This window comes from Comamonas sp. 14P8.1.4 (genome assembly GCF_057799285.1).
In genome coordinates this window covers 1-57,671 of sequence record NZ_JBYOKN010000006.1, presented here as the reverse complement: position 1 = coordinate 57,671, position 57,671 = coordinate 1, and the positions used below count along the sequence as shown (strand labels likewise).

Genomic DNA, 57,671 nt, shown 5'->3' with positions numbered 1-57,671 from the left:
GGTACGCAAGAGTTTGCTTTGGTCATTCTGGGGGGCAATTCCATGGTCTCTTGCCATTGTGATGCTTGTCAAGACCTGATACGACCTTCCAAACCACTATAGCTGCCTATGCGCTTATGGCTGCAATGGACAGTTGTTACATGTGCCGCAACATTTCATACCAGCCACTTGCGTCTTGAAGGCGGCGTCTTCCTTCTTCCAGTCTCTTAGCGAAATCACCAACGCACTGGCGTGTTTCGCGTGCTCACCGCAGCGGCGTAGACGTTTTGGGGTTTTGAGGCTAAGAGGATCGCAGAAGCAGCGCTGCTTCTGCCGGAGTACTTTCTGTGTCGATTCCCACACGCTGTAGAGCAGTGAGTCGCCAAACCACAGATCCAAGATGCGACGTTTGTCTCGTGACCGTCGTTCCTTAATGCTCAGCAGTCCATCGGCCAGGGCTTCAGGAAATCGCGAACCTAGCGCGTTGGCAGCCGCTTGTGCTTTTGCCTGGTGCTGTGCTGCGCTCCCGTGAGCCCAGTGTTCACTATTCGGCCAAGCCCGTTTGTTGCGAGCACGCTCTTGCAATTTCAGGAATTTGTAAACTACCTCGAGCCAGTCCGTGGCAGTTGCTTCATCCACGACATCCAATTGTGTCGCACCAGGAAAGTAGAGGCAAAAGGTACCGTCAAAATTGATGTGTCGCTCTGGACAGAAGGCGGGGAGATTCTTGGGAGTTTCCTCACGAACAGAGACGCTCGCTCCAGACTGATCCAAGCGTAATGCGTACGGAATAATCTGACCGCCTACCCGCTTAATTGGAAGATCCAGAATGCCGGAACTTGGAGACGTGAGCAATAGGCTCCCCCAAAACTGGGGGGCAGCTTGCGCAATGTAATGCAGAGCCTGGCTCAAGTGGTGTCCTTAGTTCAGCGAACCACGTTCGCGTATGGCCGCACCTCGCGTTCGCTTGCTCGTTGGATGGCAGGAGCTTCTGCATAAGCTGCGGCGCGTGCATTCTTTGCAGCTTGATCACCGTTGTCGGCAAGGCCCTCGGTAGCCTCGTCGTAATCCAGATTTACCACCTTGAGGGTTTTGCCAAAGAGCTTCCGTACAGCGTTGGAACCAGCATCGTAAGCAGCCTGTCCGATTGCGGTTTCATTCCCCTTGCAATCACACTGGCGGTTCTCTGAATTGAGAACTTTCCTCCCGATCGCGCAACGAACGCGATGTCCCTTGGTGCCTAGACGAGTGACCGAAACCGGGCCAAGATCAAAGCCGATCGCCAATCCCAGGTCGCCAGTGCTGTAACCCATTTCGGTCAAGCGCTTAATGCTGAGATTGAAGCTGCTGCGCAGTGCGCCAGCCAAGCGTGTAGCCTCAGATACAGACAGTTCCTCATCTGTGGCGTGGGCCGTGCCGTCGGCGTAGAGGCCGTGTACGCAATCACCGATGAAGCGAACTCGACGCCCTTGGAAGTCTGCCGTCACCACGCGCTCCAGTTCCGCACGCAAGACGTGGAGTGTGCGGACGACATCCTCCGCGTTGTCATCTATGTGGTCGGCTACGTACTTAGTAAAGCCATCGATATCCGCATAGATGCTGATCATCTCTTGGCGCTTCGAATTGGCCGGCGTTAGCACGGAGATGTCCATGTCTTTCAGCGGTGGCGTCTGGCGCGTGAACTGATAGTTGCCGATGGGGTTCTTCTTCATGTCATCAAGCCATTCCTGGACGATCTCATCCGCTGAGAAATCCAGCTTGGCCGCATCCTGGCATGTCTTGATCTCCTCGATCGAGAGAGCGTGCTTCTCCGGCGCATCCTTCTCTTCCATGCCAATCACCGTTCGCGCGGCATTCGTCAAGAAGATGCCCTTGGGCTTGTTGTTGCTGGCGAGCTTGGCAGCGTGATTGGCGGGGTCGCCTAGGAAAAGTGGCTCGCGATACCCATTGCGTCCGTTGTTGACGGCAAGTGCCAGACCCGTGTCGATGCCGATGCGTACCTTGGCGTCGGGGATTTGCTCATCCGTATCCCCAGTTTGCGCCAGTACATCAATGATGAGCTGTGCTGTCGCAACTGCGCGCTGAACACGCTTCTTCTCCGCGTCGGCTTCGCTGTTGTATGGCTTGGTGAAAAGGGAGTGTAGGCGTTGGCTGTGGAAGTCTACGCGACGAGCATCGACCCTTTCCAAGATGCGCTTCACTGCACGGTAGTGTTGATCTAGGAAGCGCAGGGTGCGCTTATGGCAGTCAGTACCTTCAACCTCAGTGATATTGAGCATGTCCTCAAGATTCTGGATGTCGGCATACATATGAACTCCATCCACGCGATACGCTACGTTCGTTGGAATCGACTCCAGTGACATCTCGCGGGTGTAGTCCTTAATCTTCACGGATTCCACATCGGCCATTTTCTTGTCGATGTGTTCGGCAGCTCGGTCTTCATTCCAGTTCTTGGTCACTGACTTCTCCTAGGAAAGAGGCGTACGTAAATGGATGGGTTTGGCGACGGTATTGGGAACTTATTACCGGGGGCCGAGTTCGTTGAACAGCTCACGCAGTCGATTGCAAGTAGTGCTTACGTTTGATGCTGGGTCTCGATCATTGCGATAACCGATCGTCGTGAGGCCCGAAAGATCTGAAGGAAGATGAACCTCTTCGCCGCGCGGCTCCAGAAGTATTGAACGAAGTCGACCCAGGCGCCCAACAAAATGACCAAGCTCAAAAATCACGTTGTCACGCGGAGTATCTTTAGTCACGCCGCGCGCTGTTGTGACAGAGTCATCAGGCTGAGCGATTGCTATTGCAAAATCGCTCTCGTCCAGTTGATCCTCCAGACTCTCAATAGGGTACTTAGAAGCACGAAAGACGCCATCTGCCCAGATCTTTACGAAGACTTTGTCGTGCTCCAGTTGCATCTCGATCGCGCGCGCAATGGGCAGCGCTTCGACAGAGCAGATGATGAAAACACGGGCAGATTGATGCGCAGGCCGCACAAGGTTGTTGCGCTGGTGTAAGCGATCAACTAATTGCCTTGTGATCTGCTGCCACATCCTTGGGTACTTGTTTGCAGCCTCCTTGAAATCCTGTGAAGAGACTTTAAGCACTACGGAGGGTTCTAGAGCGACAACTGTGGCTGAGCGAGAAGCAGTGGATACAACTGCGGACATTTCTCCCACTAACTCAGTGGGACCTCGTTTCGCCACTTCGCGTCCATGTACTTTTACCTGAAACTGACCTGTGAGGATGAAGAACACGTCCGAATCATGCGCGCCCTGATTGATGATGGCGGTGCCCATCGCTACTGACATAGGTGTCCCTACGTCGGCGAGCTGAGCGGCCAGGGCGTCATTCCCTAAAACGATGCGTTGTTGTAATAAAGCCTCCTCTAACGCAGCCCGCCCCTCCGTTGCTTCGAACCGCTTGAGCATCTCTACACACTCCATCTCTGCACCCTTTTGATATTCGAAATGAATCTTCTCTTTGCGTACTGAGTTAACCTGAGACTTGTTAGCACTCTTCTATCTCGAGTGCTAACAAATGTATCGGGCGGTATTCGCTGTGTCAATTCGATGGGTAGGCTCCGACTCCTAGCTGCGGTTGTTGAGCCCAGAAAAATCAACGGCTACTCCAAGCCTCAACGCTTTCATTGGACCTTCACGATCTTTGAAAGTCCGCTTCTGGATACTTCAAATTGATGCTTTAGCTGCAAAGCAGAACCTAGGATATGAAGACAGCTTAAGGCTGATTACCCAAACTATTGATTGTTGAATGCGTGTGGGCAATGTCCCCAAACAGTTCCTTACCGTTCGTCAAGAGGCATCTCCGATGGTAGAACTTGTTTTTTGAATTGAAGGGTCAAAAAACAAAAAATAATTTTTGTTGTTTGTATGCTGATTTTTGTTTTTCAGGGTCTTAAATCATTAAAAATTCTCGGATGAACGACATCACTTCATTACGCGGAGGTGCAGGAAGGGGACAAGGACGCAAGCCTATTTCCCCCGATGGTGCTATGGCATACAAGCTTCTGCTGACAGATGAGCAGCGCACCAAGTTGGATAAGCTTGGTAACGCAGCCTGGATTCGAGAGCAGATTGATTTCGCAAACTATCTTGAAAAAATCGACATGACCAAAGCTGTGAATTTGAGCGCCCGATATATCAACGCTTTGCGGCAGTTACCGCAGTTTCATTACGTGCTGGATCTCAATGGGCCACTGACTCACATGTACACGGGCGTACGTGTGTTGCCAACGGGAGATCTGACTGATCCCGACGACGATAGTGGGTTCTTGAAACTGGTTTTCCCTGGAGGTCACTCAATCGAGGTCCATGGCTTTGCTTATCTTGATGTCATGGCGAAAGATGCTGCAGAGATAGAAGTTGGAACTACGCCAGATGATTTGGGTATTCCTGCGCGAAAACTAAGTCCGGTTCAGTTACGTACAGCAGACTTGGTACGGCACCTACGCGGCAAGCATAATTTGGAGAACTAATGCCATTTGGCCCAACCTACTGCGAGTAGGAGGTTTGTCTCTAGGTAGAGGGGTGGCCCAAGAGAATTTTGATCGATTCACGCTGCAAAGGTACCTTGATAGCAGCAGCCGACACCACAACGAGGAACACCGCTATGGAACTATGTGATTTACTGATGACTGCTACTTGGTAAACAGCAGTCATTCATGTTGCGAGCTCGACAGGCGGCAACCGCTGCAAAGTGGAAGTAGCAACCACAGCCTGTTTTAGGTTGAGAGTCTCCGATCGTATTACTGCGATTGCATAATTAGGAGCGGCCTTGAAGCCGTTGCAGCAGGCACAAATCATGCTCACAGGAGGTGAACGACACGGAAAAGGTGCATATTCTTGGCTTTTCCAACCGATGAGTTATCTATATCAAGTGAAGAAGCAGTTTCACTTGTCAGATGAGCTTGAGCTTGCGGGCAAGCTCAACAATTTTGAGCACGTCGGTTGCTGAGTTGATACCGACCCATTCAACCCAACTGCGTATGGGGCCGCCAAGCTTGCTTTCCTCATAGGCCATGTCGATCACTTCTTTACTTCGTGCTGAGCTAAAACCTATCGAGTGAGTGCAATAACTCTCAACCTCCCATGAGGTGAAGATCCTGTATGCGTTGGCCGCACTCAATGGTGGGCTTATCCACTCGATGAGATCTACTTCATTTCGAGCATGTTCCAATGCCTGCGCCTGCTTTTGTGCTCTTTCGCGGTCCAACTCGTGTTTCAACACAGTCTGCCTGCGATGTACATCATTAAGAGTTCCTTCTGGCTCGGCCAAGTCGGGTAGCAAAACTGGGAGGATCACCCCTATGAGCGAGTCGTACTGGTTATGGCGGGCAAATTTGGACTCTCCTTTCTTGATGGACTCCCAAGCGTACCTTCTGGCTATGCCTAACTTCTGTTCTTGTGTAGCTGTGAGTTGGACGCCGAATCGCTTAATGGCACGTAGCACCAATGGAAAGAATGAGGGTTCTTTGTTGTAGAGATGAAAGACTTGGTCAACGAGCCTGTCTCGCTTCGGTGGGGGTAGCTTTGCCCCCCAAGCCAGCGACATAAGAAGCATCATGGTGCCGTCCAAGTTCCAAAAGAATCGGTCTCCGGCATTGTCGTACCCAGCTCTACGCATTTCCACAGCAAGCTCAGAGGGTACTACGAAGCATTCCTCAGTATTCCCGCGCTTGACTTCGGTTAGGTAATGCACGACGGCATCTTTGAAAATCTCAGGCAGAACTTCGACGGGAGCACTGCTTATCTTTAGCTTGTACTGTGCCTTCGCGCTGGCTATTTCCTGAAGCCGCCTTGCTTCTTGCGCTTGAATTTTGCGTTGATACTCTTGGTGTTTAACCCTTTCTATCTCAACCCTAGCATCATGCTCTTTGATCCGTGCACGTGCTGCATCTAGAGCTGAATCAATGTCTGGGTGATGCTTCCATACTTTTGAGCTGGGGTCGTTGAGTACTAGTTCGCGCAGTTTTTCAATAGAGAGCTGGCCATGCTCCTTGAAACGGGCCACATCGACCTCTAGGCAACGCAGACTCATGGCTTTGATGGTGCTGAGCTTTTGCGCGGAAATTCCGTGGGTGACAAATACTTCTATGGCCAGTGGATAGGTTTTGCTGTTCTCAACGATGTCGCAGTAGACATCTGGGACCATACCGGGCAAGGCATGTTCTAGCCGCACGTTCTGCAGCGTATGGTGCGCACCGGGAAGTCGCACCACTTCGTCGCGCATGAAATGATGTCCGTATGAAATGTGCTCTACAAAGTCTGGAGTGATGATGTATCCCGCTTGGGCAATGATGTGCTTGATAACTAAGTGCAGCAGGCTTTCTCTTGTGAGTTTGACATCGCCTCCTAGATCTATCGCTGCTTCATCAGAGATCCAGTCAAGCGCATCAATGGCATCGGCCTTGGCTTGCTCGAACGCCTTTTCCTTCAGTTCTTCATCTTCCCAGTGGCGCACCCAGCACGTGTACTGGTCACTGAGTACTACACGTGCGAGGATTTCTTCCATTGTCAGCCCTGCAATTTCGGGATCGTCGCATCTGACACTTATAACGCCATCGAAGTCTGGGTCACTGCTATCCGGATGGCTACTTTCAAGAACAACTAAGATCTCGCGACCGCTTTCCAGAGTAAGACTAGCACGCTGATGGTCAATCCACGCGCTACGGCGCACAAGCAGGCTTTGCTGCCGCCCGCGCACCTCGGATTCGTATACCTTTCCGGATACGCCTTCAAAGCGTTGGCTTGAAATCGGAGCTGGAACTTCAATGAGTCCAAACGTCGTAAAGAGCGTCAGCGTTGCGAGCTGTGATGCTTTCTGTAGGCAGGATGTTCGGGAATGGCCTGATGGGTGTCGAAAGAACTGACTCATGGTTCGTCCGGTCCGACTAGCACTCCACACGGGAGTACCAGGAACATTCAGGCGAGCGTTTACAGCTTGAAGTGGCTCTTGGCAACCTGGGCATGTGCATTCACATGCAGAGCCTGTTTTCTCCGGTGGGATGCTGAAGATGTGCGTTGCGATGCCATCGGGACCTAAGGCCCATCGCATCGGGCTATCTTTTTGCGCAACGTTCGCCCCCTTGCTGCCACAAAGGTCCTTGTCGTCCTCAATCATCCCCTTTGTCTCCTTTTTTCAGGAATTTTGGCAGCGTCTCAGGAAAAAAGTACATAGGACGTTGGTATATAGCCTTCAGTAGGCTAATGGAGGGACGCCGGGTTCAAGATGGTCGACTCAGGTCAGGCTTTATTCCAAGTTCTCACTGTCTATTAAGAGCGTCTGTCACACTGAATCGGCCCGCATTTCCTGGATAGTGCCCTTTCCTTACTTGACGCATGTGACGGCTCATTGGTGAAGAACAGTCCTTCGTGCTGCTTGGTTGATAGGTTGCAAACGCTGCAAAGCAAACAAAAAATGCTCGAAATAAACCACTTCTTAAAATCCATGTCCTTGGTTTTTTTGTCAAAAAATGCCTAGTATTTCATGTGCTTCTCAATTTTTGAGGGGTGCAGCACCGAGGCAATTTTTCGTCCAGTCACAGCGCTGACCATGCTCAGTATCTCCTGTGTGTTGCTGCTTTATTCAGTCAACCCAAGGAGAGACTTATGGCCGCAAAACCCTCATCCCCCAGTTCGAAAGCAGCTTCCGATACCCCGAATCATCCCAACAAGGCTGTTCCCCTCGCAACCACCCACGAAACACCTCCTGAATTCGTTCTCATCCTTGATCCTCGGGTGATTGACCCAGGCAGTGCCCCCAATCGCACAGCAGAGTCAATGGACGATGAAGCGATGGAAGCACTGTCGCTGAGCATCCTGCTGGGCAAAGGCAATCAGCAGCCCATCCATGTACGCAAGCTCCCTGATGTGCAAGGTAACTATCAATACGAGTTGATTGCAGGGGCACGAAGGCTGCATGCGTGTATGCGTCACACCTTGCCCGTGCGAGCTTTAGTAGTTGATGTTTCAGCCGAGCAAGCTCTGGTCGATCGCTTGATAGAAAACCATCTGCGTGAGGCACTCAGTCCTTGGGAGTTGGGGCAGCAACTTGCGCACATCAAAGCCCAAGCCAGTACAGAGCTGTCGATGCGCAAACTGGCCACTCTGATTGGCATCAATGCCTCCATGGTGCAAAAAGCCATGGACATAGCAGCCTTACCGATGGAAGTGGTGCACGCCTTCAATAGCCCTAAAGATATTCGTTACGCGGACTCCAAAGCACTCAAAGATCTGGTGGCAACAGCACCGGATACGGTGATCGAAGCTGCAGCACAGCTCCAAGGACAAGGCTTGCCTGCCAAGCAAGTGCTGGAACAATTAGCCCAAGCCGCCAGCAGCCACACGCCCCAAGATACAGGTGTTGAACCGTTCAACACCCCGCTGCAAGCGCCCCTCAAAGTCCAAGGCAAGGTGGTGGGCGAAATTAAGGCAGGTAAGTCTGGTCAGTTGGTGATCGCACTGCAAACAGCGATGTCACAGCCTCAGCAGCAGGCACTGGCGCAATGTGTGGAGCAATTTATTGCACGCAAAGTTTTGCGCATCAAGCCAGGTAAAGGCGAAGTTGCTGCAACTGAAGTGATATCAAGCACAACGCAAACGGTCAACGATAAAAGCGTCAAAACAGCGGCAAATGACAGCTTCGGTAATGAGGAGGCACAAGCATGAATGCCTCTTCTAAAAAATGCGCAGCCGATGGGTTATCGCACACGAAAACTGCCTTCGATGACGAAGGGAAGTCCACATTACCGAAGCCCAGCGAAGCTGGATCAACCACCTCATTTTCGGAAGGCTCGGTAATGTTGGACGGTCCCCCCGCGTCAGAGGGGGGAGCGCGCAGCGCAGTCCAGCCCCATCAGGGCACAAAAACCTCTTTTGCAGCAGGAGACGTGACAAATTCTCCGACCGCCGTGCGGGAGGTGAATTTGGGCGCGGCTTGTGCGAGCCCTGATGCTCAGCATCATAAAAGCGCTGAAATCACAGATGCGCAGCAGATGACTTCGTCATCGAGACCATCGCTGTGCGATGCGGTATCCGCAAACGATGCGGTCTTTGTGCTCGAAGAAGACACGGCTGCGAAACAACGACGCATCTTGGCTCGAATCGAAGCATTGCCCGTTGCAGTGCGCCCTTTGCTGAAGACTTTGCACGAGTTGGTGCAAAAGCAAAAGGCGGACATGGCAGTTTCACCTCAGCTTGTGCAAAAGCCAGTCAGCCTGTCATCCATGTTCAGTGCGCAAGAAGTCCAAGAGTGGCTGGCTGAGGGCAGGCAGTTATTAGACGGCCTCCAAGCCCAGCGCAGCCATCGCAAAGACACGCAACCCTCTGCAAAAACCATTGCTGCATACCAAAAAGATTGCCATTTTTTAGATGATGTTAGATGTCACTTCTTCGAGGAGACGCATTGGGCTTGGTATGAAGTTTTGATGCAGTTTGTCCAGCGCAAGTCCACGTTTTATACATACAGAGCTGCTTTGTCATGGCGTGCAGCGCTAGAGTTAGAAGGACTACTCAATGCATATGAATCCTTGCAGGCCAACGTGGGTGCAGATGCCTCCTTAGCGCTTTTTCCAAAAATTAAAGTGGCTGTGCATGAGTTGGCATCGTTGCGCAAACTGACGTATGAGTTTTGCAGCGGTCAGGTGAACTTGGAACCTAAACCCAAGCGAAGCAAACGGGAGGACTTGGCACACCTCGACGATTACTGGCCCACGCGCTTCATTGAAGAGTGCGTCACTTCAACAACCTATCGCAATGCATGTGTGCTACTGCGATTTTGCGGCATGCGGCCTGAAGAGCTGAACAAAGGTGTGCAGGTAATTCGGCGCAAAGATGTTGTCGAGGTGGAAATCCGAGGTGCAAAAGTCACACCCAAATCAGGGCAACCTTGGAGACGCTTTGCCTTAAATGTTAAGGACTTGCCTGATTGGTTTGTGGATGGTTTGAAACTTGATGTAGCTACCATCGTGCAAGCTCATCCAGATAACTTTCGCAGTTACCTCAATGGATTGACCTCAAGAGTGTTGAAAGGCGCAAAGCGCCCAGATGGCAGTGCAATTTGTCTCAGTGCTTACTTGTTCAGGCACCAGCTTGCAACGGATCTGCGCTCCAAAAAATGGACATCTACAGATATAGCCAAAGTATTGGGTGAAATCACGGCTGACACTGTCCGGCATTACGGGCTTCGGTGGCCTGGCTCAAAAAGGCCCAAATTTACAGTCGCACTGCAAAAAGCGTTTTTGCAAACGGCGCGACCTGTGCGCCCAGCCAGCAGGGCTGGTATCGAGCAAGCACAAGCATCTAAAAAAGGGAAAGCGCAATCCAGTCGTAAGGATAAAGCCAGTAGGCAACCGTAGTCGACGATAGCGAGGGGCGTGGCTTAGCAACTTTGCGTGTGCAGGCGCTTACGCGCAACATCCATAAAGGATGGGGACATGACCAAGTTACGAGGAACTCCTTGTACGGAAAGCACTGATCTAGCAGTGATCTGTGTATGGAGCCTCAGCAGTCTTCCAACTGCCGAGCCAATTCAGCCAAAGATATGCCAAGAGCCTGGCACCAGCGCATGGTTTCGATGATGTCTAAGCGGCGTTCCCCACGTTCGCACTTGCTCACAAACACCTGCGTTACTTCCAACTTCTGCGCAAGTTGCACTTGGGTGATGTTGCGTTCTATCCGTGCAGCTTTGATCAAAGTGAGAAACGACGTGTACTGCGCCGAATGAATCGATTTGTCCATATACAGGGTCTTGAAAACCCGCGATGGTGCAAACCAAATTGGAATAGTCAAAAATAGACTATTCTAAAAAGGAATAAATCGATATGAACTCATCACTTCTACATGCTGAAACTAGATGGAGCATTCAAGTGCACCGTCATGGAGTGCCGCTATGACGACTCTGTTTGTGACCCATCAGAAAGAGGATTTGCATCCCACGGAAACTCAATACGCTCATCGCTATTGGACCGGAGCCAGGTTGACTGCGGAGCATTTTTTCTTGGTTCAAGGCACCAACAAAAAAGGAGAGTTCGAGCGCTGCATGTTCAGTGATCCAGCCAGGATGGTGAAGAGACTGAGAGATCTCTCCCATCACGCCATTGCACAAGCCACTGTGGTGCATTGGCCGCAAGGCCAGACCCAGTGGAGTGCAGAAAGCATTCGATACGTGCTTAGCAATCCTGCGCATACGCATTTCAAAGTGAAAACAGTGAACAGGATGCTTAATTTCAAAAGTGATTTGGCCAAAGCCGAAGATCAAGCGGGTCCGTTTTGGCTGGTCTACAGCGATGGTCAGGAGACGGAGCCGAAATAGGTCAATTAATTGCTATCCGCCTGCAAAGTTGCATACGAGGGAGGGCCGCGTAGCGCCGCGCCCTCCCTACGGATTACCCACCCAACGCGCAATTTGCATGCACGCGCAAGGCGTACATGCAAAGGGCGGAACTTCTCTTCGAAAGATGCGAAGCATGAAACTGGGGAGGAGCGGGAGATGGAGCAAAGAACTGTGTTGGTGGTTCGGATATCCATAACAGCCAGTTGCGACAAATACTGTGTTTGTATACAGTAATGACATGTTTGCACTCATCGATGGCAATAATTTTTATGTCTCTTGCGAGCGGGCCTTTAACCCGCGCTTGCAGGGCGTGCCTGTCATCGTCTTGTCGAACAACGACGGGTGTGCGATAGCGCGCAGTGAAGAGGCCAAAGCGCTGGGTATCAAGATGGGCCAGCCATACTTTCAGATCAAGCATCTGGAACAGTCTGCCGGATTAGTCAGTCTGTCTGCTAACTTCACCTTGTATGGCGATATCAGCAGCCGAATGATGCGGCTGGCTGCAAGCATGGGGCCTGAGCAAGAGGTCTACTCGATCGACGAGAGTTTTATAGAGGGGCTTCATGGTGTGCCAGAGCTCACTCGCAGAGCTTGGGTGATACGTGCACGCATCCAGCGCTCACTGGGCATTCCTTGCTGCATCGGCATTGCACCAACCAAGACGCTGGCCAAACTGTGCAATCACATCGCCAAAGATGCTGAACGCAAGCCCGGTACCTACCCCGCAGAGTTGATGCGTGTGTGCAATTGGCAAGAAGTCTCGACTGCGCAAAAGGAACAATTGCTCAAAGCAACACCTGCTGGTGATGTATGGGGCATTGGCAAGCGCATAGCCAAACAGCTTGCACAAGCTGGCATCCACACAGCTTGGGATGTGGCTTGTATGCCAGCGGCATTAGCAAAAAAACGCTGGAGCGTGACGCTAGAAAAAACTGTGTTGGAACTGCAAGGCATCAGTTGTATTGACCTTGAAACTGCACCTGCGCCTAAACAACAAATAGCTTGCACACGCAGCTTTGGCAATCCAGTGACCGAATTTGACCCCCTGCTTGAGGCCATCAGCGAATTTGCCACCCGTGCTGCAGAAAAGGCGCGGCGTGATGGTTTGGTCGCAGGGCAACTCTTGGTGTTTGCCTATACATCACCCTTTAGCAAACAAGAACCTTGGACAGGCAGTGCTACGGTTCCATTCACTACTCCTACTTCTGATACGGCGGTGCTGGTCAATGCGGCCCTACAAGGCATGCAGCGCGTCTATGAATCGGGCTTCAGATTATCCAAAGCGGGTGTCATCTTGATGGATCTGCACAGTGCGCATGCACAGCAACAGACATCTCTATTTAAAGCATCTGAAGAGCACACTGCAGAGCGAAAAAGGCTGATGCAAGCCCTCGATACTGTGAATCAAAGATTTGGCCGTGGGACCCTCAAATTGGCTTCCAGCGGATTCGAAGACAGTCCCAATGCAAGTTGGCGCATGAAGCAGGACAAGCGCTCGCCGCACTACACCACATGTTGGGAAGACATCCCGATAGCGTACGCAAAGTAGCCATGAATCACTTAAACACCCACACCACCTGCCGAGTGCTGGATATCAGCATTGGCAGCATGGATCTCAAACTGCTCCCAACCTCCGTGCAAGGTGGCTTCCCAAGCCCTGCGGAAGATTTTGCTTTTACGCCAGTGAATCTGGCTACGCGCATTGCACCCCGACCAACTTCCACATTTGTGATGCGCGTGTGCGGCGACAGTATGAAAGATGTAGGTATACCAGATGGCTGCCTGATCCCAGTAGATCGTTCTGTTCAACCCAAGCACGGAGATGTGGTGGTGGCAGCGATTGATGGGGAGTTCACCGTCAAGCAACTGTGCATTAAAGATGGGCAGTACGCACTCAAACCTGCCAATGACAACTACCCGACCTTTGAGCTCAAAGAAGGGCAGACATTGGAAGTTTGGGGTGTCGTGATGGCAGCAGTGACAGAGCTACATCGACCATAAACACTACAACTCACGAGGAGCCAATAGATGCTGCAAGCCCATCAAACACGTGTCTTGTTCCTGGACTTTGATGGCGTGCTGCACGTGCCCAAAGCCATAGCCGGTGCGAAGCCACCGCTTACACCTGCAGAAATTCGAGCGGGTTGGCCGAAGACTTTCGAACATCTGCCAGTGCTGGAGCGCATGCTGTCAGAGCATGACAACGTGTGTGTCGTAGTTTCCAGCTCGTGGCGGCTCTATATCAAAGAGCCGGAGTTGGCTGAACTATTGGCAAGCATTGGCTCCCACTTTGCCGGTGCAGTGCGGCATGGAGCACGTGATGAGGCAATCAGGGCCTATGTCATCGAGCACTCCATAGAAGACTTTGTCATCCTGGACGATGTCATAAAATTTTTTCCTGGCGACTGGCCTCAATTGATCTTGTGCAATTCAGCCCTAGGCTTATCTGATCCTGTTGTGCAGAAAAAGCTTCAAGGCTGGCTGCAGCAAGGCTGAGGAAATCAAATTCCTCCATAAAAAACGGCCTGCACATGCAAGCCGTTGGTTCTGTGTTCAACGGTAGGTTCAGGCACCCAACTGATGAATCAAGCTTTCAATCCGCGACGCCTTCCAGCGTGCAGATTTACCGATCTTGATGGGTTTGGGCAAATCGCCCGCGCGAATCGCCGCATACACAGCAGACCGACTCAATTTCAAGATGGCTTGAACATCCGCCACTTTGAGCAAGTGGTCTGTGGGTTGAAAGTTTTTGTTATCCATGAGGAAACCTCTATCAAGAAAATTTGTTGTGGGACCTAGCGGTAAGTGCTTGGCCGGGCGCAACCAATCTGTCGCCTTGATGAGGAATTATTCGCACATTTCGTCAAAAAAATCATGGAAGTGGAGCGTAAGGAAAAAAATCTTCATTTCTTGTACATAAGCGCACACATCTGCACTTTTATGTGCCTGACGTGGGGTTTTAGACATTAGAGACCTAACAGATCTTCAAAAATTCAGTGACCTGATGCCCCCAAAGTTGCCCAATCCACTGAATTGAACTGCAAGCCCTGCTTGGTTCATCGCAGACAATTTAGCTTCCCCAAATTTCTGTCCTTCAGCTTCGTGCAACCTTCACCCATCTTTGGTTTCATCCTGACCCGCAATTGGAGAGATACCAGCGCAGGTACAGAAATCGAATATTGGTTGGCTACGGAGAACGGGCCACTGAAGGTGGTGTTGACCCAGCAGACTTCGGTGGCGTTTGTCGAGGCACAGCACAAGGCCGCTCTACAGGCGCAGCTTCTTGGTGCATCTGGCGTGTACTTGCGGGATCTGGATCTCAAGAGTTTCCAGAATCAGCCCGTCGTTGGCGTCTATGCCCAGCAGTTTCGACAATTGGGAAAACTTGCGCGTTCACTGCAGACACAAGGCCTCAGGCTGCTTGAAGCAGATATTCGCCCCCATGAACGCTATTTGATGGAGCGCTTCATCACCGCTGGTGTGGAAGTCCATGGAGGGCAGCTAGACAGCTATGTTTGCAAGGACTGCAAACTGCTACCAGCGCCAAGCTTCAGGCCGAAGCTGAAGGTCGTCTCTCTCGATATTGAAACCAGTCAGCACTCCGAGCTTTACTCCATTGCCTTAGATGGATTGGGTGAGCGCGTAGTGTTCATGCTAGGTGTCGCTGCTGAGAATGAGCTTGGGCCTACAGACTTTGCACTGCGATACTTTGCCACTCGCAAAGCCATGATTGAAGCGCTCAACGACTGGTTTGAGTTGCATGACCCAGACGTCATCATTGGCTGGAACGTAGTGCAGTTTGACCTGCGAGTGCTGCAAAAGAATGCCGATGCAGCCAAGGTGCCACTGCTGCTGGGGCGGGAGCGCCAACCCATGGCTTGGCGAGCACATCCCGGCAAGCAAGAGTACCTGTTTGCACCCATGCCAGGACGTGTGGCCGTCGACGGCATTGAAGCGCTGCGAGCTGCCATGTGGAGCTTTCCATCATTCAGTTTGGAAAACGTGGCCCAGCAAATGCTGGCCGAAGGCAAAGAAATTGGCTCCGAGTACGACAAGATGGCTGAGATCGAGCGTCGCTATCAAGAAGACAAGCCGGCATTAGCTGCTTACAACATCAAAGACTGCGAATTGGTGCTGCGCATCTTTGACAAGGCCAAGCTGCTGTCATTTGCGATGGAGCGTGCACACACCACGGGGCTTCAGCTTGATAATTTTGGTGGCTCGATTGCAGCGTTTAGCCACCACTATCTGCCTCGCATGCACCGGCTGGGGTATGTGGCACCGAACGTAGGGGATGTACAAGGTAAGTCCTCACCCGGCGGGTATGTCATGGACTCCAAGCCAGGCTTTTACGACTCCGTTCTAGTCCTTGATTACAAAAGCTTGTACCCCTCCATCATCCGAACCTTCTTGGTCGATCCGGTAGGTTTGGTTGAAGGAACCTACAACGACTCTCCAAATCCCATTAAGGGTCCACTGGACACCTTGTTTTCTAGGGACAAGCATTGCTTGCCCAGAATCGTCACGTCACTGTGGCAAGCACGTGATGAAGCCAAACGCAACAAGAATGAGCCACTGTCACAAGCCCTGAAGCTGGTGATGAACTCGTTTGCGGGTGTGCTGGGGGCATTCGAATGCAGGTTTTTTAATCCCAAGCTGATTTCTGCCATTACCTTGCGCGGGCATGCCATGGTCAAGGCCACCCGTGACTTTGTGGAGGCACGAGGGTATGAAGCCATTTATGGCGACACTGACTCCATTTTTATCTGGCTTAAAACTCGACATACGAACGAGCAGGCCCATGCAGTTGCTGCGGAGTTGGTCAGAGATATCAATGCTTGGTGGGCCAAAACCTTGAAGGATGAACAAGGCTTGGACAGCCATCTAGAAATTGAATTCGACACCCACTTCAAGAAGTTCTTCATGCCCACCATCCGCGGATCGGATGTTGGCAGTAAAAAGCGCTATGCAGGGCTAAGTGTGGATGCTGATGGCAAGGAAGCCATGGTTTTTAGAGGGCTTGAGATGGCACGCAGCGACTGGACATTGTTGGCGCGTCAGTTCCAGGATGGCCTGCTCTCACGGGTCTTCAAAGGCGAGCCATACAAAGCGTTTGTGGCTGAGTACGTGCAAGCCACCTTGGCGGGTCACAAAAATGATGAACTCATCTACCGCAAGCGCCTAAGGCACCACTTGGATGAGTACGTCAAGAATGTGCCCCCCCAAGTCAGAGCTGCGCGCATTGCAGATGAATACAACCGGCGTATGCAGCGGCCCACGCAGTATCAAAACGGGGGCTGGATTCAGTACGTCATGACCCGGAATGGACCAGAGCCACTGGAGGTGCAAACCTCAGCCATTGACTACGAGCACTATCTCAGTAAGCAGCTCCAGCCCATTGCAGATGCAATCCTGATTCCATTAGGGGAGAGCTTTAGCAAGCTGATTTCTCCGCAGAAGCATCTTTTTTAGATGCCCACAGACCTCGAGACGTAGTGCAGCATGAGTGTTATCAACGACGGCTATGCAGCGGCTGCTGTCATTCAGCTCCCGGCAATTGATGGGCAGCTTGTGCCACCATAACCAGACGGGCAACGACATCGCAATCCCCTGCACGAATGGATTCTTTAACCTGCAGTGCGCTATCGATCCTTCTCGTCCGGTACTTCAGAGACAGAGTCGTTGCCCCCAGCCGTGGCCAAGTCGAGACGAAGTGTCTTCTCGTCACATCCGAGGGCCTTGGCGGCTGCAGCCCAGGTTCCGTGCCGCTCTTTAGCCCACTTGGCGAGTCGATCGCGAAACCAGCGGATCCGCGCCGCACGGGTTCCTTCCCCGAGTTCGCTGATCTCGGGTTTGTTAGTTGTGGTGAATCGCAACCATTCGTTGATTGCGCTAGCGATGTCCACGCTCTGGTCCGGCACCGACCACCAAGCAATGCACAACACCGCCAGGCGCTGGAGGTCTCGGAGGTTGCCCATCAGCGCGCTGTGTTGAAGCGCAGCATCGATTTCGGGTGTCCATGGCGGATCGGCAGGAAGGTCCTCGCGTTGCCGGCACTCTCGCCAAACCCGGTTCCAATCGTCTTTGCGATCATCTCGGCACTCCCGCAGCGGTGGGACCGTGACGGACAGGTGGCTGAGCCGGTCGAAAAGGTCCGCGTCGAGGCGCTCCCGCAGTTCGGCCATGGGTAGGTTGGATGCGCAGACCAGCTCGACATCGGCAGTTTCCTCGCGATCGCTGCCAAGCGGTCTGTAGCGACGCTGGCAATCCTGGAACACGCGAACGAGTTTGCGCTGCACGGGTTTGGGGAGGTCCTGCACTTCGTCCAGGAACAGAATCCCGCCATCCGCTTCTTTCACGAGACCAGGCCGATCGCCTGCCGCACCTGTGAAGGCACCTTTGCGGTGGCCAAAGAGCAAGCTCTCTGCGAGTGCCGAGTCCAGCCCGCCGCATGGGACGGTGACAACGCGCTTTCGACCTTTGAGGGTTGCGATGTACGTCTCGACCAGGCGGGTCTTGCCGGTGCCCCGTTCGCCGAGGATCAGCAAGGGCGCGCCGAGAACGCGTGCATACCGAGCGAGGTGATCCAAGGCCTGGCGACGGGCGGCAGAGCGGGCTTGCGCCTCGTAGACTGCCAGCTGGGGCTGGAGCCGAGCCACGCGCTGTATCTCAGCGAGGTACGTCGTGATCGAGAAGTCGACTGGGTCGATGCGGACTCGGCCCGTCTCGCGACTCACCTGCGACGACCACAGATGCGTGCCTTCGGGGAACGCTCCTCCTGCATGAAGCATGAGCCATACGCTGTGCATCGCCGGCGTACCCGGCGACACGTTGATGTGCAGGCTATCCCGAAGATCACGCAGCCGCGGAAGCACCCTATCGCGCACCTGCTCGTAGATCGCTGCGTGGCGAGTTGGATCATCGAGCAGGATGTGGATGGGGTCGACCGCAGCATATCCAATCGTTGCTGGAATATCAGGAGTTCGCTGTGCCTGAACGAGGTAGAGCACGCGATCGATGTCGATACGCCGGTTCTGAAGCGCCTTGATGGCGCGGTCCAGCACCTCGATGCCCGCGCGCTCGGCGTGCCAGCAGAGCAGAGTTCCCGTGCGCCGGTCCATCAGTCCACCCCTTCGGCGACCACGATGGTGGCGGCATCGACCTCACGCATCACCACGCGTGCCTGGTCCAGCTCGTCGACAGATCGAACGGCGACCACCAGGCGACCGCGCGGTTCGCGGAACACGGCCGGCTGATAGCCAGTAACGGACTGATCCTTCTCTGCGGTCGGCCGCATCTTCTCCTTGGCCTTGGCGGCCAACTTCGGCGCAGTCACCAGCCAAGCGCAACGCAGCTCGTGGGCAAGTGTCGGCAGCGATGCTGTTTCGGCCGGAAGCCGGGGCCGGCGAGCCTCGATCACAGCGGCAGATTCGGCCGTGACCGTACCGAGATCCACGTCAACCGAAGTGACGATCTCAGCGTCGACGATCTGCTCCTGTTTCCAAAGCTTCACCTTGCCGAGGAGAGCACCGAGGAGTGGCTTAGGTTCGAGGCACCACGGCGCAGCGGCACACCAGCCTTCGAGCCGCTCCAACATTTCGTGCGAGCGCCCATCGGACAGTCGCAGGCCCAGCTCGAAGCCATGGTCCAGTCCATCGCTCTGCAAGTTCGCCGACATCAACAGCGACTGCCCCGATTCGATCCAGATCGCCTTGGCGTGCAACCAGCGAAACCCGAGAACGGTGGCGCCAGCCTTGGCCAACGCCAAGAGTGCAGGCATCGACGAGGGACGGACTCGCGCCAACACGGTGACGTGCAGGCCTTCACGGGCTCGGACACAGAGCCGTTTGACGACGGCGTGATCTTCGTCCCAGCCGAAGCTGCTGACCACGATGCGCGACCTGGCCCCATCGATGAGTCGCAGTGCCTCCTCTTGAATAGCGCTGGCTTTCACAGTGGTCGCCACAATCGATTTGCCGGGGTCAGGGTGGGGCACTTTTCCGAGGGGGCGCGTCGCCTTGAAACGGTCCTTCGGATCGATCAGCTCGTGCTCCGCAGCCTCCCACATCGCCCATTTCAGGTAGCCGGTGACCTCGGACACCTCCGAAGCGGTGAGGTTGACGGCCAGTTCCTCGTTCCGTTCGAGCGCTTCGGTGGTGAGATTCGCTGTGAGCAACAAGCCCGCCGGGCGAGTTTCCGGATCAACCACGACGACCTTCGCGTGGAAGTGTGGTGCAGAGCGGAATAGTGCATGCCCACCCAGGCGGGTGAGCATCGCTTTGTGCTGGTCGAGGACGCGCTTGTCGAATTCGCCTTCGCCCTCCTCGCGCCCGAGTCGCGCCTCGGATGCCAGCAGCACATAGACGCGAACTCCGCGCTTTCCCGCATCCATAATCGCGTCCTCGACACCCTTGTCGGCCAGCAGGAAGCTGGACATCACCGCTTTCTCGCGAGCCTGGGAAAGCAACGCGACAACGGCGTTCGCCATCTCCCGGCTCCGGCCAGACTCAAACACGGCCTGTCCTCGTTCGCTGCGCGCGTTGGCGACAGAAGGCATGGACACCCACGCCGGTGGCAACTCACGTTTTCGCTGGTCGATGGTCTCGACGAATCGCTTCTGCCAAGTGGCGTTTTTCTTTATCGTCATCACAGGCTCCAATCCTCGGCAGCAACCAAGTGCCATGTACTCGGTGTCGGTCTGTCCGTGCGGTCACGCCAGGCCGACTCTGCAAGCTCATGCCTGGTCGGCGTGGGTGGGTCAAACTCAGCGAACGGCTTGACCGCATCCGCTTTCCAGGCGCCGAAGTGATCGGTGACTGCGTAGTCCTGAATGCGCTCTCGAAGCCGCCACTCCGCCCAGCGCGTGGCGTCCTGGGCAGAGCGTGCTCGCAACGCGATCCCCTCTACCGTCGTTGCGTCGAAACTTCCAAGTGACTCGATGTCAGGGCGTTTGAAGTAGACACCTCGGACGAGAGACTCGCGTTCGCCGGCAATAGTCTCGTCGAAGCCGACCCTCAGCGCATCGACTGCGCCGTCCCATTGCGACCACAGCCCCTCGGCCTGGATCAGTTGCATCCAGACTGCGTCGGCAGCCATCTCCGGCGCGCCAACGACAGCATTCACGGGCATGCCACCCAAGGTTCCGCCGATCCTCATGCGAGCGCCAGTGACATCCCACGTCGCCCGAAGCGTCGTCTCAGCGTCGGCCACCTCCCCCTCATGCTCGAGCTGGTCGACACGAAGTGATGTGCTTCCGACCAACGGTGTCGTGATAACGCCTTCCGCGTCTCGCACCCACCGCGGCAGCTTCTCGAAGCGACGCTTTGGAGCCTTGTCGCGCCCCTCGCCCCAAACTTCGTCATAAGCAGTCGACTCTCGCCATGGCTCAACGCGAAGGATGACGGCGCTGAGCAGCGGATCTTTGCTGACCCACACAGTCCAAGTTCCGTGCTCAGGGACGAAGATCTGCTTCGTTTCCAGCGCCGCGCTCCCGGACTCGGTCAGGCGGTACTGGCGGTTCTCCTGCACGAGAAGCCCATACCGCTCTGCGATCTGCAGCAGCCGCTGGGCGATGACCTGGCGTGAGCCGGACTCGAAGAGCAGATGCTCAGCTATGTCCCTTGCATCGGTCTGTCCGCGCTCGCGGGCTCGCAGTAGGGTGGGGAGCAGCTCGTTGCGCTTTGCCGCTTTCGCGACCTGGCCAATCACGCGCCAACACTCAACTCGGATCTCCCTGGTCAAGCGGATGGCGCCAGCAGCGCCGGTGGATGTTGGCTGGGTTGATTGAGCTGCACGTTTCTCCGGAGCAGCCGTGGCAGGTGCTGTTTTCAATAGCTTGCCGAGATCAGCAAGGCCGTTAGCTCGCATGAGTTCCTCCCTTTTTTTTGATCTGTGCTTCCCAAACTTCTTGTTCGGCGAACACGCCCAGCATGGAAGGCTGGGCTCTCTTCATGGCGTGACGATCTCCGACGACGATGCGCTGATACCGCGCCCGGGTGAGTGCGACATTCAGCCGGTTCGGGCTTTCAAGAAAGCTCGTTGGGCGGGCGCTCGCAAAGGAGAGGATCACCAAGTCGGCCTCGTGGCCCTGGAAGCGATCCACGGTGCAAAGTTCAATGGTCAGATGCGGCTTGGCCTTCGGTCCTCTCGTGAAATGCCGCATGCCGCTCGCTTGTCGGGTCCAGCGCCGAAGGTGACTGCGGATCTCGCGCTCCTGACCTCGGTAAAAGGTCAGCACTGCGGCCTCCCATGGCCGCCCATCGCGCCGAGGGTTATTGGCTGCCCAGGCGTCAAACGCCTGCAGTTCATCAATGACCGCGCCCGCCTCGGCGGGGTTAATGTTGAAGCGGCTGTTGAAACTGCCCCGAACGTCGAGCCAGACAGCCCTGTGCGCGTGGCGACGAAAGCTCCAGGTACGCTCGTCCGCCATCTGCTCCGGTGTGAAGAGAGCCTCGCCCTCGTAGATGCTCTCGTGCGGGAATGCCGCAATCTCCGGATGCATGCGGTGCTGCGTACTGAGCAGCACATGGCGCACTCGGAGCGCTGACGCCGGCAACCCGTCTGAGAGCGCAGTCGGCCTCGTCGCCTGCGGGTCACGCTCAAAACCTTGGCGAAGCGACTCGAGGATGGAGGGCAGTGCGACCCTGCGGACACGATCAATCTCGGCCCAAATCGCCTCCGGTTTGACGCTGGTCTCGGCTGCTGGCAGCAGCGCTTCTATCTGCTTGCGTAGCCGCTGACTCGTCGAACGGGTTTGGGGCACACCTGGCTCGGCCTCTTGTACGAAGCGCTGCTCGTAGAGACGGGCGATGCGCCAGGCGACCTCGGCGGCCCACTCTGGCTGCTCTTCGCGACCACGCCCTGAGATTCGCAACCATGCATCAGCCCTGCGTCGGATGGCGTCCAGGCCATCGCCGGCGTGCCGTACCGTGGCGACATCGAGCGGTAGTTCCTCTATTCGGCGCTCGAGATGGTTGACTGCTCCGGCGACCACGGCAGCGCTCCACATCGCGTCATCGTTGCTGGCGTCCGCGAGCACAACACCACGAGCGGCGGCCTGCGCGGAATACACCTCCATCGCCTTCGCTTCATCGATGGATACGACAGCCACTCGCCGCCTCCGTGGGTCATCTTGGCTCGCCATGAAGACATCAATGCAGGCATTCCTGGTGTCCTCGTCGCCGAGGCATGCCTCAACGTTGACGGACATCGCGGCATCGTCGACGTAGGGCGACAGCTGCTTCGGGTCCCCGACGACCACCCACCGCTTCGCGAGCAGCGCAGGAACCAAGAACTCCTGAAACGTCGTCTTGGACGCCTCGTCGACGATCAAGACATCGAAGTTCACGGCCGCGTGCCCGCTCGCCTTGATGTCGGGGTGTTGCAGGATGCCGATGGTCGTCCCACAAACCAGATTGGCAGCGTCGAGCACCATGCGTTCGATGGCGGTCGCCCCATTTCTGAGCTCCTCCAACAGAGCTTGTTGGGACTCGCTCAGGCCTCGGCGGCCGTCGAGGTGCCTAAGCAGACGCTCGCGTTCGGTTTTCACGAAGCGCTCGAGCTGCCAGGGGCCGGCTTTCTCGGAGACATTTCTTCGCTCACCGATTCGGACCGGGATGACCCAATCACGGTGCGGGTTGCGCTCATTCATCAGCCGCTCGAGCACGTTGTCGACGGCGACGTGGGTGGATGCGCAAAGCATCGCACGCTTGCCCTGCCTGGCCAGCTGCAGCACCAACTCGCAGATGGCTGTGGTCTTGCCTGAGCCTGGTGGTCCCTCTAAAAGCACGAAGTCAGGCGTTGCCAGGGCGATTTCGACGAAGCGACGTTGCTCATCTGTGCCTGGCCGCGTCTCATCGGTCAGCACCATCCAGCCGCCGTCCTCAATCCCGGCGGGCTCGAAGGAAGGCCACCGTGCATGCTCCGCGGATTCCGTCAGGCGCAGCAGCGGCCGATGCGCCGGCGAGGGCGCGTTCTGGAGCGCCTGCAGTGCCTGAATCTGCCGCAGCAAGGTGAGTGTGTTCGGTCGCAAGAGCAGCTCTTCGCCCTTGGGGCGGCGATCGACCAGGAGCTGGGAGGTCTCGGGGTCCCGATCGAGCACCAGAAGCCTGCGGTCATCAGCAAATTTCTTGCGGCCGTTGCTACGGCGGTCAGCCGAGGCATCCGGGTCGTCGGCGATCCGCTCGAACACGTCACGGACGTTTTCGTCCATGAACGCACGGAACGTGGACTCCGGCTCGTTTGGGCGGTCTCTAGGCTCCTCAAGCTGGATCCAGAAGCCACGCGGGCTGCCGGCCTGATCACCCTCAGGCGGTGCTCCGGGCTTCCACGCGAGCCGCTTCACGGCGGCGTCGCTCTCCATGTAGTCCTTCGTGCGCCGAAGGAAGTCATGGAACGTCTTCAGGCCGAAGAAGACGCTCTTGAGGAGGATGTCCGGTCGAGCGACATCCAGGTTGTTGTAGTGAAGTAATGCCATTGAACCTCTCATGCCGATTTGCGACCAAAGTGGCCGCCATCAACATTTGCAAGAGTCGCGCCAGCCTGCCACGACGACCTAACTGCCTATCAATAATACGGTTCTTCGTCTATCGTTATTTGGCACTAGGGTGTTTTCACCCGTCAACTGGTGAATACGCCCGCAGAAATAAGAAGTGCTGGATTGGTGGGGCAAACTCATTGCGGTGAAGCAGCGATCGCTTGGGCGCCTCTACTAACGGCTCTACCCCGAACGAAGCACTCGAAAACATCAGTGTGTAGCTGTGCAGCGACCGCCGCTGCTTAGCAGACACGGTAGACGCCGCTCGAACCGAGAGTAAGGGAACTGCAGCTGAGCGAGGTGCAGCCTTCGCGCGACATGACGACATGTGAATGTCCGCTGTGTGTTGCAGCAGTCGTTCAGGTGCTGCAGCTTCAGTGACTGAGATCAGCCTTGAGCTGCCTTTCGCCACTTCCTTGGTTTGCATTCAGCTCTCCAAATCCGGATTTGCCATAATAAGTTACAGGTTGTTGATGCGCGCTGAGACACGCGCTTGATAAGAAAAGCGTCAGCTCATTGGCTCTGCCACCACCCTAAACAGGCTGGACCAGCAAGCGCCGGCGTAACGGCATAGGAGCTGCAGGCTGTGGCATTGGTGTTGTTGCCCTAAACGACTTAAACGGTATGCTCTATTTGAAATGCACAGCCGATGTGCAAAAAGCAATCGGTCTGCACAAAGACCAACTCTCGCCTACTGAGTCATCAGATGCCCCGCTGGGACATTGGATGGTCAACCGTTTTATGGTTGGGCGCAGGAAGGCATATGTCTTCATGAGCGAATCCACATTGCTGTCTTTTATTTTGCTCAGTGGCAAGGTGCCGATGACACCACAGCGTTTGCCAGATATGCTGATTGGCGGCTTGGTGCAACTGCTGCAGATGCGGGACTTGCCCGGTGATGCGATTGCACGTGCGATTGATCCGTACATTGAATTTCGTTACGCCAAAAATGACAACCGAGCAGCCATGGGTTGCATGAACGATATGGTGTGGCGCTATCAGTCCATGATTGATTACATGGGCGGGCTTGAACACTGTGACCTGACTGAGATCATCTTCAAGATGAACAAAACGCCGCAACGAACCATTGGCTGGGCGAATTCTTGGGATGTGGCTGAAAGCAAGTTGCGTACTTTGTCATAGCCAGGGCTCGTCGCTTGAGCAGCATGAAAGGGACCAAGAAGCAAATTTCTTGTTTACCCCTCAGCCCAGAAAAGACAAAAGGACTTAGCCGATCTCTCAGCTAAGTCCTTGAATCATTTGGTCGGAGCGGCGGGATTCGAACTCGCGACCCTCTGCTCCCAAAGCAGATGCGCTACCAGGCTGCGCCACGCTCCGAAAGCTGTGAATTCTAACACTCTTGCTATCAAAATTTACTCTTTGTGTGATAACGCAAGTGCTTGATTGCCGATCACCTTTCAATGAGTGTTCGATGCGTTGGCATCTCACCGAAGACTCATTCAAAGACTAAGTTTCTCCAAAGCTTGACTGGTGACTTCGTTGCGGAGGTGTCCGTAATGTTTTTCGATCATCTTCACAGAAGTACCTGATATTTGCGCAACCGTCAGCAGGTCAACACCTTGGTGTACGAGATCAGTAATGGTGGAATGTCGCAATGTATAGGTGACAGTTTCAGCAGGCAGCCCAGCATTTGCTGCTGCTACTTTGATTCGATCTTTCCAAGCGTCCTTGTGCCAAGCCTCGCCTGAGTGCTGTCGAAACAATGGAGCACTTTGGTCTGCGTTCTTCGCTTGTTCTCGACACAGTTCAAACGCTTGCTTGGAAAGTTGTATGTGTCGGTTTTCTTTGCCTTTGTCCACCGGCAGTGAAATCGTCTTGAGCTTGGCACTGAAATTAGCAACACAAAGCTTTGCTAAGTTTCCGGGGCGCAGTGGAAGTAGTGAAAGTGCTTTTAAAAAGCTCGCAAGATCGGGCGGGGCATGATCGATAAGACGCCTGCGCTGATCAATGTCTAAATAAAGCGTGCGCTGTTTGTCTGCATTCTCAACGGGCAAGAGCTTTTTCTTCCAGGCGAAGTCCGAGGTGACATGGCCATCACCATATGCATGATTGAGGGCCGCTCTGAAAGGTGTCATGTCACGGTTGAGTGTGCTTTCGCTCCTCTTTTGCCCTTTATTTTTTCCGCTAGTGACAGGACGGTCTCGCAAGCGGCGTCTCCATGCCTCAATGTGTGCAGGCGTTAGCTTGGTTAGTTCCAGATTCGCGAATTGAGCATCGTCCAGCACATAGCTATCAAAGCGTGACTTGGCATCAGCCGCAGAAGACTCCTTGCCTCGGCTGATAAGGTGATCGACATAGGCACTACATGCGCTTGTAATTGTGTAAGTGCCTAATGCGCCACCTTTTCCAATGTGTGCAAACCAATCCTCAGCAGCTTTTTTCGCCAAGTCAAAGCGTTCACTGGGTGGGTATTCTGAAAAGTCACCGAGTGGCTGCCTGCGCTGTTGCCCAGAGAGTGAATCGTATGAACGAGCTGTCCAAGTCCCCTCACTGTCGGACTCCATCTTTCGATATCCCAGATAGTTCCCTTGCGAGAGTTTCATCCAGTAAGGATCACGCCTCGGAGGCAACGCTTTACGATCAACGACTTTCTGGAAGCTCTTGCTCATCACCACCTCTGGTATGAAAAAAGTATGAAAAACACATGCGCACAACAGCGCACTTTCATGGAGATAAGGTGGGGAGTCAAGAGTGATGAAGTCGTTTATTTTTTCATACTGCCTATGAAAAATCTACCTTGACATGGTGGGGGTCGTTGGTTCGAATCCAATCGCGCCTACCAAATACCGCAACCTTGACCAAAGTTTGCAAAAAAAGCCCGCTCAAAAGCGGGCTTTTTTTATGGCTATCTATATAGCAGCACGAGCAGCTGGCTACATCCAGCTTGGCTTGTAAGCGGCACCCTGATGCAACCATCCAGTCTGGTTTGTTACTCAAAACCCTGTTTGCATTGGTATTCCGCCAGGCTACGGACTCAGTGCAACCGGTGCTGCAACTACAGTGCCTTCAGTGGCAGATAGCAGACTTCAGCACACCAAACAACCGGTGGCTCGGCCTGAATGTTCAGATGCCATAGACATGTGCTCCAGCAGGACTGTGATTAGTGACTGAACCGGCGAGTTTCAAACTCTTGGACAAGGGTGAAGCCCCCCTGCCGCCCGCTCTAAAGAATGCACGCATCTGCAAAAGACACATCTTTAAACGTACCCAAAGCAGTCATTGCCGCCTGCTGCCGATTGTGGCTAGAGATCTGCAAACCCCAGACTGACTATCACTGCAAAAGTGTGGCGGAAACCAAGATGAATTGCATCAAACGACGGTGCACGCGCGTAATGCCCTGCACGTCATGCCGACAAGCGGCATATCCGAGCAGCCATATTGAATCGGTTTACTGATTTTCACGGGCCTAGGGCTAAAGCCAAGACTGGATTTCGAATGTGACACCAAACCACATCAATTTATTTGCCAAAAATCCTTTGAAACTTTAAAAACACTTTAAATTTAATAAGAATTATTAATGAAATCAAATTTCATAGGAATATATACTTCAACAAAAATTCCACCACCATGCGCCGGTAAAATTTTCAGCCGACCTTTCACAGTAGTAATAATTCTTTTAACTATTGTCAACCCCAAGCCGGCCCCATGAGTAGATGAAATTTTTCGCCAGAATCTCTTCATTGACATTTCACAGTCTTCGATCGTCATCCCCGTTCCATAATCGCGAATTTTTATAGATAAACCATCGCATTCACCTATAGTCACATTTACATCTACCGGTTTACGGGCATCATTGCATCTAAATGCATTATTCATTAAATTAATAACAACACACCCTAACAATTTCATAGATAAAGGAGGTAATAAAACTAAATCTTCAACATTAGTTTTATTACTAACTTCGAATGAAAACTTAAATTCACTTGAATACCCTTGAGCAACAGCATTTTGTTTAGATAAAATTAATATTTCTTTAAACTCTGCCAAAAACTCTACAATACTCAATTTTTCTGAACAAATAACTCCTGAACTCTCGACTCGCGCCAATATCAAAAGTTGTTCAATCATTCCATGCATATGAGAAACACCTTTTTCCACATGCTCCAAAGATTCTTTTAATTTATTTAATTCTAAATAATCTCCATCCTGTCTATTTTTCAATTCTCGATCGAGAATTACTTGAGTCACCTGCACATGGGTTTTAATTGCGGTGAGAGGCGTTCGCAATTCATGTGCAGCATCTGATGTCCAGCGCTGCTCGTGCTCTAACGCGTCATGACTGCGTTTCAGCAATGCATTTAAGCTGCGCACCATAGGTGCCAATTCTTTGATATCTTGCCCCACGTCAATGGGGTGATCGTCTTGTGGCGGTCTGGCTTCCAAGGCTTTTCGAAGTCGGCCTAAAGGCTCCAATCCACGGGTAGCCAACCACCACGTCAGTGCCAACAAGCCCAGCAGCACCAGCACAAAAGGCAGCACCAATGCATAGGCAAACGATTGCACCAAATGCTCGCGCACATCTATGCGATCGGCCGTGGTGATGCGAATACCGTTGTCCTCCAGCACATAAGTACGCCACGGTTTACCGCCCTTGGTGATGGTGCCAAAACCCAGCTCCTGCAAATCGGTAAATCCGGGGCTGTTGTGGGTGCGGGCAATGGGCAGCAACTCGACCTCGCTACGCACCAAGCTAACCTCACACGCCACACCATCCCGAGAGATCACTGACGCCAGGTCCGAATGCTTGCCCGGCTGACTGGCCGCTTCGATTTGCGCTTGAGAAAACTGCCCCACGATGCCGGCCACCATGCGCGTCGAAGCAATCAAACGATCATCCAACACGTTTTGCAATTCATGGCGCATGCTGCCAAACATCCACGCAGCCGCCGCACTCCAGACCACGGCAATGGCGGTGCACAAAGTCAGCACCAAGCGTAGGCGTAAGCTTTTCATAGGCCCTCTTTGCAATACGCACCGCCTAGGCGAAAGCCCAAGCCACGCACGGTTTCCACCACGTCAACGCCCAGTTTCTTGCGCACATTGTGCACATGCACATTCACCGTATTGCTCCCCACCTCTTGCTCAAAACCGTACAAGCTATCGTGCAACTGCGCGGCGGCCAAAACCCGCCCATTGGCTTGCAGCAGCGCCCCCAACAAAGCCCACTCTCGGCGCGACAAGTCAACCTGCTGACCACTGACCCACGCCTCATGGGCCGCCGTATTTAAACGCAGCCCCGACCATTCCAGCCAATCACTGGCGCGCCCCGCCGCACGCCGGTGCAAGGCCTGCAAGCGCACCACCAGCTCTTGCAGATCAAACGGTTTGACCATGTAGTCATCAGAGCCCGATTGAAACCCTGCAATCTTGTCTTCCAATGTGCCTCGGGCCGTCAAAATCAAAATAGGCATATGCAAATTCTTGCCGCGCCACTGCGCCAGCAGTTGCAGCCCATCCCCGTCAGGCAGCCCCAAATCCAGCACGCACACATCAAATTGGCTGCTTGCCACTGACCGCTGCGCGGCGGCTGCGCTGTGAGCTACATCACACGTCAAACCATGCAGCTCCAGCCCCGCCTTGATGCCTGAGGCGACCAGCATGTTGTCTTCGACGATCAATACACGCATACGTTACCCATTCCGCTCAACTCCGAAAAAGCTCCCCTTGGGATTATGGGTGGAGCCTGCACAAAAAAGCCCACCGCATGCGGTGGGCAAACCAGTGCTCTGGTGCATGTAGCCACTGAAGGTTGGCAGTACCTATACCTTGCGCACGCTAACTGGCAAGCCTTGACGCACCACCGCACCAGAGACCCAGTCAATCCATACATTGTCTTTGGCAGGACGTGTAGGGTCTGCAAAGCCCAAGGTATTCAAATTCACCCCATTGCCATGCTGCGGGTTGGCATGCGTAGCCTTGCCATCCACCGTGTGTGCCACAGCCCCCAGTTGCTTGTGTCCATAGCCATACTCAATAGCAATCGCGCCCTTGGCAATGCCACTGCGCACCAGTGCCACGCCTTGCAGCTTCGCTCCGGGCGTTTGCACCTCAATGTGGTCGCCGTTAACAATGCCCAGCTTGGCCGCGTCGTCCACATGCAAGCTGATGGGATTGTGCGGGTGCACCTGGCGCAAGCGTGGTGCCGCAATCGACATAGAACTCATCAAGTTGGATTTGTACGAACTCATGGTCAACGGCCATTCGTTTTCCGGAAAGTGCTCGCGCATGCTGGAGCCATCCGCAAACCGCGTGGGGTACCAGGTGGGACAGCCGCTGTAACGCTCACCCGTCATGGAATGACGCATCTTGGCCAAGCCCTCATGCCAAAACTGCACGGGGAACTTGTGCGCCAGTTTGAGTTGATCGCCCTTCCACGCGTTCTCCAACTTGTCAAAGCGCCCGCCTCGACTCATTACCATGGCCACCCTGCGCACTTCTTCAGGCTTTAAGCGTTGCTCCATCGCAGGCACCCACTTTTGCAAGCCCGTCAGCGCAATGTCGTCGTCACTGGCCTCAGGTACAGGCTGGCCTGCTTGGTAGGCGATATTGCACATGCCGCGCAGATAAAAGTCTTCTGCGTTGTCCAAATCCAGTGGCTCGCCCTCTTTGGTCGACATGGCATTTTTGCCAAAACCGGGCAGCTCCAGCTGCTTGGCCAGCGTAAAGACAAAGCTCTCAAAGCTCACGGGACGGCCATCCGCAGTTTTTGCCGTGGCGGCATCCACCGTCGGCCAGCGCACCGTGCTGCTCTTAGCCACCACATCAGCCCACGGCGCACCCACCCCCCAGCTTTCGTAGGTAACGGTATCGGGCACGATGTAGTCGGCCAAGGCCGAGGTCTCGTTGATGAACGGGTCCACCGAGACAAACAACGGCAGCTTTTTCGGGTCTTTGATCGCCTGCGCCAAGGTGTTTTCAAAACCACAAACGGCGTACACCGGATTGCTCATGTGGTTGATCCACGCTTTCACCGGGTAGGGATAACCCAGCAAACCTGCCGCCAGCATTTCGCTGCTCATACCACCAGGGGCGGGATACCACGGTGCTTTGGCCGGGTACGGATTCTCGCCCGCTTCTTTTTTGCGTTTGAATTCTCTGGTTTTCTCATAAGGGAAGCGGGTACGCGACAGCGCCACCCCACTGGGTTTGACTGCGCCCTTGAATTGGGCAAAGTTGTAGCGCGGCCCTGGGCCAAAGGGCCCAAAGGGGCCCGCATCCAGCACCCAGCCGCCTTTGACGTTCAAATTACCAATCAGGTTATTGAGCATGGCAATTGCATAGGCGGTGTAAAAGCCTGCGCCGCTCATGGTGCCGCCGTGCGAATTTGCTACGGCCTGCTTGCCGTGGCTGGTGAACTCTTGGGCCAGCGCTTCAATCTCTGCCACGGGCACACCGCACACAGCCGCATATTCGTCCAGCGTCATGCGCTGTGCCTCTTCGCGCAGTTTCACCATGGCGGTGCACACCGGCAGTTCCACCTGCGTGGCTGATGCATCGTCTTTGGCAGGCACCTGCACCGTCACCTGCTTGTCTTGCACCCACAGCTCAGCAGCTTGGGCGCTGGTGTGCGGCACCAAGCTGCCGTCGGGCAGTTGCACCACAAACACATCCTCTGCGGGTGTTTTTTCATCCACCGCTTCAGGCATGGGCCAACCCATGTCAGCGCCGCGCAAAAACTGGCCGTAGCGTGGGTGCTTGGGCGCGTTGATCAGCAAGTGGGTCGCGTTGCTCCACGAGGCCTCACCCGCCGCAGCCATTGCCACGGGGCCGGGCTGGCTCAAAAAGTGGGCGTCGTAACGCTCTTGCTCGATGATCCAACGGATCATGCCCATCACCAGTGCAAAATCAGTAGCAGGCTTGATAGGCAACCAGCGGTTGTTGTCGCCCGAGGCATAGCTGGACGAAGTCGGCAACACGGGCGAGACCACCACATACTTGTACGTACTCTCTTGCCGTGACCGAGCCTCCGCCAGCTCACGGCCTTGGCGCTGGAAAGGGTTCCCCGCCTGCGCTGGTGCCGTACCAATGAACAAGCCAAAGCGTGAGTTTTTCCAGTCGGGTTTGCCGTGGGGCATGCCCGCAATGTCTCCCAGCGCCGCTGCAGTCCCCACGCGGTAACTTTGACCGCAATAGGCACCATGATTGGACACATTGACCGTGCCAAACGCTTGCTTAGCGAAACGGTTGATCAGCGGGGTGCGGCCTTCATTCGAGGCATCGGTCACCAGCAGTTGATTGGCCTTGGGGCCGTACTCCGGATTCTCTGCATCGATCAAGGTGGTCAGGTCACGGATGGCACGCAAACCATCCACATGCCCTTCGCCAAACAAATCCCCTCCCTCGGTGATTTCTTGGACCAGTTGCTCTAGCGAGATACTTTTCCACTGCCCCGCCCCACGCGGGCCCACGCGTTTGAGCGGGGTCAACACACGGTGCTCCGCCTTTTGGTGCGCCAGCATGGCCGAGCCGCGTGCACAACTGGTAGCGCGCCCTTCTAGCCCGTTGTCGCCGGCCAGCATGGCGTAGACCTCACGCACCGGCGTTTCCATCGGTGCGGGATTGGTCGTCGCCAGCGGGTGGTAAGGGTTGCCGGCAATGCGCAAGATGGTGTTGTGCTCAGTGTCTACGCGCACCCGCACGCCGCACTGCGTCCAGCAACCCAAGCAGCTGGATGGGCTGACCACCTGCCCAGGCTGCGTGGTCAGCTGACCGGTGACCAGGTCAATGCGAAATTCTGGTTGCAGCGAATTGCCACGCGTGGCACTGGCTGTGGGTGCGCCCGAGGTGCCGTCGATCAAGCCCTTGGCACCGCGTGCCATGGTTGACCCATAACCTGCCGCAAAAGCGGCCAGCCCCCCGGCCACGGCACCCCCACGCAGCAGCATGCGTCGGCGTGCGACATCGGGTTCATTGTGGGGGGCAGAAGTGTGTTTTTTGTCAGTCATGGTTGCCCTTTCAGGGCAGGAACCTGCAGTTTTCATAGCTGCAAGCACCCGTCAATATTGAGTTAGAGGCTAATTTCTTTCAAAGTCTTTCGATGACCAGGTTTAGGTTGCCGCGCGTGGGTTGTGGGCCGGAAACACCTCCAGCGCCCACGTAGCCATGGCCACCAAAGCCACGCACAAACCCGCGACACCCACCATGCCCAGCAAGCCATCACCGCCCCAAGGCATGTGGTACAGATACAGCCCTGCACCAAACTTGGGTACGCCCTGAACCCCCATGAACAGCGCCCAGCGGAAAGCCCACGCTGCACCAGCCAAACCCAACCCCAGTACCAAGGTGAAGCCCTTGGCTCCCAAACGCTGCTTACCGCGCAGCAAAGCGCCCTGCACCACCGCACCCAACACGGTAGAGCCCAGCATGGTCCAGCGCCACACCGGGAACTCCTCCACCAAGCGCATGGCTTCATTGAACGAAGGGCTCATGCCCAGCAAGCCGCTGCCCGCCCAAACCACCACCACCAACACCAGCAAAGCCGCCAGGCCCAAACCCACGCCGCGCAGCGCCTGCAAAGCACGCATATCCGGGCGCAGGGCTGCGGGCAAAAAGCGCTCTACCACCAAAGCCACGCCCACCGCAGCCAACCACCCTGTGAGCGCCAAATTCACAGGCACCCACAGCGTGTTCCACAAGGGGCGCGAGCGCACCACCATCATTTCGGCACCGCTGTACACCGTAATCGACAGCGCAGACAACACCAGCAGCGGTGCCAACCAGCGCATCCAGCGCTGTTTACCCTGCCACCAGCTGGCGCACATCGCCGCTGCCAAAACCACAAACAAAGGCAGCAACACCGCACCACGCGACATCCACGACCAAGGCGTGAAATACGCATAAAAATGCCAAAACCGTGCGGGCTGGTGCAAGTCCGCCAACAGAGACACAGGGGCAGCCAAGCCGCTGACAGCCAGCGTCAGCACCGCTACCGGCAGCATCCCGTGCAAGGCACTGCCGTCTCGGCCAAACGCACAGGCGCTCACCAGCAATGCAGCACCAGTGGCCACGCCCACCAAAAAGAAATATTGCACCGCCCAAGGCAGCCACGCGACTTCGTAGTGCGGGGTCAAGAGTTCAATAATTTGCATACAAGCCTCCTGTGGATTCAGTGGTCCGACAGCAAGCGCACGCTGGCTTGCCCATCTATGCCATTCACAAACGCATCCGGCAAGCCGATGTAGAACACGCGCGGCTGCGTCTTCATACCGGGCTTGAGCACCTTGATCTCATCCGGGTGCTGTGCCATGCGCTGGTTGATTTCGCTGTGCGGATCGTTCAAATCCCCAATCACGCGTGCGCCACCCACACAGCTTTCAACGCAAGCGGGCAGTAAACCGACGTCCAGCCGGTGCTCACAGAACGTGCACTTGTCAGCGGTTTGGGTCTCGTGGTTGATAAAGCGGGCGTCATACGGGCAGGCTTGCACGCAGTAGCCGCAGCCCACACAGCGCTCGTTGTCTACCAGCACAATGCCATCCGTACGCTGAAAGGTCGCCTGCACCGGGCACACCGGCACGCACGGAGGGCTGTCACAGTGATTGCACAAGCGTGGCAAGCTCACCATGGCTGGGGCAGTGCCATCGTCTTGATTGACTTCGTACTGCAGCACCGTGGTGCGGAACTGGCCAATCGGTGGCTGGTTTTCGACCGAGCAACTCACCGTGCACGCTTGACAGCCAATGCACTTGCGCATATCCACCAGCATGCCAAAACGCTTGCCCTCCATTCCGGGGTGGCGAGTGGGCTGAAACTCAGGTTCGACAGGGACCGCTTGCGCCGTACCGCCCAAACCCAAGCCCGTTGCCACAGCCAGCAACTCTTGCAAAAAAGTGCGTTTACTGCTGTGAGATGATTTTGTGGGATTGCGGTTTTCATTCATATTGAAAATCCGTTTATTAATGAAATAAACCTATTTTCAAAGAGAAACCAATTACGCAGAACTGAGATATGTCAATCAGTACAATTTATTATTTCTCGATTAATTTTATAAAAACTTTTTATTTTAACAAAAAACAAATTAAGAAAGTATTAAGAGAAATAAAGCAAAACTAATATTAATCCAAAAATATTATCAAGATAAATAATAATTTAGTTATTACATCTTCTGTAACAGGCTAGCCGTATCGATTACTCATTTCTTGTTTTTTACTGGAACTTAGAAAGTTCACCTGGATTGCGATTTGCAAGCTGTGTACTTCACACATCCAAGAAAAGCCGCCATACGCCACGCGTTCGACGTGGATGCCTATGGCGTCTGTTGCACTTGAGCACTTCCATCGCAACCCGTTAATACCTGCGGCAAGCCGCCTTCCGCCAGCGCATGCAACATGGCTTGCCACGCGGCCTCACTGCCAATGCGGTGCATGGGCGGCAGGGCCTGCACCAGGCGTCGGCCGTAGCCCTTGGTGCGCAGTCGCGTATCTGCCACCACCAAAATACCGGTATCTGTTTCCCTGCGGATCAGGCGACCCGCGCCTTGCTTGAGTGCCATGGCTGCCTCGGGCAGCATGTAGTCGCCAAAAGGACTGCGGCCCACCGCCTCCAGTTGACGCGAGCGCGCTTCTACCAACGGGTCATCCGGCGGAGGGAAAGGCAGCTTGTCGATGACCACCAGTTGCAGCGCATCGCCCGGAATATCCACCCCCTCCCAGAAAGTGGAGGAAGCCACCAGCACACAACCCCGGCCATTGACCGTACCTGCACGAAAACGCTCCATCAGCATGTGCTTGGGGCCTTGCCCCTGAACCAGCACATCCATGGGCTCCAGCAGGCCAAAGCGCTGCTGCAGCTGCGCTCCGATGGCTTGCAGCGCCTTCAGCGTCGTGGTCAGCACCAAGGTGCGGCCACCCAAAGCGGCTGCACCATCACCGGCCAGCTGCGCCACGGCAGCGCTGTGCGCTGCTTGCTGCGCAGGCTCCGGAAAGCTTTCCGGTACATACAGCACTGCCTGGTGCGCGTAATCGAACGGACTCTCCACCCGCAACACCTGTGCCTGGCGCAAACCGCAGGTTTCAATGAACCAGCGCAGATCCGCATCGTCTCCCAGCGTGGCCGAAGTAAAAACCCATGCTTTGCGGCCAGCCGATGCCTGCGGCTCACCCTCGGGCGGTGCGTCATCACCCCCAATGTGTGTGCGCATCAGGCGTGCAATGTTCAGGGGAGACTCCATCAACCGCAGATGCTGGCGCGTCACCTCCAGCCAGCGCACCGCATCATCGGGCACCGGCTGGGCAAAGCTGGCCAGCTGTGACAGCAGGCGTGCGCCGCGCTCGTACAGCGGCACCAGTGCATGGGCGGTTTCGGCCACCTTGGCCAGTGCCAGCAACAAGGCCCGCAAGGACTGCCCCACCGCATGCAGGCCGCGCCGCCAGGCTTGTTCGGGCACATGTTCGGGGGCGGCCCCCAGCCAGCGCAAACGTGTACCGGGCGCACAGTCACCCGCTACAGCGCGCCATATGTTGATGGCCTGCTCCAGCTGACCCAGCAACTCCATCCAGTCTGCCAAGCCGCGCGCGTGCAAGGTCACATCGCCCAAAACATCTTTGATGAATCCCTGCAACTGCCGTGTGCCCAGAGCCCAGCCGGCGAACTGAATTCCGGTTTCATTGAGCTGGTGGGCCTCATCCAAGATCACCACCCCTGCCGATGGCAGCAACTGCGCCACACCAGAGTCTCGCACCTCCATGTCGGCGAAGAACAGGTGGTGATTGACCACGCAAATGTCAGCCTCCAAGGCTTGAGCCCGTGCGGTATTGACGTGGCACTGCTCCCAATGCGCGCAACTGCTGCCCACGCAGTTGTCTTTGGTGGAGGTCACCATGGCCGCTACGGTGGAGTTTTCTGCCAGCCCCGACAGCTCCGCCATATCGCCCGTGCGAGTGCCATGCGACCAGTCTTGCACACGGGCTAGCACGCGCAGCACCTGGGGATCCAGCGGTGTTTTGTTTTGGTGTACCTGCGCCAGACGGTGCAGGCACAGGTAGCTGGAACGCCCCTTCAAGCGCGCCACACGAAGCGGCAACCCCAGCGCCTGTACCAGACGCGGCAGATCGCGCAGGTACAGCTGATCTTGCAAGGCCTTGGTGGCCGTCGAGATCACCACCCGCTCACCGCTGAGCAAGGCGGGCACCAGGTAAGAGAAGGTTTTACCCACGCCCGTACCCGCTTCAACCACCAGCACCCCGCCCTCTCCAATCGTCTCGGCCACCGCCATGGCCATCGCGGCCTGGCCGGTGCGCGGTCGAAAATGCGGCTCCGCACGTGCCAGCCAGCCGTCCTCTGTGAAGGCGGCAGCAACTTGGTCGTGCAAATTCATGGCCAATGCGGGTTGGTTCAAAAACAAGAGCTGTTGGCGCTTTTAATTAGTGGAGTTCAGCCTTTTATAGATCTGAAACCCAACGCTTACAAGCGCTAGCTGCTCTGCTTTTTATGGTTTTGGAGGTGGTGACAGCATGTCTGGCACAGGCAGCGGCGCACCCTTGCGCTTGGCAATGTCGTCGGCCTTGCTGGCGCGGTGCTGCGCTGCAGCTTCCAGTTTTTCTTGGTGCGCTTGCACCGCCTGGGCACGCTCTTGCGTTTGCGCCGCCTGCTTATCTGCCGCCGTGGCTTCATGCGCTTGCACGCGGCGGGCTTGCTCTGCCGCACGCTGCTGCGCCTCGGCCTGCCGCGCGCCAGTATTCAACTTGCCCGTGCCTTCACGCGGTGTGACGGTGACTACCGGCACGGTTTTCTCACGCTGCTTTTTCTCGATTTCGCGCAGGCGCTCACTGGCTTTTTCCTGGCGCTCTTTGCTGTTGACGCGCAATTCACGATCGCGCAGCACATTGCCCTCGTTGCGCGCCATCGTGCGCGCCTTGCTCAGGCAGCGCTCTACCGCAAAGCGTTGCCAGCATTCTTTTTCAGCCGCTACCTTGCGCGCTTCCACCTCACGCCGCACCTGGGCAATCTCGGCGCGCTCTTTCTCGCGGGCCGCTGCACGCTGCTGTAACTGCGCAGCGCGGGCCGCTTCATCCGGCTCCGCGCTCTGGGCATGCGCCGCCAGGGTCAGTGCGCTGAGTGCGAGTGCGCTGCAAGTACGAAAGAGCAAGGAAGAAAAATTCATAGCGATGCGATCAAGTCAACCCGGTATCCACCACCCGACGCTCGAGTGCAAGGAATTCCTGCGATTGCATTTCATTGAGGCGAGACACTGTGCGCGGAAACTCATGCGCCAGCGGCCCTTCGGTGTACAGCTGCTCGGGCGGCACTGCGGCCGACATGATGAGCTTGACACGGCGGTCATACAGAACATCCACCAGCCAGGTAAAGCGGCGCGCGGGGGAAGCCATGTTCACGGGCATATAGGGCACGTTCGACAGCAGCACGGTGTGGAATTGGCTGGCAATTTCCAGATAGTCGTTTTGCGAGCGCGGGCCGCCGCACAGCTCGCGGAAATCAAACCAGATCACGCCACCGGCGCGGCGCAGCGCGGGAATCTCACGGGATTCGATCTTGAACACCGGTTTTTCGTCCGGCACATCCATCAGCTGCTCAAACGCTTCGGTCATGGAGGCATCCGCCTGCGCGCCCAAAGGACAGTGGTAGAGCTGGACCATCTCCAGCGTGCGGCGACGGTAGTCCGTGCCGTTATCCACATTCACCACATCCATGCGCGCATTGAGCAGATCAATCGCCGGCAAGATGCGGTCGCGGTGCAGGCCATCGGGGTACAGCCCATCCGGCGTGAAGTTGGATGTGGTGACAAAGCCCACGCCGTTGTCAAACAAAGACACCAGCAGGCGGTGCAAGATCATGGCATCCGTGATGTCTGCCACATGGAATTCGTCAAAGCAAATCAGCTTGTAGCGCTTGGCAATTTTGGCGCCCAAGGCATCCAGCGGGTTTTGCGTGCCCTGCAGCACGTGCAGCTCACGGTGCACCTCGCGCATGAATTCGTGAAAGTGCAGCCGCACCTTGCGCTTGATGGGCACGGCATTGAAAAAGCAGTCCATCAAAAAGCTTTTGCCCCGCCCTACCCCGCCGTACATATAGACGCCACGCGGAATATCAGGCTTTTGGAAAATCTTCTTGAGCGCGTTGGAGCGCTTGGACTTGTAGGCCGCCCAGTCGTCGGCGCAACGCTGCAACGCATCCACAGCGCGCAGCTGAGCGGGGTCGGCGGTGAAGCCTTTCGCGGCGAGTTCGGCCTCGTAGGCCGCACGGACAGACAGACTCATGCTCATCCAGCTTTCTTACCCTGTTTAGGCGCCAGAAAGGCGGCCCAAACAGGACTCTTCAAAACAATAGCGCCAAGCGCAGGCAAAACCTGGGCTTGGCAGCTATTTTGCTTCTAAATTGAATTAGAAGTTCAGCGTACGCTTATCCACTGCCAAAGCCGCTTCCTTGGTCGATTCCGACAGCGAAGGGTGTGCATGGCAAATACGGGCGATGTCTTCCGACGATGCCTTGAACTCCATGGCCACCACAGCTTCGGAGATCAGCTCGGACACCATCGGGCCCACCATGTGCACGCCCAGGATTTCGTCGGTCTCTGCATCGGCAATGAACTTCACCATACCGGTGGTGTCGCCCAGTGCGCGCGCACGGCCATTGGCCAGGAAGGGGAACGAGCCGGCCTTGTACTTCACGCCATCGGCCTTCAGTTGCTGCTCGGTACGGCCCACCCATGCCACTTCAGGGCTGGTGTAGATCACGGATGGGAGGGTAGCAAAGTTCACATGACCATGTTGGTCAGCGATGCGTTCGGCCACGGCCACCGCCTCTTCCTCGGCCTTGTGCGCCAGCATGGGGCCACGCACCACGTCACCCACGGCCCACACGCCAGGCAGATTGGTCTTGCACTCGTCGTCGACCACGATCATGCCGCGCTCGTCAATGTTCAAGCCCACAGCCGCTGCATTCAGGCCGTTCGTGTTGGCGGTACGACCGATCGAGACGATCAGTTTGTCCACGTCCAGGGTTTGGGCTTCGCCCTTGGCGTTGGTGTATTCCACCTTCACGCCCTTGCCGGATGTGTCCACATTGCCAATCTTCACGCCCAGCTCGATCTTCAGACCTTGCTTGTCGAACGCCTTCTTGGCTTCCTTGGCGATCTGCTCGTCCACCGCAGGCAAGAACTTGTCCATGCCTTCTAGCACGGTCACTTCCGTACCCAGACGGCGCCACACGGAGCCCATTTCCAGACCAATCACGCCAGCGCCAATCAGTGCCAGCTTCTTGGGTGCAGCACCAATGTCCAGCGCGCCGTCGTTGGACAGCACTTTTTGCTCGTCAAACGGCAGGCCGGGCAATGCACGTGCGTTAGAGCCTGTGGCCACCACGATTTGAGGCGCCACCAAGGTTTCTTCGGCCTTGCCAGCCACCTTGATCTCGTAGCCGCCCTCCACGGCCTTACTGAACGCAGCAGTGCCGTGGAAGAAAGTGACCTTGTTCTTCTTGAACAGGTACAGGATGCCGTCGTTGTTTTGTTTGACGATGGCGTTCTTGCGCTCAATCATCTTGGCCACGTCCATGGACACTTCACCGGTGCTAATGCCGTGGTCGGCAAAGTGCAGCTTGGCGTGTTCGAAGTGTTCAGACGACTGCAGCAGTGCCTTGGAAGGAATGCAACCCACATTGGTGCAAGTGCCGCCGGGTGCAGGTGTGCCTGCCTTGGTGGACCATGCATCAATACATGCCACGTTCTTGCCCAGCTGGGCGGCGCGGATGGCGGCGATGTAACCGCCAGGGCCGGCGCCGATCACGATAACGTCAAATTGCTTGCTCATAGCTTAAAAATCTCTTGAATTCAGTGCTTGAAAAAACCCACCGCAGGGCGTGGCCAAGGGTGGGTTTTCATCGGAGGTGCGAACCCTGTGTGAATTACAGGTCGAACAGCAGGCGCGATGGGTCTTCCAGCGCTTCCTTCATGGCCACCAGGCCCAGCACAGCTTCGCGGCCGTCGATGATGCGGTGGTCATACGACATGGCAAAGTAGTTCATGGGGCGAACCACCACTTGGCCGTTTTCCACCACAGCGCGGTCCTTGGTGGCGTGCACGCCCAAGATGGCGGATTGTGGGGGGTTGATGATGGGGGTAGACATCATCGAGCCGAAAGTACCGCCATTGGAGATGGAGAAGGTACCGCCAGTCATTTCTTCAATGCCCAGCTTGCCGTCTGCAGCCTTCTTGCCGAATTCAGCGATCTTCTTTTCGATGTCGGCAAAGCTCATCTGGTCGGCGTTGCGCAGGATGGGCACCACCAGGCCACGGGGCGAGCCCACAGCGATACCGATGTCGAAGTAACCATGGTAGACGATGTCATTGCCGTCCACCGACGCGTTCAGCACGGGGTACTTCTTCAAGGCGTGCACTGCAGCCTTCACGAAGAAGGACATGAAGCCCAGCTTCACGCCGTGTTCCTTGGTGAAGTCGTCCTGGAACTTCTTGCGCAGGGCCATCACGGGGGCCATGTTCACTTCGTTGAACGTGGTCAGGATCGCGTTGGTGGATTGCGACTGCAGCAGACGCTCGGCCACGCGAGCGCGCAGACGGGTCATGGCCACGCGCTGCTCTGGGCGACCCGACAGGTCTTCCTTGGCAGCAGGTGCAGCCACTTGGGGCAGCGCAGCCTTGGGTGCGCCGGTAGGAATGGTTGCACCAGCCTTGATGGCAGACAGGGCATCACCCTTGGTCACGCGGCCATCCTTGCCTGTGCCAGCCACGCTGGCAGCAGACAGGTTGTTTTCAGCCAGCAACTTGGCAGCAGCAGGCATCGCCACATCGCCCTTGTTGGCGGCTGCAGCAGGAGCAGCAGCTGGCGCGGCTGCGGGTGCAGCGGCCGCCGCAGGAGCGGCTGCAGCACCGGCCACAGCGGCAGTGTCAATCTTGGCGATCAGCTGCTCGGTGGTCACGGTTGCGCCGTCACCTTGCACGATTTCAACCAGTACACCGGCGGAAGGTGCAGGCACTTCCAGCACCACCTTGTCGGTTTCGATCTCGATCAGGATTTCATCGACGGCCACGGCTTCGCCGGCCTTCTTCTTCCAAGTCATCATGGTCGCTTCTGCGATGGACTCAGACAGCTGGGGAACTTTTACTTCTACGATTGCCATTTTGAATTCTTTCCAAAAAGTGGGAGGCCCTCTGCCTAAGCAGAGGGTGTGCCTGGATTACTTGGTCAGGACAAAGCCTTTGAGCTTGGAGAACGCGGCTTCCACCAGGTTCTTTTGCTGCTCAGCGTGCAAGTGTGCATAACCCACTGCTGGCGATGCCGAGGCTGCACGACCGGCATAACCGAGCTTCTGGCCTTCTTGCATGTTTTCGTAGATGTTGTGCTGAATGAAGAACCACGCACCTTGGTTTTGTGGCTCGTCTTGGCACCACACCAGCTCCTTGGCGTTGGCGTACTTCTTGACTTCGGCTTCGAAAGCCTTGTGCGGGAAGGGGTAGAGCTGTTCCACGCGGATGATGGCCACGTCGTCCACTTCCTTCTCAACGCGCTTTTTCACCAGATCGTAGTAGACCTTGCCCGAGCAAGCAATGATGCGCTTGACCTTGTCGGCCTTGGCCACAATGGCTTCATCACGCTCGCTGATCACTGTCTGGAATGCACCCTTGGTGAATTCCGTCAATGGCGAAGTGGCGTCCTTGTTACGCAGCAGCGACTTGGGCGTCATGATCACCAAAGGCTTGCGCAGGTTGCGCACCATCTGGCGGCGCAGCACGTGGAAGATCTGGCTGGCTGTGGTGGGCTGCACGATCTGCATATTGGTGTCAGCCGCCAATTGCAGGAAGCGCTCCAGACGCGCCGAGCTGTGCTCAGGGCCTTGGCCTTCGTAGCCGTGGGGCAGCATCATGGTCAGGCCATTCACACGGCCCCACTTCACTTCGCCAGAAGCGATGAACTGGTCGATCACCACTTGTGCACCATTGGCAAAGTCGCCGAACTGCGCTTCCCAGATCACCAGGGTATTGGGATCATTGGAGGCGTAGCCGTATTCAAAGCCCAGCACCGCTTCTTCCGACAGGATGGAGTCGATGACGACGAAAGGCGCCTGGTTCTCAGCCACGTTTTGCAAAGGCACATAAGTACCTTCGCTCCACTTTTCACGCTTTTGGTCGTGCACCACCGCATGGCGGTGGGTAAACGTACCGCGGCCGCAGTCTTCACCCGACAGACGCACAGGGTAGCCCGAAGCGACCAGCGATGCGAAAGCCATGTGCTCGCCCATGCCCCAGTCCACATTCACCTCACCACGGCCCATGGCAGCGCGGTCGTCATAGACCTTCTTCACCAAGGAGTGGGGGTTGACGGATTCAGGCAGTGTCGTGATCTTCTCAGCCAAGCGCTTCCACTCAGCCAGAGGGATGGCAGTGTCACCGGCATCGGTCCACTTCTTGCCCAGGAAGGGGCTCCAGTCCACGGCGTACTGGCTCTTGAAGTTGGTCAGCACCACATCTTGGGTGTGACGGCCTTCGTCCATCGCTGCGCGATAGGCCTTGGCCATGTCGTCACCCAGCGAATCGCCCAGACCCTGGGCAGCCAGCTTGTCCGCGTACAGCTTGCGTGTACCGGGGTGGATGGCAATCTTCTTGTACATCAGCGGCTGTGTCAGCGCTGGTGTGTCTTGCTCGTTGTGGCCCAGCTTGCGGAAGCAGACGATGTCCACCACCACGTCTTGTTGGAACTCCATACGGTAGTCCAGTGCCAACTGCATGCACAGCGCGACCGCTTCTGGATCATCGCCATTGACGTGCAGCACGGGCGACTCAACCATCTTCACGATGTCCGTGCAGTAGGTGGTCGATCCCTTGTCGCGGGGGTCCGATGTAGTGAAACCGATCTGGTTGTTGATGATGATGTGCACCGTGCCGCCTGTGGAGTAGCCACGGGTTTGCATCAGCGCCAGGGTTTCCTGGTTCACACCTTGACCGGCAAACGCCGCATCGCCGTGCACCAGCACAGGCAGCACTTGCTTGCCTTCGGGGTCGTTGCGGCGATCCATGCGCGAGCGCACCGAACCTTCCACCACGGGGTTCACGATTTCCAGGTGCGAAGGGTTGAACGCCAGCGACAGGTGCACAGGGCCGCCAATGGTGGACACATCCGAACTGAAACCTTGGTGGTACTTCACGTCACCGGCAGGCAGCTCTTCAGGGGCGGTGTGATCGAACTCAGCGAACAAGTCCTTGGGCATCTTGCCCAGGGTGTTCACCAGCACGTTCAGACGGCCACGGTGGGCCATACCGATCACCACTTCTTGCACGCCCTTTTGACCGCCAGCGTTGATCAGTTCATCCATCGCAACGATGAACGACTCACCACCTTCCAGCGAGAAGCGCTTCTGACCCACGTACTTGGTGTGCAGGTAACGCTCCAGGCCTTCTGCGGCTGTCAGGCGATCCAGAATGCGCTTCTTTTGGTCTGCATTGAGCACGGCCTTGGAGCGAATGGCTTCCAGGCGTTGCTGCCACCAGCGCTTTTGCACTTGGTCGGTGGCATACATGTACTCGACACCGATGGTGCCGCAATAGGTTTCGCGCAGTGCATTGAGCAACTCGCGCAGGGGCATGGTTTCCTTGCCAAAGAAGGTATTGCCCACGTTGAACACGGTTTCTTGGTCGGCATCAGAGAAGCCGTAGAAAGCAGGATCGAGTTCAGGAATTTCAGGACGTTCGGTGCGCTTGAGGGGATCCAAGTCCGCCCAACGCTGGCCCACATTGCGGTAAGCCGCAATCAGTTGCTGCACCGCTGTGCGCTTGCGACCCAATTCAGAGTCGGCGCCCGAAGCTTGCACCACCTTGGTGCCACCTTGCTTGGCGCGCTCGGCGAAAGCATTGATAACGGGCAGATGGGGAACGTCTTTGGCGTCCGAGCCGTCTACAGCAGGAACGTGCTGCAGGGCATCGAAGTATTCGCGCCAAGAATCAGGAACGCTACCTGGGTTGGCCAAGTAGTTTTCATACATTTCTTCGACATAAGGGGCGTTGCCGCCGAAGAGATACGTGTTGCCTTGGTAGGCTGTGTAGACAGTGGGCTGATCGCTCATATTCCGCTGACCTCTGCTTTCCTTGAGAAAGCTTTAGCTGGTTGGTAAACCTCCCGCGACACGGCTGTACCGATTGGCGGATGCGACTGTGGCTAAGGAAGGGCCTGATGTTGCTGCTGATATTGTGCCATTGAAAGCACCCGTTGGTCGCCAAGCGCTTGTGCAAGCACAGGGGAATTAATCATGCACTGCAACATAAATGTGTTTATGACTACGCACGCCAGCGGTCTAGGTGGGTAAAAAAACCATCGCACTGATTTTTCAACCGACCGCATTAACTCGCGTACATTTCACCCATTCACAGGCACCTGTCATTTCAATACTTACATGCAATCAGAACAAACCACCAATAAAGCTTTTTTGCTGCTGTTGATTGCTGTCAGCATGGGTTTTGCTTGGATTTTGTGGCCGTTCATCGGTGCCGTCTTCTGGAGCGTGGCCCTCGCTATCTTGTTCCACCCGCTGAACAAGCGACTGCTCAAACGCTTCCCGCGCAGCCCCAACCTCTCCGCACTGATTACCTTGCTGCTGTGCTTGCTCGGCGTCATCTTGCCGCTGGTCTTGATTGGATCATCGGTCGTCAGTGAGACCGTCGTCATTTACAACCGTATGTCGTCTGGCCAGCTGGACTTTGGCACGTACTTCCAGCAAATCAATGACGGCATGCCCCAATGGCTCAGAAACTTGCTCGAACGCATTGATCTGGCTTCTGCCCAGGAGATTCAGGCCAAGCTGTCCTCGGTAGCAGCCGAAGCAGGCAAGTTGATAGCGGGCAAAGCCGTTGAAATTGGCCAGAACACGCTGGGCTTTGTGGTGAGCTTCGGTGTCATGCTCTACCTGCTGTATTTCCTGCTTCGTGACGGCACGCGCCTTGCCACACGGGTGCGCGAAGCTATCCCTTTGGAAGCAGAGCACAAACGCAGCCTGGAAGAAAAGTTTGCCACCGTCATTCGCGCTACCGTCAAAGGAAACTTAGTAGTCGCGGCAGCACAAGGTGCATTGGGCGGGCTTATTTTCTGGATTCTGGACATTCAAGGCGCCGTCCTGTGGGGGGTGTTGATGGCCTTCCTGTCCTTGCTTCCCGCTGTTGGCGCCAGTCTGATCTGGGGGCCTGTATCGATTTATTTCATTGCCACCGGCGATGTCACCCAGGGCTTGATCCTGGCTGCGTATGGCGTTTTGGTGATTGGCCTGGTCGATAATCTGCTGCGCCCCATCTTGGTCGGTAAAGATACCAAGCTGCCAGACTATATTGTGCTGATTACAACGCTGGGCGGCATGTCGATTTTTGGACTCACCGGCTTTGTCATTGGCCCCACGATTGCAGCCCTTTTCTTGGCCTGCTGGGATATTTTCAGCTCACGCAAACCAGATAATTAATACATTTTCAGTATTTACTGAAATTAAAAAACCGCTCATGGAGCGGTTTTTTATTGATCGCATTCAAGTGCAGCCACTATCGAGTTACCACTCGCCCACGCTGCGCACCAAATGGTCGAAATCATGGGGCAGGCAACCTGCATGCATTTGCACATTTTGCAAGGTACTGCTGCCCATCTGCCCGCCTTCCACACGCTGCCCCAGCTGAATATTGCTTGGCAATGGCGGCGGCGCACTGTGGTCGCGTCCAAATGTGTGGCTCACCAGGGGGCTGAGGAAGGTTGGCGGTGTAGACATGGCAGCGTTCTCCTTGCAGACACTGTAAAAAATATTGCGCCTTGCGCCCGTAGGACGATTTTTCGTTGCGCTGTCCCTTTGCCTGCCCGCCCACGCTAGGAACTTGCGCCACAGCGCCCGTGGAAGGCTTGCACTTGCCTTAAGCTTTCAGCCCTATGCCGCAGACCATCGCCCACCCTGTCCACCACGAACTCGTTATCAAAAAAAGCCGATTTATCTGCTGCGTGCAACCGATGCCTGATCGAGCCAGCGCACAAACCGTCGTCGATGGCCTGTGGCAAACACACCCAGGAGCCGCCCATGTGTGCTGGGCCCTGCTGGCCGGCGGCCAATCAGCGGCAGTGGACGACGGTGAACCCAGTGGAACAGCCGGGCGCCCCATGCTGGAGGTTTTGCGCCACCAGGATTTGGAAGGCGTGCTGGCCACGGTGGTGCGCTACTTTGGTGGCGTCAAACTGGGTGCGGGCGGACTGGTGCGCGCCTATACCGACAGCGTGGCCCAAGCCCTGCTGCAGGCTGACAAGATCACGCTGCAGCGCACGCTCACCCTGCAATGCAGCCTGCCTTATGCCATGGAAGGTTGGCTGCGGCGTGAATTGGAATTGGCAGGCGCAACACTGCTCAATGTGCAGCACCAAGCCAGCGTCTGCATGCAATGGAGCACACCCGAAGCGCTCAGCGCCCCCTTGGTGGCGCGCATCAACGAAGGTGGGCAAGGCCGTATTGACTGGCTCAAATTCTGGCCCGCGTGAACGTTACAAACGCCGATCAACGCAGGGATTGCGCTTTTTATCAGCCCTTTGTCGTGGAAACCGCCGTTTTACAGTCAAGCCATTCTGACTGCACGAGTTTGACCTATGGATCTCCGCTACGCCAATGCCCTGCGTAATGCCACCAACGCTTGGGCTAAAAACCGCACCACCGACACCATCACCATGCAAGACTTGCAGCGCCGCGCACCCGAAGCACAGGACGAAACCAAAATGGTCACCGCCCCGAGTGCGGCGCAACTGGCCGTGCTGCAGCCTGAGCTGGCGCGCTTTGGCAGCTTGGGCACACGACTGAACCTGTTCGCCTGAGCACCAAGCCTTTAGCACGGGCAAATTCGCATTACATTGTGGTGATGAACCACACCACGCCTTCTGCAGAGCTGGCTGCCAAGCCCTCTTACCCGCTGGTCACCGCGCTGACCGCTGTACGCAAATCCCGCCAGATGACGCAGGCCGACTTGGCCAGCCAGGCGGGTTTATCGCGCATGACGGTGCAGCGCCTGGAAAGCAACGGCCTGGACCCTCGTCTGTCGACCTTGCAAGAAATGGCCCAGGTTCTGGAGCAAGAGCTGGTCGTAATTCCTGCGCACCTGCATGAAGCGTTTGCACAATGGCTGGCCGAACGCGCTGCCGCTTGACCCGCGCCAACTAGCCCCGCTTGTTCTGCGCCCTACCCATGCACCGCGCCACGCTTTGGCGCACTCTTGGTCATTTCCCCTTCGGTAACACCCCACGCTGCCCTTCATGACCACCACTCCCCCTGCCAGTACCCCGCCCGCTTCAGCCAGCACCTTGCTCTGGGCTTTTGCTTGGCTGGCGCTGCAAGGTTTTGGCGGCGTCATGGCCGTGGTGCAACGCGAGCTGGTCGACCGCAGGCGCTGGCTCACGCAAGAGCAGTTCGCACAGGACTGGGCCTTGGCGCAAATCCTGCCCGGCCCGAATGTGATCAACCTGTCCATCATGTTTGGTGAGCGCCACTTTGGCCTGCGCGGCGTGCTGGCTGCGACAGCAGGCATGCTGGTTGCCCCCACTTTGCTGGTGCTGGCCGTGGGGAGCTTGTATCTGCAATATGCCGATCACCCAGCCGTCAGCGGCGCCCTGCGCGGCATGGGCGCTGTGGCGGCTGGCCTGGTCATGGTCACCGGCCTGAAACTATCTGCTGCACTGCACAAACACCCCTTGCCTTTGTGGCTGGGCTGGTTGCTGAGCGTGGCTGCGTTTGCCCTGGTCGTGCTGCTGCAGTGGCCACTGTGGTGGGTGCTGCCTTTGGTGGGCGGCATCGGCTGCGTCTTGACCTGGAAGCGGTTAGCCCCATGAATGCGCAGCTCACCCCTTTGGCGCTGGATGCCGCAAGCTGGCTGCATCTGATCGCCTATTTCCTGTCGCTGTCCTTGCTGTCTGTTGGTGGTGCGATGGCAACAGCCCCCGAAATGTACCGCCACACCGTCGAGCAGCAGGGTTGGCTGTCGGCGCAGCAATTCTCGGATTCCGTGGCCATTGCCCAGGCCGCCCCCGGCCCCAACATCATGTATGTGGCCTTGCTGGGCTGGAATATGGGCCTCAATGCCATGGCGCCCTACACCGGCTGGGCGGCATGGTTGGCCGCGCTGGCCTGCTGCCTGGCATGCATGGGCAGCATGCTGCTGCCCAGCTCGGTACTTGCCTGGTGCAGCACACGCTGGCTGCGCCACAACCACACCCGGCGCAGCGTGCGCGCGTTTCGCTGGGGCATGATGCCTTTGGTCGTCGGGATGGTGCTGGCCACTGGCTGGATTTTGGCTGCCCGGGATACCGGGGCCGCCCACGCCTGGGCACCCTGGCTGCTGACTGCGGCAGCTGCCGCTTTGGTGTGGAAAACCAAGCTCCACCTGTTGTGGATGCTGGCCGCAGGCGCGCTGCTGGGCGGCCTGGGCATCATCTAAACGCTGCGCACAGCCCGCCTCAACTGGGCGATGGGGGTTCGCCCGCTTGGGGCGCACAGCACCAGGCCGTGGATCAATAAAAAAAGAGCTACAACAGCAAGGCAGGCAAGGCCTGAGCCGCTGTTTGCAGCACAACGGCATCCGCCAACATATCCAGCTCAGTGGCCGTCGGATTGATGACCACCACCTTCGCGCCACGCTGGTGCGCCTGAAAGACCAGACCTGCCGCCGGGTACACCACGCCCGAGGTACCCACCACCAGTATCAGATCACAGGTGTTGGTGGCAGCTTCGGCCTGCGCGAGTGCATCGGCCGGCAAATGCTCGCCAAACCACACCACGCCAGGGCGCAGCATATTCCCGCATGCACTGCAGCGCGGGGGCTCGCCCCCCAGCGCCAGGGCCTGCGCCTCATCACACTGCGCACAACAGCCATTCAGCCACTGGTTGCGCATGAGATCGCCATGCAGCGCAACCACATCCGGGCTGCCCGCACGCTGGTGCAATCCATCCACGTTCTGGGTCACCAGATGCAGCTTGTGCGGGTGGGCCTGCGCAAACGTGGCCAAGGCCAGGTGGGCCGCGTTGGGTTGCACCTGCCCAACCAGCGCACGGCGGTAGCTGTACCACTGCCACACGCGCTCAGGCTGGGCACGAAAGCCCGCCTCGGACGCCATCTCCTGCGGGTCAAACTGCGCCCAGTAACCGGTGTGTGTGTCTCGGAAAGTGGGGACACCGGATTCCGCACTCACCCCGGCGCCGCTGAGCACCATGACCTGCTGCGCCGCCTGCAACCACGCACGCACGGTTGCCAGACTTTCAGTGTTTTTGACCTCTAGCGCAGACATAGCAATGGCTGGCAGCTATCTTTATTGCGCAGATTGGCGCTGACGCAGTGCCTCGTACAAGCACACGCCGCTGGCCACGGACACATTCAGGCTCTCCACAGCGCCTTGCATGGGAATGCTGATGAGCGCATCGCAGGTCTTGCGTGTGAGTTGGCGCATGCCATCCCCTTCAGCGCCCAGCACCAGTGCCACAGGGCCCTTCAGGTCCATCTGGTACAGGGTTTTGTCGGCATCACCGCTGGTGCCGATCACCCAGATGTTGCGCGCCTGCAGCTCTTTGAGCGTGCGCGCCAGATTGGTCACCATGAAATAAGGCACGGTCTCGGCAGCACCGCTGGCCACTTTGGCCACGGTGGCATTGATGCCCGAAGCATGGTCCTTGGGAGCAATCACCGCGTGCACGCCAGCACCGTCAGCCACACGCAGGCAAGCGCCCAGATTGTGGGGATCGGTCACACCGTCCAGCACCAGCAGCAGCGGGTTCTTGACACCGGACTCTTCCAAATCGTCCAGCAGCTCGTCGAGCGTGCGAGTGTCCTTGACCTCCTCTACGCGCGCAGCCACACCCTGGTGACCGTGGCTGCCCACCAGTTTGGCAATGCGCATGGCATCAGCCTCGATCAGGCGCGCGCCGGCTTCCTTGGCTTTTTCCAGGAACTGGCGCATGCGCGCATCACGGCGCGTGGATTCGTAATAAATCTCAATGATGGATTGGGGCGCGGTCTTCAAGCGCACGCCGACGGCATGGAAGCCGAAAAGAACTTTAGGGGACGACATAGTGCCCGGATTATCCAGTGCCACGGCCTGTTGTGGTGGCAAGTTGTGAGATACCTTGCTGGCGCTTCGACCAATCGTGCCCGCACAGCATCACTTCATGCCGCACAGTTATGAAGACATATGCCTGAAAGAATATGTGTAAGCCAATACACTCCTTGCCTTCCTCTATTTATAAGCGGCGCTCTCTTTTTCACATGATCTTTCAAGCATTGCTGAACTGGACCAAGAAAACTGGCCTTGTCACCCAAATTGTCATCGGGCTTGTCCTCGGCGTTGCACTGGCTTGGCTGTGGCCACAGGCCGCCATGAAGATTGACATCCTGGGCACCCTCTTCATCTCGGCGCTCAAGGCCGTGGCCCCCATCCTGGTCTTCATCCTCGTGATTGCGGCCATCAGCAACCAAAGACCTGGGCAAACCACGCACCTCAAACCAATTTTGTGGCTGTACGCCATGGGCACCCTGTGCGCCGCGGTGGTGGGCGTGCTGGCCAGCATGGTGTTTCCTTCCACGCTGATCTTCAAAGACGCTGCCACAGGTATTGCCGCCCCCAGCGGCATCCAGGAAGTGCTGCTGCAACTGGTGCACAGCGCGGTCGACAACCCCGTCAATGCGCTCTTGCATGCCAACTACATCGGCATCTTGGTCTGGGCTGTGGCCATTGGCGTGGCGCTGCGCCGCGGCACAGAAAGCACCCGCCAGACCATGGCCGATCTGTCCCACGGCATTACCTTGATCATTCAAGGCCTGATCCGTTTGGCCCCTCTGGGTATTTTTGGCCTGGTTGCCTCCACCGTGGCCACCACGGGCACCCAGGTGCTGGCCGGTTATGTGCACGTGCTGCTGGTGCTGATGGGCTCCATGCTGTTTGTGGCCTTTGTGGTCAATCCGCTGATCGTGTGGTGGAAGATTCGCCGCAACCCCTTCCCGCTGGTGCTGATGTGCCTGCGCGAGAGCGGCGTCACCGCATTCTTTACGCGCAGCTCAGCCGCCAACATCCCCGTCAACATGGCCATTGCCAAGCGCCTGAAGCTGGATGAAGACACCTACAGCGTGGCCATTCCCCTGGGCGCCACCATCAACATGGCGGGCGCCGCCATCACCATCAGCGTGCTGTCGCTGTCGGCGGCCTACACCCTGGGCATTGCTGTCGATATCCCCACCGCCATCTTGCTGTGCGTCGTCGCATCGGTGTGTGCCTGCGGTGCATCGGGGGTGCCCGGTGGTTCGCTGTTGCTGATTCCACTGGCTTGCTCGCTGTTTGCCATTCCCAATGACATTGCCATGCAGGTGGTGGCGGTGGGCTACATCATCAGCGTGCTGCAAGATTCGGCAGAAACTGCGCTGAACTCGTCCACCGACGTGATCTTCACTGCGGCCGTGTGCATTGCTGAGGAAGAGCGCAAGGCCTGAGCGGCCAGCCCTCCCCCCAAAAAGGCTCCTTCAAGGAGCCTTTTTTGTTGTGTACGCCCATGGTCGGGGGCGGATGCACTGGTCCGCAAACGCCAAGTGTTTTGCACTGCTAGTGCACAGGCGCAGCCCTTCAACTGCTGTCAATGGCGATCTGCCCGCAACCCGCCCTTGCGCGGAGCGTCATTATTTCTTACAGATTAATTTTCTTAATCTCTTGAGAAATGCAGCGCCAAAAATCTGGGTGTTTATACGTAATTTTCAGAAAAATTCTCACGTTAACCATTAAGGGATAACGATTTTATGGATACATATTCTTCACTAACCATTGTTTTCAGCAATCTGATTATTTTAATTTAATTGAGGTTCAATAAAACTAACCAGGGTACATGGCGTTCATTTCTAGAATAAAAATTCAAAAAGGAGACATTGATATGCAGCGCAGAGATTTTTCAAAAAACTTGGCATTCCTTCTTTCATCCGCCACTGTCCCGCAATGGGTCATGGCCAAAACAGCGGATTATCCCAGCAAGCCGATCAAAATAGTGGTCGGCAGCACCGCTGGTGCATTAACGGATTTGGCAACGCGCCTGTACAGCGACAAACTGGGTCAAGCGTTAAATCAAAGTTTTGTGGTTGAAAATCTCCCTGGCGCCAGCTCCCTGATTGCCACCAAAAACCTGATCAAGTCCAGCAATGATGGCTATACCTTGCTGACGGTGGCCAATACGGTTTTTACGATGCCGTATTTATCCCAAAAGGCCGACTACAAACCCAGCCGCGATTTCACCGTCATTGCAGAGCTGGCGCGCGGGCCCGGCATGCTGGTGGTTAACGCCAAATCCAAGTACCAGACCCTGCAGGATTTGATCGACGACGCACGCAAGCACCCCGGAGAAGTCAGCTATGCCTCCGGCGGACTGGGCACCACCTCCCATTTGCCCATGGAGATGTTCCAAAGCGAAGCCAATATCAAAATGCTGCATGTGCCCTACAAAGGCATCGCACCAGGTGTGGTGGATTTATTGGGCGGCCGCGTAGATGCATTGATGGGCACCCCCACCTCCATGCTGAGTGCCATTAAGTCCGGCACATTGCGCCCTCTGGCGGTGACGGCGGAACAAAGAATCGAGGAATTCCCGAATATCGCCACCTTCAAGGAAGCTGGCTTTCCACAAGCCACTTATATGATTTTCATCTCCTTGGTGGGTCCGGCCAATATGCCTGCCGATGTGGTGCAGAAATTGGCCACATCCATTGACCAAGTCAAAAAAGACCCGCACATCATTGGCAAGCTCAAAGAACTGGGCCAAAGCATTGAGCCGCGCATGTCGGATATGGCGAATTTGAAGAAATTCCTTTTTGAAGATGAAACCAAATATGCCAGCCTGATCATTCAAAAAAATATCAGCATTGATTAATACATCAAATACAAGGAGCACCCAATGTTAATGAAACGCCAAAACCAAGAGCTGTCGCACGATTTTGCAGAGTTTGTGGTGAATACCCGGTATGAAGACCTCTCGCCTGCTGCCATTGACGGTGCCAAGAAAAGCATTCTGGACACTTTGGGGGTGATTCTGGCGGCCACCGGGGTCGAGCCTGCCGTCAAAGGCGTCAACGCCTTGGTGACGGAATCCGGGGGACGCGCTGAGAGCACCTTGATGGGCTTTGGCGGCAAAGCCCCAGCCGTGTGGGCCGCTTTCCACAACGGTGCCATGGCCCACTGCCTGGATTTTGATGACCACGCACCGGAAGGCCACCACCCCAGCAGCTCCATCGTGCCCGCCGCATTTGCGCTGGCGGAGCGCCAGGGCGGCATCAGCGGCAAGCAGCTGATTGCCGCTGTGGCCGCTGGCCAGGACATGTTTTTGCGCATGCGCCGCAATGTGCCCAGCCGCCTTGACTGGCACATCACCACCGTCATCGGCGTGTTTTCTGCCACGGCCACCGCCGCCCACGTTCTGGGCCTGAACCGTGAGCAGACCATCAGCGCATTCGGGATTGCCGGCATGCAGTGCTGCGGCACTCTGGAGCTGGCCTATGGCGTGGGCAGCGATCTGCGCGGCATGTACGCCGGTTTTTCGACCAAGGGGGCGGTGCTGGCTGCGTTGATGGCAGAGAAAAACATCCGTGGCGTGCAAAGCATGTTCGAAGGCAAGGCGGGCCTGTTCAATGTGTACTTTGATGGGGAATACAACCGCGAAGGCATGCTCCAAGACCTGGGCAAGGTCTACCACGGCGGTGATGTGCTCTACAAACCCTGGCCGTCCTGCGGGGCCTCGCACGGGTTTATCCACGCCACGCTGGAGCTGATGCAAGAGCACCAGCTCAAGGCCCAGGACATCGCCGCCATCCGCGTGCACGTGGGTGACTTCCAAAAGCAGCTGTGCGAGCCCATCGCTGGCCGCCGCCGCCCCGCCACGCCTGCCGACGCCAAGTTCAGCATCCCGTACTGCATTGCCGTAGCCGCCAGCAAAGGGGCCGTCAAGCTCTCCGACTTCTTTGGTCAGGCCCTGCACGACCGCGCAGTGGGCGCCATGGCCGACAAGATTGAAGCCGTGGTGGACGAAAACTTTGACTGGAAGGGAATGCTGCCCAAGGGGCGCCTGGAGATCACGACCACCGATGGCCGCGTACTTAGCCGCGTGGGTGAGAACGTGCCCGGCGATGTCGAATGCCCCATGAGCTGGGAATATCTCTACCAGAAGTTCCAGGAAAGCTCGGCCCTGGCAGCGCACGCGCCCTCGGCAGCGGGCATTGCCAAGGCCTACGATCTGGTGCGTGATCTAGAACACGTGGCCGATGCCACCCAACTGCTGCGTGCACTGGACTGAACCATGGACCCAACCATTGACCGCCTTGCGCGCTACGTGGTGGGGCTGCCCCAGCAGCCAGCCAACGCAGCCGCGCTGCACGAGGCCAAGCGCCGGGTGATTGACAGCGTGGCCTGCGCCAGCGCGGCCTATTCAGAGCCGTTTTGCCAGCAGCTGCGCCAGATGGCCCAGCTCTACCCGGTGCACAGCGGCGGCGCCCGCATCTGGGGCAGCCCGCAGCGCACCACCATGGAAATGGCCGCCTTCATCAACGGCACCATGCTGCGCTATCTGGACTTGAGCGACACCATCCTCTCGCGCAGCAACGGCCACCCCAGCGACATGATCGGCGCGCTGGTGGCCGTGGCCGAGGCCCAGCGCTGCAGCGGTTTGCAGCTGCTGCAAGCCATCGTCGCCAGCTACGAGGTGTATGGCAGCCTCTGTGATGCAACCGCCATGGCCGCCAAGGGGCTGGACCAGGCCACGGCCGCTGCGGTTGGTGCGACCGCAGGCACGGCCTTGCTGCTGCGGCTGACACATGCGCAAACGGCCCATGCGCTGTCGCTGGGGCTGTCTGCCCATCTGCACCTGTACAACGTGCGCTGCGGCGCGCTGTCGGACTGGAAGGGCTGTGCGGGCCCCAACGGCGCAAAGAACGGGGTGTTCAGTGCCCTGCTGGCACAGGCGGGCATCACCGGCCCCAGCGCGCCGGTGGAAGGCAAAGGTGGCCTGCAAACGCTGCTGGGACCGCTGGACTGGCAGGTGGGACAAGGCCCTGCGCGCATTCTCAGCACGCACCTGAAGCTGCACCCCGTGTGCTACCACGGCCAATCGGCCGTCGATGCCGCACTGGTCTTGCGCGCGCAAGTGCCCTGGCAGCAGGTGCAAAGCGTTCACATCACTACCTATGAAGCGGCCTATCTGGCCATGGGCAGCGATGCACAGCGCTGGGCCCCAGACAACCGTGAAACCGCAGACCACAGCCTGCCCTACGCCGTGGGCATGGCCTGGATACACGGCGCACTCGCATTGGGCGCCTATGAAAGTGATCGCCTGCATGACCCGGTCACACGTGCCTTCATGCAGCGCGTGACCGTGGAGCCATCCGCCGCCATGAGCGCGCAGTTTCCGCACAAAGCCCAGGTGCACATGCACGTGCAAGATGCGCAGGGCCGCCGTGTCGAGCACACCCAGCCCAACCCCCAGGGCCATGCCAGCTGCCCGCTGAGCGACGAGGGGCTGGAGCACAAGTTCCTGGCCTGCGCCGCCCCTGATGGCAACGCGGCACCCGGTGTGCACCGCCTGCTCACGCAACTGTGGGCCCTGGAACAAGCGCCAGCCATGGATGCCTGGCTGGACACCTGGGCACAGTGCTTAGGCACAGCCAAACCGCCGCAGGCGTCAAGCTTGCAACCTGCACTGCAAGAAATGTGAGCACTTAGCGCTTGTTTTTATGAGGCTTCAGATACTTTTTCATCAAAGTACCAATCTATTCAAACGCTAGCAGCTCTCTTTTCAAGAGCATACAAAAAAGCCATGAACCCATGTTCATGGCTTTTTTACGGGAGATCAGCACCTGCTCGGCCGTTCACACCTTGGGCTTCAGGAACGTCCACTGCGAGTGAATTACCCTCTTGCCGCTGTTAGAGCGCACCTCACATTGCACCACCATGGTGTTCTGCCCCTGGCGCAGCACCTCGGTGTGGGTCAGGAAGAAGGCCTCCGATGCAGCGTTCAAATATTGCACCGTGCTTTCTGCCACCAACCAGCCTGCAGGCACCTGCGCACGCGCTGCGTTCGCGGCCAAGCCGTACAGAATACCGCCGTGCACATTGCCAGCGCGGTTGGACAGATGCTCGCCCTTGTCAAAGCGAAAGCTATCGGCGTTGGCATCGCCCGCCACCGGTTGCGCAGCCCAGAACTTGTCGATAAAGGCCTGCCCGTTATCCAGCGCCTGCGCCTGGCAAGCCGCCGCATAGACCGGGTAATCGGCCGAGTCCACAGCGGGTACACAGTCCTGCCAGGGCTGAAACTGCTGGGCCGCCGACGGCAGGTGCTGCACATTCAGCGCATTTTTAAAAGGCGCCATGCCCATCAGCGCCCTGCCCGATGCCAGCAACTCCTGGCTGTCCGAATAAATATCCACCTCGGTCACCACCGCGCCAATCTGGGCACTGTCCAAGGTGTTTTTGATACGCCCAACCGCCTTGAGCATGCCCGCACCCGGCAGTCGCTTGACCGAGACCTGCAGGCTCACCGTGGCCAGACTGGCCTGCTGCCCCAGGGCGGACCGCGCGGCATTGGACAGACCCACGTCCACAAACACGCCAAAGGCGGGCCAGGCCATCTGTCCATCGCGGCTCAGGCAGTGCGCGCCCACCTCCGTCCAGGCAATGTTTTCTTCCACGCTGATTTTGTCGAAGTAAATATCCAGGTAGTTGGACGGGTACGTCCACCCCTGCTCGTGCACGGCACGGATGGTCTGAACACTTCTTTCAAAACCGGGAGATGTTGTCATGGGGGCAGATGTCCAAAGATG

General features: G+C 56.6%; 47 protein-coding genes and 2 tRNA genes (1 of these 49 running past the window's edge). 22 read left to right on the top strand and 27 right to left on the bottom strand.

The features are described from left to right. A protein-coding gene (locus tag AC27VO_RS11385) for a Pycsar system effector family protein (protein WP_488666831.1) crosses the window boundary here: on the top strand, nucleotides 1-79 show its 3' portion. It extends 416 nt beyond the left edge of the window; 79 of the gene's 495 nt are visible here — the last part of the coding sequence; its start codon lies off the left edge, out of view; the stop codon is at nucleotides 77-79. 35 nt (nucleotides 80-114) lie between these two features. Here the strand turns inward: AC27VO_RS11385 and AC27VO_RS11380 are convergent, their stop codons facing one another. From AC27VO_RS11380 to AC27VO_RS11370, 3 genes are all read right to left on the bottom strand, one after another. Continuing rightward, complete coding sequence (locus AC27VO_RS11380; protein ID WP_488666830.1) at nucleotides 115-891, bottom strand: E2 domain-associated cysteine-rich protein; 777 nt, start codon at nucleotides 889-891, stop codon at nucleotides 115-117. Nucleotides 892-905: 14 nt separating this feature from the next. Further along, entirely contained in the window at nucleotides 906-2,438 is a 1,533-nt protein-coding gene (locus AC27VO_RS11375) for an adenylate/guanylate cyclase domain-containing protein (RefSeq protein WP_488666829.1), read from the bottom strand. A gap of 63 nt (nucleotides 2,439-2,501) precedes the next feature. Then, the gene (locus AC27VO_RS11370; protein ID WP_488666828.1) at nucleotides 2,502-3,407 is read right to left on the bottom strand and encodes a TIR domain-containing protein; all 906 of its coding nucleotides are present in this window, start codon (nucleotides 3,405-3,407) and stop codon (nucleotides 2,502-2,504) included. A gap of 506 nt (nucleotides 3,408-3,913) precedes the next feature. Here AC27VO_RS11370 and AC27VO_RS11365 point away from each other — a divergent pair. Next, entirely contained in the window at nucleotides 3,914-4,471 is a 558-nt protein-coding gene (locus tag AC27VO_RS11365) for a hypothetical protein (RefSeq protein WP_488666827.1), read from the top strand. Between the two features lie 422 nt (nucleotides 4,472-4,893). Here AC27VO_RS11365 and AC27VO_RS11360 read toward each other — a convergent pair whose 3' ends face one another. Beyond that, a complete protein-coding gene (locus AC27VO_RS11360; protein ID WP_488666826.1) occupies nucleotides 4,894-6,870 on the bottom strand; it encodes a hypothetical protein in 1,977 nt (658 codons plus the stop codon). A gap of 734 nt (nucleotides 6,871-7,604) precedes the next feature. Here AC27VO_RS11360 and AC27VO_RS11355 point away from each other — a divergent pair. Both AC27VO_RS11355 and AC27VO_RS11350 read left to right on the top strand, forming a co-directional pair. Beyond that, nucleotides 7,605-8,663, top strand: coding sequence for a ParB/RepB/Spo0J family partition protein (locus AC27VO_RS11355; protein ID WP_488666825.1), 1,059 nt, complete (start codon nucleotides 7,605-7,607; stop codon nucleotides 8,661-8,663). Continuing rightward, nucleotides 8,660-10,351: a site-specific integrase gene (locus AC27VO_RS11350; protein WP_488666824.1), complete on the top strand. Its 1,692-nt coding sequence runs from the start codon at nucleotides 8,660-8,662 to the stop codon at nucleotides 10,349-10,351. The genes AC27VO_RS11355 and AC27VO_RS11350 overlap by 4 nt, the downstream gene beginning before the upstream one ends. A gap of 145 nt (nucleotides 10,352-10,496) precedes the next feature. On the opposite strand, the gene AC27VO_RS11345 is transcribed toward AC27VO_RS11350, so the two are convergent. Beyond that, nucleotides 10,497-10,733, bottom strand: coding sequence for a helix-turn-helix domain-containing protein (locus tag AC27VO_RS11345; protein WP_488666823.1), 237 nt, complete (start codon nucleotides 10,731-10,733; stop codon nucleotides 10,497-10,499). A 151-nt stretch (nucleotides 10,734-10,884) separates the two neighbouring features. On the opposite strand from AC27VO_RS11345, the gene AC27VO_RS11340 reads away from it, so the two are divergent. The 4 genes from AC27VO_RS11340 (at nucleotide 10,885) to AC27VO_RS11325 (ending at nucleotide 13,824) form a co-directional block, all read left to right on the top strand. Further along, nucleotides 10,885-11,307 (top strand): hypothetical protein, encoded by a 423-nt coding sequence (locus tag AC27VO_RS11340; RefSeq protein ID WP_488666822.1) that lies wholly within the window; start codon nucleotides 10,885-10,887, stop codon nucleotides 11,305-11,307. Between the two features lie 259 nt (nucleotides 11,308-11,566). Continuing rightward, complete coding sequence (locus tag AC27VO_RS11335; protein ID WP_488666821.1) at nucleotides 11,567-12,877, top strand: Y-family DNA polymerase; 1,311 nt, start codon at nucleotides 11,567-11,569, stop codon at nucleotides 12,875-12,877. Between the two features lie 2 nt (nucleotides 12,878-12,879). Next, the gene (locus AC27VO_RS11330; protein WP_488666820.1) at nucleotides 12,880-13,329 is read left to right on the top strand and encodes a LexA family protein; all 450 of its coding nucleotides are present in this window, start codon (nucleotides 12,880-12,882) and stop codon (nucleotides 13,327-13,329) included. A gap of 27 nt (nucleotides 13,330-13,356) precedes the next feature. After that, the gene (locus AC27VO_RS11325) at nucleotides 13,357-13,824 is read left to right on the top strand and encodes an HAD domain-containing protein (protein ID WP_488666819.1); all 468 of its coding nucleotides are present in this window, start codon (nucleotides 13,357-13,359) and stop codon (nucleotides 13,822-13,824) included. A gap of 69 nt (nucleotides 13,825-13,893) precedes the next feature. Here AC27VO_RS11325 and AC27VO_RS11320 read toward each other — a convergent pair whose 3' ends face one another. Continuing rightward, nucleotides 13,894-14,088, bottom strand: coding sequence for a helix-turn-helix transcriptional regulator (locus AC27VO_RS11320; protein ID WP_488666818.1), 195 nt, complete (start codon nucleotides 14,086-14,088; stop codon nucleotides 13,894-13,896). A 342-nt stretch (nucleotides 14,089-14,430) separates the two neighbouring features. Between AC27VO_RS11320 and AC27VO_RS11315 the strand changes: the two genes are divergently transcribed. Beyond that, nucleotides 14,431-16,800: a DNA polymerase II gene (locus AC27VO_RS11315; RefSeq protein ID WP_488666888.1), complete on the top strand. Its 2,370-nt coding sequence runs from the start codon at nucleotides 14,431-14,433 to the stop codon at nucleotides 16,798-16,800. Nucleotides 16,801-16,970: 170 nt separating this feature from the next. On the opposite strand, the gene AC27VO_RS11310 is transcribed toward AC27VO_RS11315, so the two are convergent. From AC27VO_RS11310 to AC27VO_RS11295, 4 genes are read right to left on the bottom strand one after another with little or no spacing between them, the layout of a single operon-like run. Continuing rightward, nucleotides 16,971-18,449 carry a sigma-54-dependent transcriptional regulator gene (locus tag AC27VO_RS11310; protein ID WP_488666817.1) on the bottom strand — a complete coding sequence of 493 codons (1,479 nt, stop codon included), beginning with the start codon at nucleotides 18,447-18,449 and terminating at the stop codon, nucleotides 16,971-16,973. Next, nucleotides 18,449-19,975: a phospholipase D-like domain-containing protein gene (locus AC27VO_RS11305; protein WP_488666816.1), complete on the bottom strand. Its 1,527-nt coding sequence runs from the start codon at nucleotides 19,973-19,975 to the stop codon at nucleotides 18,449-18,451. Before AC27VO_RS11305 ends, AC27VO_RS11310 begins: the two co-directional genes overlap by 1 nt. Next, nucleotides 19,975-21,195 carry a hypothetical protein gene (locus AC27VO_RS11300; protein ID WP_488666815.1) on the bottom strand — a complete coding sequence of 407 codons (1,221 nt, stop codon included), beginning with the start codon at nucleotides 21,193-21,195 and terminating at the stop codon, nucleotides 19,975-19,977. The genes AC27VO_RS11305 and AC27VO_RS11300 overlap by 1 nt, the downstream gene beginning before the upstream one ends. Beyond that, nucleotides 21,185-23,803: an AAA domain-containing protein gene (locus AC27VO_RS11295; protein WP_488666814.1), complete on the bottom strand. Its 2,619-nt coding sequence runs from the start codon at nucleotides 23,801-23,803 to the stop codon at nucleotides 21,185-21,187. The genes AC27VO_RS11300 and AC27VO_RS11295 overlap by 11 nt, the downstream gene beginning before the upstream one ends. Nucleotides 23,804-24,487: 684 nt before the next feature. Between AC27VO_RS11295 and AC27VO_RS11290 the strand changes: the two genes are divergently transcribed. Further along, nucleotides 24,488-25,006, top strand: coding sequence for a DUF6933 domain-containing protein (locus AC27VO_RS11290; RefSeq protein WP_431308088.1), 519 nt, complete (start codon nucleotides 24,488-24,490; stop codon nucleotides 25,004-25,006). Nucleotides 25,007-25,124: 118 nt separating this feature from the next. On the opposite strand, the gene AC27VO_RS11285 is transcribed toward AC27VO_RS11290, so the two are convergent. Both AC27VO_RS11285 and AC27VO_RS11280 read right to left on the bottom strand, forming a co-directional pair. Beyond that, nucleotides 25,125-25,201, bottom strand: a tRNA-Pro gene (locus AC27VO_RS11285). A gap of 122 nt (nucleotides 25,202-25,323) precedes the next feature. Beyond that, a complete protein-coding gene (locus AC27VO_RS11280; protein ID WP_284214486.1) occupies nucleotides 25,324-26,493 on the bottom strand; it encodes a tyrosine-type recombinase/integrase in 1,170 nt (389 codons plus the stop codon). Between the two features lie 66 nt (nucleotides 26,494-26,559). On the opposite strand from AC27VO_RS11280, the gene AC27VO_RS11275 reads away from it, so the two are divergent. Beyond that, nucleotides 26,560-26,666: transfer RNA gene (locus AC27VO_RS11275), tRNA-Val, on the top strand. Nucleotides 26,667-26,768: 102 nt separating this feature from the next. After that, nucleotides 26,769-26,960, top strand: coding sequence for a transposase (locus tag AC27VO_RS11270; RefSeq protein WP_488666813.1), 192 nt, complete (start codon nucleotides 26,769-26,771; stop codon nucleotides 26,958-26,960). Between the two features lie 425 nt (nucleotides 26,961-27,385). Here the strand turns inward: AC27VO_RS11270 and AC27VO_RS11265 are convergent, their stop codons facing one another. From AC27VO_RS11265 to AC27VO_RS11215, 11 genes are all read right to left on the bottom strand, one after another. After that, a complete protein-coding gene (locus AC27VO_RS11265) occupies nucleotides 27,386-28,837 on the bottom strand; it encodes an ATP-binding protein (RefSeq protein ID WP_488666812.1) in 1,452 nt (483 codons plus the stop codon). Beyond that, complete coding sequence (locus AC27VO_RS11260) at nucleotides 28,834-29,511, bottom strand: response regulator (protein WP_488666811.1); 678 nt, start codon at nucleotides 29,509-29,511, stop codon at nucleotides 28,834-28,836. Before AC27VO_RS11260 ends, AC27VO_RS11265 begins: the two co-directional genes overlap by 4 nt. Before the next feature lie 132 nt (nucleotides 29,512-29,643). Beyond that, entirely contained in the window at nucleotides 29,644-32,829 is a 3,186-nt protein-coding gene (locus AC27VO_RS11255) for a tetrathionate reductase subunit A (RefSeq protein WP_488666810.1), read from the bottom strand. Between the two features lie 102 nt (nucleotides 32,830-32,931). Beyond that, nucleotides 32,932-33,972: an NrfD/PsrC family molybdoenzyme membrane anchor subunit gene (gene nrfD / locus AC27VO_RS11250; protein WP_488666809.1), complete on the bottom strand. Its 1,041-nt coding sequence runs from the start codon at nucleotides 33,970-33,972 to the stop codon at nucleotides 32,932-32,934. A gap of 17 nt (nucleotides 33,973-33,989) precedes the next feature. Then, nucleotides 33,990-34,763, bottom strand: coding sequence for a sulfate reduction electron transfer complex DsrMKJOP subunit DsrO (dsrO, locus tag AC27VO_RS11245; RefSeq protein ID WP_488666808.1), 774 nt, complete (start codon nucleotides 34,761-34,763; stop codon nucleotides 33,990-33,992). A gap of 366 nt (nucleotides 34,764-35,129) precedes the next feature. Next, complete coding sequence (yoaA, locus tag AC27VO_RS11240; RefSeq protein ID WP_488666807.1) at nucleotides 35,130-37,199, bottom strand: DNA repair helicase YoaA; 2,070 nt, start codon at nucleotides 37,197-37,199, stop codon at nucleotides 35,130-35,132. 111 nt (nucleotides 37,200-37,310) lie between these two features. Continuing rightward, nucleotides 37,311-37,985 (bottom strand): hypothetical protein, encoded by a 675-nt coding sequence (locus tag AC27VO_RS11235; RefSeq protein ID WP_488666806.1) that lies wholly within the window; start codon nucleotides 37,983-37,985, stop codon nucleotides 37,311-37,313. A gap of 10 nt (nucleotides 37,986-37,995) precedes the next feature. Then, nucleotides 37,996-39,093, bottom strand: a complete 1,098-nt coding sequence (zapE, locus tag AC27VO_RS11230) for a cell division protein ZapE (protein WP_488666887.1) — start codon at nucleotides 39,091-39,093, stop codon at nucleotides 37,996-37,998. A gap of 129 nt (nucleotides 39,094-39,222) precedes the next feature. Next, nucleotides 39,223-40,650, bottom strand: a complete 1,428-nt coding sequence (gene lpdA / locus AC27VO_RS11225) for a dihydrolipoyl dehydrogenase (protein WP_488666805.1) — start codon at nucleotides 40,648-40,650, stop codon at nucleotides 39,223-39,225. A gap of 94 nt (nucleotides 40,651-40,744) precedes the next feature. After that, a complete protein-coding gene (gene odhB, locus AC27VO_RS11220) occupies nucleotides 40,745-41,977 on the bottom strand; it encodes a 2-oxoglutarate dehydrogenase complex dihydrolipoyllysine-residue succinyltransferase (RefSeq protein ID WP_488666804.1) in 1,233 nt (410 codons plus the stop codon). Between the two features lie 57 nt (nucleotides 41,978-42,034). Next, on the bottom strand, nucleotides 42,035-44,914 hold the full coding sequence (locus AC27VO_RS11215) for a 2-oxoglutarate dehydrogenase E1 component (RefSeq protein ID WP_488666803.1): 2,880 nt from the start codon (nucleotides 44,912-44,914) through the stop codon (nucleotides 42,035-42,037). 327 nt (nucleotides 44,915-45,241) lie between these two features. On the opposite strand from AC27VO_RS11215, the gene AC27VO_RS11210 reads away from it, so the two are divergent. Beyond that, nucleotides 45,242-46,294: an AI-2E family transporter gene (locus AC27VO_RS11210; protein ID WP_488666802.1), complete on the top strand. Its 1,053-nt coding sequence runs from the start codon at nucleotides 45,242-45,244 to the stop codon at nucleotides 46,292-46,294. Between the two features lie 84 nt (nucleotides 46,295-46,378). On the opposite strand, the gene AC27VO_RS11205 is transcribed toward AC27VO_RS11210, so the two are convergent. After that, nucleotides 46,379-46,591 carry a hypothetical protein gene (locus AC27VO_RS11205; protein ID WP_488666801.1) on the bottom strand — a complete coding sequence of 71 codons (213 nt, stop codon included), beginning with the start codon at nucleotides 46,589-46,591 and terminating at the stop codon, nucleotides 46,379-46,381. A 155-nt stretch (nucleotides 46,592-46,746) separates the two neighbouring features. On the opposite strand from AC27VO_RS11205, the gene AC27VO_RS11200 reads away from it, so the two are divergent. The 5 genes from AC27VO_RS11200 (at nucleotide 46,747) to AC27VO_RS11180 (ending at nucleotide 49,283) form a co-directional block, all read left to right on the top strand. Beyond that, a complete protein-coding gene (locus AC27VO_RS11200; protein ID WP_488666800.1) occupies nucleotides 46,747-47,343 on the top strand; it encodes an IMPACT family protein in 597 nt (198 codons plus the stop codon). Between the two features lie 105 nt (nucleotides 47,344-47,448). Then, on the top strand, nucleotides 47,449-47,670 hold the full coding sequence (locus AC27VO_RS11195; protein WP_488666799.1) for a hypothetical protein: 222 nt from the start codon (nucleotides 47,449-47,451) through the stop codon (nucleotides 47,668-47,670). 44 nt (nucleotides 47,671-47,714) lie between these two features. After that, the gene (locus tag AC27VO_RS11190) at nucleotides 47,715-47,999 is read left to right on the top strand and encodes a helix-turn-helix domain-containing protein (RefSeq protein WP_488666798.1); all 285 of its coding nucleotides are present in this window, start codon (nucleotides 47,715-47,717) and stop codon (nucleotides 47,997-47,999) included. 106 nt (nucleotides 48,000-48,105) lie between these two features. Further along, a complete protein-coding gene (locus tag AC27VO_RS11185) occupies nucleotides 48,106-48,678 on the top strand; it encodes a chromate transporter (RefSeq protein WP_488666797.1) in 573 nt (190 codons plus the stop codon). Beyond that, nucleotides 48,675-49,283 carry a chromate transporter gene (locus AC27VO_RS11180; protein ID WP_488666796.1) on the top strand — a complete coding sequence of 203 codons (609 nt, stop codon included), beginning with the start codon at nucleotides 48,675-48,677 and terminating at the stop codon, nucleotides 49,281-49,283. Before AC27VO_RS11185 ends, AC27VO_RS11180 begins: the two co-directional genes overlap by 4 nt. A gap of 88 nt (nucleotides 49,284-49,371) precedes the next feature. Here AC27VO_RS11180 and AC27VO_RS11175 read toward each other — a convergent pair whose 3' ends face one another. Then, entirely contained in the window at nucleotides 49,372-50,130 is a 759-nt protein-coding gene (locus AC27VO_RS11175; RefSeq protein ID WP_488666795.1) for an SIR2 family NAD-dependent protein deacylase, read from the bottom strand. 21 nt (nucleotides 50,131-50,151) lie between these two features. Continuing rightward, complete coding sequence (rlmB, locus tag AC27VO_RS11170; RefSeq protein WP_488666794.1) at nucleotides 50,152-50,907, bottom strand: 23S rRNA (guanosine(2251)-2'-O)-methyltransferase RlmB; 756 nt, start codon at nucleotides 50,905-50,907, stop codon at nucleotides 50,152-50,154. A gap of 194 nt (nucleotides 50,908-51,101) precedes the next feature. Here rlmB and sstT point away from each other — a divergent pair, with 194 nt between their 5' ends. The 4 genes from sstT (at nucleotide 51,102) to AC27VO_RS11150 (ending at nucleotide 56,566) form a co-directional block, all read left to right on the top strand. After that, the gene (gene sstT / locus AC27VO_RS11165; protein ID WP_488666793.1) at nucleotides 51,102-52,319 is read left to right on the top strand and encodes a serine/threonine transporter SstT; all 1,218 of its coding nucleotides are present in this window, start codon (nucleotides 51,102-51,104) and stop codon (nucleotides 52,317-52,319) included. Between the two features lie 386 nt (nucleotides 52,320-52,705). Beyond that, nucleotides 52,706-53,737 carry a Bug family tripartite tricarboxylate transporter substrate binding protein gene (locus AC27VO_RS11160; RefSeq protein ID WP_488666792.1) on the top strand — a complete coding sequence of 344 codons (1,032 nt, stop codon included), beginning with the start codon at nucleotides 52,706-52,708 and terminating at the stop codon, nucleotides 53,735-53,737. A gap of 24 nt (nucleotides 53,738-53,761) precedes the next feature. Continuing rightward, nucleotides 53,762-55,153 carry an MmgE/PrpD family protein gene (locus AC27VO_RS11155; RefSeq protein WP_488666791.1) on the top strand — a complete coding sequence of 464 codons (1,392 nt, stop codon included), beginning with the start codon at nucleotides 53,762-53,764 and terminating at the stop codon, nucleotides 55,151-55,153. Nucleotides 55,154-55,156: 3 nt separating this feature from the next. Then, nucleotides 55,157-56,566, top strand: coding sequence for an MmgE/PrpD family protein (locus AC27VO_RS11150; protein ID WP_488666790.1), 1,410 nt, complete (start codon nucleotides 55,157-55,159; stop codon nucleotides 56,564-56,566). A 154-nt stretch (nucleotides 56,567-56,720) separates the two neighbouring features. Here the strand turns inward: AC27VO_RS11150 and AC27VO_RS11145 are convergent, their stop codons facing one another. Then, nucleotides 56,721-57,650 (bottom strand): acyl-CoA thioesterase domain-containing protein, encoded by a 930-nt coding sequence (locus AC27VO_RS11145; RefSeq protein WP_488666789.1) that lies wholly within the window; start codon nucleotides 57,648-57,650, stop codon nucleotides 56,721-56,723. Nucleotides 57,651-57,671 lie beyond the last annotated feature (21 nt).

Coding starts and splice junctions, on each gene's coding strand:
- AC27VO_RS11175 (WP_488666795.1), bottom strand. CDS start 50,130: ATGTCTGCGCTAGAGGTCAAAAACACTGAAAGTCTGGCAACCGTGCGT.
- AC27VO_RS11345 (WP_488666823.1), bottom strand. CDS start 10,733: ATGGACAAATCGATTCATTCGGCGCAGTACACGTCGTTTCTCACTTTG.
- AC27VO_RS11155 (WP_488666791.1), top strand. CDS start 53,762: ATGTTAATGAAACGCCAAAACCAAGAGCTGTCGCACGATTTTGCAGAG.
- AC27VO_RS11210 (WP_488666802.1), top strand. CDS start 45,242: ATGCAATCAGAACAAACCACCAATAAAGCTTTTTTGCTGCTGTTGATT.
- AC27VO_RS11305 (WP_488666816.1), bottom strand. CDS start 19,975: ATGACGATAAAGAAAAACGCCACTTGGCAGAAGCGATTCGTCGAGACC.
- AC27VO_RS11300 (WP_488666815.1), bottom strand. CDS start 21,195: ATGCGAGCTAACGGCCTTGCTGATCTCGGCAAGCTATTGAAAACAGCA.
- AC27VO_RS11255 (WP_488666810.1), bottom strand. CDS start 32,829: ATGACTGACAAAAAACACACTTCTGCCCCCCACAATGAACCCGATGTC.
- AC27VO_RS11190 (WP_488666798.1), top strand. CDS start 47,715: ATGAACCACACCACGCCTTCTGCAGAGCTGGCTGCCAAGCCCTCTTAC.
- AC27VO_RS11350 (WP_488666824.1), top strand. CDS start 8,660: ATGAATGCCTCTTCTAAAAAATGCGCAGCCGATGGGTTATCGCACACG.
- sstT (WP_488666793.1), top strand. CDS start 51,102: ATGATCTTTCAAGCATTGCTGAACTGGACCAAGAAAACTGGCCTTGTC.
- AC27VO_RS11205 (WP_488666801.1), bottom strand. CDS start 46,591: ATGTCTACACCGCCAACCTTCCTCAGCCCCCTGGTGAGCCACACATTT.
- AC27VO_RS11370 (WP_488666828.1), bottom strand. CDS start 3,407: ATGCTCAAGCGGTTCGAAGCAACGGAGGGGCGGGCTGCGTTAGAGGAG.
- AC27VO_RS11355 (WP_488666825.1), top strand. CDS start 7,605: ATGGCCGCAAAACCCTCATCCCCCAGTTCGAAAGCAGCTTCCGATACC.
- AC27VO_RS11330 (WP_488666820.1), top strand. CDS start 12,880: ATGAATCACTTAAACACCCACACCACCTGCCGAGTGCTGGATATCAGC.
- AC27VO_RS11335 (WP_488666821.1), top strand. CDS start 11,567: ATGTTTGCACTCATCGATGGCAATAATTTTTATGTCTCTTGCGAGCGG.
- AC27VO_RS11365 (WP_488666827.1), top strand. CDS start 3,914: ATGAACGACATCACTTCATTACGCGGAGGTGCAGGAAGGGGACAAGGA.
- yoaA (WP_488666807.1), bottom strand. CDS start 37,199: ATGAATTTGCACGACCAAGTTGCTGCCGCCTTCACAGAGGACGGCTGG.
- odhB (WP_488666804.1), bottom strand. CDS start 41,977: ATGGCAATCGTAGAAGTAAAAGTTCCCCAGCTGTCTGAGTCCATCGCA.
- rlmB (WP_488666794.1), bottom strand. CDS start 50,907: ATGTCGTCCCCTAAAGTTCTTTTCGGCTTCCATGCCGTCGGCGTGCGC.
- nrfD (WP_488666809.1), bottom strand. CDS start 33,972: ATGCAAATTATTGAACTCTTGACCCCGCACTACGAAGTCGCGTGGCTG.
- AC27VO_RS11160 (WP_488666792.1), top strand. CDS start 52,706: ATGGCGTTCATTTCTAGAATAAAAATTCAAAAAGGAGACATTGATATG.
- AC27VO_RS11200 (WP_488666800.1), top strand. CDS start 46,747: ATGCCGCAGACCATCGCCCACCCTGTCCACCACGAACTCGTTATCAAA.
- AC27VO_RS11340 (WP_488666822.1), top strand. CDS start 10,885: ATGACGACTCTGTTTGTGACCCATCAGAAAGAGGATTTGCATCCCACG.
- lpdA (WP_488666805.1), bottom strand. CDS start 40,650: ATGAGCAAGCAATTTGACGTTATCGTGATCGGCGCCGGCCCTGGCGGT.
- AC27VO_RS11215 (WP_488666803.1), bottom strand. CDS start 44,914: ATGAGCGATCAGCCCACTGTCTACACAGCCTACCAAGGCAACACGTAT.
- AC27VO_RS11265 (WP_488666812.1), bottom strand. CDS start 28,837: ATGAAAAGCTTACGCCTACGCTTGGTGCTGACTTTGTGCACCGCCATT.
- AC27VO_RS11180 (WP_488666796.1), top strand. CDS start 48,675: ATGAATGCGCAGCTCACCCCTTTGGCGCTGGATGCCGCAAGCTGGCTG.
- AC27VO_RS11295 (WP_488666814.1), bottom strand. CDS start 23,803: ATGGCATTACTTCACTACAACAACCTGGATGTCGCTCGACCGGACATC.
- AC27VO_RS11185 (WP_488666797.1), top strand. CDS start 48,106: ATGACCACCACTCCCCCTGCCAGTACCCCGCCCGCTTCAGCCAGCACC.
- dsrO (WP_488666808.1), bottom strand. CDS start 34,763: ATGAATGAAAACCGCAATCCCACAAAATCATCTCACAGCAGTAAACGC.
- AC27VO_RS11310 (WP_488666817.1), bottom strand. CDS start 18,449: ATGGACCGGCGCACGGGAACTCTGCTCTGCTGGCACGCCGAGCGCGCG.
- AC27VO_RS11360 (WP_488666826.1), bottom strand. CDS start 6,870: ATGAGTCAGTTCTTTCGACACCCATCAGGCCATTCCCGAACATCCTGC.
- AC27VO_RS11280 (WP_284214486.1), bottom strand. CDS start 26,493: ATGAGCAAGAGCTTCCAGAAAGTCGTTGATCGTAAAGCGTTGCCTCCG.
- AC27VO_RS11195 (WP_488666799.1), top strand. CDS start 47,449: ATGGATCTCCGCTACGCCAATGCCCTGCGTAATGCCACCAACGCTTGG.
- AC27VO_RS11320 (WP_488666818.1), bottom strand. CDS start 14,088: ATGGATAACAAAAACTTTCAACCCACAGACCACTTGCTCAAAGTGGCG.
- AC27VO_RS11325 (WP_488666819.1), top strand. CDS start 13,357: ATGCTGCAAGCCCATCAAACACGTGTCTTGTTCCTGGACTTTGATGGC.
- AC27VO_RS11145 (WP_488666789.1), bottom strand. CDS start 57,650: ATGACAACATCTCCCGGTTTTGAAAGAAGTGTTCAGACCATCCGTGCC.
- AC27VO_RS11260 (WP_488666811.1), bottom strand. CDS start 29,511: ATGCGTGTATTGATCGTCGAAGACAACATGCTGGTCGCCTCAGGCATC.
- AC27VO_RS11150 (WP_488666790.1), top strand. CDS start 55,157: ATGGACCCAACCATTGACCGCCTTGCGCGCTACGTGGTGGGGCTGCCC.
- AC27VO_RS11290 (WP_431308088.1), top strand. CDS start 24,488: ATGCTCTATTTGAAATGCACAGCCGATGTGCAAAAAGCAATCGGTCTG.
- AC27VO_RS11235 (WP_488666806.1), bottom strand. CDS start 37,985: ATGAATTTTTCTTCCTTGCTCTTTCGTACTTGCAGCGCACTCGCACTC.